A 44421-nucleotide genomic window follows, 5' to 3' on the forward strand; every position below is an offset into this window, starting at 1 on the left:
TCCGATGATTCTCCTGATAAGAATTCATTAGCTATGATAATTTTTAAATCTCGACTATATTTTGACATAAAAAGACCCCCAGTTATTGGTTGTCCAACTATTGGGGGTCACTTCAAACTGGCGGGTTTTTTATTATGTATTAGTAACAATTTTTTAATACTAGCAAATAAATTGCTATAGCAACAAGAATGTTATAAAAATTTTATTCTACAATTATTGCTTTACCTCGACCACGGATATCTGATACAGCATCAGGTTTATTATTGGTAATTTTTATAACCTGAATATCTCCACTAAAATCTTGTTGATAAAAGCTATATCCCATCTGCTCAAGTTCAGTTTTCAATTGTTTTGGTACATTATTTTGAAAACTTTCGATATAAATAACATTGCTTGGTAATAATTGATGATGATAACGCGGCGCCTGTACAGCTTGTTTTAAAGTCATATGGTTATCAAAAACATTGGTTACAACTTGAAAGATAGAGGTAAAAATCCTTGAGCCGCCCGGTGTACCAATAACCATTACCACATTATTATCTTTTATGAAGATACTGGGTGTCATCGAAGATAAAGGTCGTTTATTGGGTTCTATTGCATTTGCATCTTTACCTACAACACCAAACTGGTTAGCGACACCAGGTTTACTACTAAAATCATCCATCTCATTATTTAGTATAATACCGGTACCTTGCACAACGACAGCAGAACCAAACCAACCGTTCAGTGTATAAGTATTTGAAGCTGCATTGCCCCATTTATCCACAATTGAAAAATGGGTTGTTTGTAATTTTTCTCCATTATCTAAACCAGCTTTAACTTGTTCTGTATTGGAAATGCTTTTTGGATTAACTTGTTTAGCCCTTTGAGCCATATAATGAGTATTGATTAATTGAGCGACGGGTACGGTTACAAAATCAGGATCCCCCATATATTCTGCTCGGTCGGCAAAAACACGTTTTTCTATTTCTGCCATTAGGTGAATATACTTTGATGAATTAACTTTAACACCTTCAAAATCATTCGCTAATTCTTGTTTCATTGATAATAGTTGAATTAAACCTACACCGCCTGAGCTTGGTGGTGGCGCAGTAACAACTTGCATATCCTGCCAATTTGCAACTAAAGGATCTCGCCATTTTGCTTGATAATTGGCTAAATCACTCTCCGTAATTAAACCATCGTTTTTTGCCATTTGCTCTGCAATTAATTTAGCGGTTTCTCCTTTATAAAATCCATCACTACCTTGCATTGCAATACGTTCTAATACTTTGCCAAGTTCAGGTTGTTTAAACATCTGTCCTTCTTGCATAGAACTAAAATAGCGCTTAAAGTAACCATTGGCTGGTGCTGTTGGTTCTATTTCTTGATAACGAGTTATTAATTGCTTATTAACTCTGAATCCATCATTAGCAAAACGAATCGCTGGCGCCATAACTTCTTTCCAACTTAACCGACCAAAGCGTTGATGAACAGCCCACATGCCCGCAACAGTACCTGGAACACCTGACGCTTTATGAGAATATAAACTCAGATTGTCGATTACATTTTTTTTATCATCAAGAAACATATCTTTATCTGCTTTGCTAGGGGCAACTTCACGATAATCCATAAAATAAGGCTGTCCTTCAATCCAAAGTGTCATAAATCCCCCACCACCTATATTACCCGCTTCAGGATAAGTAACCGCTAATGTAAAAGCTGTTGCAACAGCAGCATCAACAGCATTACCTTCTTTGGATAACATCTCTTTGGCAGCGATGGCACCATAATAATCAGGAGAGGCAACCGCACCCGCTTCGAATTTAGGTTGAAGATTTTCAGCGGAAATAGCTTGCTGACTTATCATTAAAAACGCAATAAAACAGCTATACTTGATCCACCTACGTTTAAGATAGAACATTTTAAACCTCCTAAAGACAAATAATTAACATCTTCCTATAAATCAAAAAGATAAATTTTATATTGTGAATTTAATGAAAGAAGTAATAATCAATATAGCATAGAAAATCAAAGAGGCGAGTAAATAATGATCAGCACAAATAAAAGAAAGACTGTCTAAATTTGTGCTTTATTTAAATTTTAGGCTAAAACTTAGAAAAAATAAAAAGAGCATAAATAATGATATATAATTATCTACGCTCTTTTCAATTCATTGGCAATTAAGCTAATTGCTCTTGATTTGCAGCTTTAGCTTGTTCTTCTTTATATAGCTTATTGTCATAAATTTTTACAAATGGAAGATAAATTATCAATGCTAAGATTGCAGAGAGTATGGCTACAAACATAGCCCGATAATCACCACCAGTACCAATAAATGCACCTAAGCCCATTGGCGATGGCCAAGGTATCAACGCAATGATTGGATTCATAAAACCTGAACTTATAGCAAAGTAGCCTAGAGTACCGCATGCCATTGGTGCTAATAAGAATGGTAAAGCAAGATATGGGTTATATACGATTGGCATACCAAAAATGATTGGTTCATTAATATTAAAAATCGCAGGAACCGCTGAGGCACGACCTAAAATCTTTAATTGGCTTGATTTAGCACAAAAAGCAATAAAGAATGTCATAAGAAGTGTTGAGCCCGAACCACCTAAAATGACTAGTGAGTTATTAAATTCACCCGCAAACGGAATGGCTGCTCCACCAACATTTTCATTCATATTGCTTAGCATTATCGGAGTAATAAAGGCACCGATAATACTTGCGCCATGAATACCAACAACCCAAAGAGCATGGATTAAAAATAGAATCACCATAATGCCAAGCCAGCTTTTAGTTAAATTAGTTACAAAGATAAACGGAATGCCGATGATATTAAAAATGTCAGTACCAAAATAAATCAAAACACCATTTAAAATAATAACTGTAAATGCAATGATAAATGTTGGAATAAGTGCAGTAAATGAGCGTGATACTCCTAATGGAACGGTTTCAGGCATTTTAACTACCAAATTACGACGTACACACAGAAAATAAAGTTGTGTTGCTAAAATTGCCATGACAATTGCAATAAAGATTCCTGAAGTTCCTAATCGAGCAACAAAAGGGCTTAGGCGTAAGCCGTTATAGACGGTTGCACTTTGATCATTAAATAACACCATCGATCCATTTTGCATAACTAATTCTGGTAATGTCATGATGAAAGCAAAAACAGATAGCATTGCGCCATTAAGAGCATTAACTTTTAAACCAGTCTCTTCTTCCTCGATTTTAGTTAATTCATAACCGACAACAATGTTAAAATAAAGTGCTAATATTCCCATTGTTGCAGTATTAGCTATCATATAAAGATCTCTTACTCTGAAAACAGAATTATCAAAAGCTGTTTCCAATCCAGTAAAGGTCATCGGTAACGTATTAAACACTAAAAACATCGAGCCAACGATACAAAAAGGAACTGATGCCATTCCCGCCGCCATTACGGCTCGAACAATCTTAAACTGCGATATTTTTGCCATCGGAGTCATTAGATATTTTTGTAACAACACAAATCCGTTATTCATTTTGTTTTCCTCATTTAATTAATGATTTCTTGATAAGCTTGGATTCTTTTAAAATGTTTATCCTCATTACGCTCAATCTTTTTCAGTTTAAGCAGTATAAAAATAGTAAAAACTAAGCTTGCTGCCAAAATTCCTAATAATACGTTTAAAGTCTCTTGTGAATATTTTAAAAATGGAAAGAAAAAGTGAAATAATGGGGTATAAATTGAAACAATTAACGTAATGATACTTAACAACATTATCCGATAGAAAAGACTAGCATATCGTAAATGGTTTTGATGATTTCGATAAAGTCTAATCTGCTCAAAACTGGTTAAGGTAGCAAGCAAAATAAGCAATAGTGGTAATAAAATGCCAACCGATAAGCTCCCCATAAAAAAAACAGCCCAATAGAGGTTTAAAAATAGAAAAAATGCCGTGGTATAACGAACCGCTAAAAAACGATTAAAATAGAGATTAGTCAAACTCATTTTTTTATGTGTTTTAAGTTGGCTTTCTAATTGAGAATCCATAGCTGACCTCTTAATTAACTGGATAACTTGTATGTTTGTTGATATAGATGAGACATCTCAATAGCAATTTCACGAAGCGTCATTGTGGTCATCAAATGATCTTGAGCATGAACCATGATAATTTCCATTTCAATTTTAGTCCCATTAGCATAAGACTGAAGTAGCCCTGTTTGCGACTCATGGGCTTCTAAAATCTCATCATTCGCTTCATCTAAAAGCTGATTAGCTTTATCAAACTCACCCTTTCGCATCAATTCGAAAGCCGAATGGATTTTGGTTTTAGCATTACCACTGTGCAAAATAATATTGAAAGCAGTAATTTGAATATCCTCTGAGCTCATTTTGTCATTCATTGCTACGCTCCTTTTTCAATTAGTTGGATAAAAAGTGATTTAAATTGATTAAAATCTGAAATGTCTAACATCGCCTGTTGCATGGGTAAATCATCAATTAAGTTGACGATTGCTTTTGTCATCATGGCTAAGTTTGAATTTTGATAAATTGATGGTGAAATCATAAAAACAAATTTAACGTTTTGATAATTGTCATCCCAAAACAAACCATCGGGAATCACAGCAATGGCTATTTTCGCTATCTTGCCAACCGGTATAGCAGGATGTGGAACCACAATTGTTGGACTAAAGAGTATTTCGCCAATAGCCATACGTTTTTCCATTTGCTTTTTCATCTCTTGTTTGAAGTTTTTAACTTCATTAACGGATAATAGATCAACTAAATGATCTAATACGGTTTGTTTAGTTGGCTTTCGATGGCACAAATAAAAATAATCAGCAGCAATATCATCAAAAATCTGAGCAATATAATTCGAGTGATTTTGCTTCTTGTGTTCTGTTGTTATTGGTAAGGAATCTTTAGGTAATAAATTGGGCGTTTGTCTATGAGAAAGATATCGACGAATTGCTTGAACATCCTCTTCACCAAAAAATACCGATACATGAAATACGGGGACTTTAAATACTTTTGATGATAAATCGACAGATGAAATAATAAAGTCAATATCATTTATCATTTCGGGTTCAATTTCATAGTAACCACGGGTTGCAACTATTTTTACACGCTCATCAAATTCGCTCTGAACCCGATTTTTTAATAATTGTGCACTGCCTACTCCTGTTGCACAAATGATCAAAACTTTAGACTTCTGTTCGTTTTTTAACTTTTCAAGTGAAGCTAAAAAATGCAGCGCCAAATACCCCCATTCATCATCATTGACCTTATACTTATTTAAACTAGGTAATTGGCTTAAATAACGTTTAACTAACATAAAAACTTCTAAATATTGATCCTTAATTTCATCTATTAATGGATTTTCTAATTTTATATTTTGTTCTAAACGCACTAGCATAGGTTTTAGGTGTTGAATTAATCCATTTTTCAATTGTTCATCATGCCAAAAAGGGTAACCAGTCTCTTGTTGAATTTTTAGAAGTAAATTGGTTAATGACGAGCAGAGTTCATCATCAAGAACATCTTGAATTAAATTAGATTTACTCATCAAATGTAAAGTAAGATACATTTGCTCTTCTTTCGGAAAATGAAAACCAATTACAGACTCAATGCGTGCAATGATTTTATTGGCAACTTGGTATTCAAGCGTTGTACTGGTTGAAACGGGCAAATCAAGATTTTGAATAGAAAGTCCTGATTGTAAACGCTTAATGCTTAGTGATAGATGCAATACAATATTTTGAATCATTACATCAGATAATTTGATATTTGCTTCACGACACTCATCTAAAATAATGATAGTAAGAGTATCAAAGCTAATAGCTTTACATGATTGATTGAAATAAGATAAATGGTGTAAAAAATTAATCGAATCTTCATGGAAAAAGTAACTCATTATAAAATGACGTTTGGCTTTTTCTTCACCGTCGACAAAAATTAACGATCGATTTTTTTTAAGGGTTAATTCATAAGTCTGTAATTGAGATTTTATCTCAGCTATATCTTTATTTAATTGTGATGAACTAATAAATAGCTGTTCGGATAACTCTTCAACATCAATTTTTTGACTCTCTAGTAATAACAAATTAAGGATAAAATGTTTTCGCTCGCTGGCTTCACGACATTGAGATTGCTCAATATTTTTATCTAGTAAATGGTGCTCAATTAAAAATAAGTTAAACGAAGTTCTATCTAAAATTTCTAACTGGAAGCCATAGCCTTGCTTACTTACTATATTGCCACCATTGCGTTCAATTAAAGTTTTTAAGTCTTTAAGATAAGTACGTACAGTACGATCAGATAAGGATAATTCGGTAGCAAGTTCTTGACTACTTTTATATTCATTTTTAGAACGAACTAGTAAACTAATGAGTTCTCGTTGTTTATGTTTTATCATTATCTACTATACCTAAGCTATTAACTAAATCTATCCTAAATGGTTAAATTATTAAAAGATCACTTAAAAACTTGAACCATTTTTATGATGCGATCATTTAATTAAACAATCGCATCATATTTAGATCGGTAGAACTGGGATTTTCTTAATTTTTAATTAATATTATCCTCAACTAATTTAGCTAACTGCTCTATACCCGATTGAATAGGGATATAGGCTTGAAATGGAATACTGACTACTGGTTTACCTACTTCATCACCTAATGCTTTTAATTTATCAAACATCATCATGGTTTGAGGGCTAATTAAAAACAGTGCAAAATCACTATTTTTAATCATATTGCTGCCTTGTGTTGCCGATACCGCATCAAGCTCAATAGGTTTATTTTGGCTAGCAAAAAATTCAGTTACCTTTTTAGCCATAAGTGATGATGACATACCTGCAGCACAAATAATTAACGCTTTTTTCATAATCTCTCCTAATGAATTTTATCGTTATAAAGTTTCACCATTTGTCTCAATGATTTTTTTATACCAAGCAAATGAATCTTTTCGACTACGTTTTAAGGTTCCATTGCCTTTATTGTCTTTATCGACGTAGATAAAACCATAACGTTTTTCCATTTCGCCAGTGCCTGCTGAAACTAAATCAATACAGCCCCAAGGGGTATATCCCATCAAATCAACGCCATCTTCTTCAACGGCTAACTTCATTTGTTTTATATGCTCACGTAAATATTCAATTCGATAAGTATCATGAATACTTCCATCTGCTTCAACTTTGTCATAGGCACCAAAACCATTTTCAACAATGAAAAGTGGCAAACGGTAAGTATCGGTTAACCAATTTAATGTATAACGTAAGCCTTCAGGGTCAATTTGCCATCCCCAATCGGATTTTTTGACATACTGATTGCCGACTAAATCAGTTTTTTCATTATAATCAAAATGGTCATTACCCTTATTGTGTCTAACCACATTCGACATGTAATAACTAAATCCTATATAGTCAACTGTTCCTTTCGTTAACACTTCCAAATCTTGTGGGGTAATATCAAGTTTAATGTTTTTACGTTGCCAATATTTTTTTATGTAATTTGGGTATTCACCATGAACATGGACATCAGTAAAGAAATACTTACGCTCCATGACTTTTTGAGCCATTAAGATATCGCTTGGTTTGCATGTTTCTGGATAGATTGGTATTAAAGCAATCATACAACCAATCTCAAAATCAGGATTAATCGCATGACCAATTTGTACTGCTTTAGCACTTGCAACTAATTCATAATGTGCGGCTTGATACATGATTTCTTCACGATTATCGCCTGGTTTATAATAAATACCAGAGTTAGTGAAAGGGGCAAAATCTTCGTTAAAATTAGCTTGGTTATTGATTTCGTTAAAAGTCATCCAATATTTAACTTTATTCTTATAGCGATCAAAACAGACGGTAGCAAAGCGAACAAAGAAATCAATTAATTTTCGATTTCGAAAACCGCCATATTCGGTAACTAAATAATAAGGCAACTCAAAGTGCGAAAGGGTAACAACTGGCTCAATGTTATATTTCAAACACTCATCGAAAAGATCATCATAAAACTTCAGACCTTCTTCATTTGGTTCAAGCTCATCACCTTTCGGAAAAATACGAGTCCAAGCAATTGAGGTTCGAAAACATTTGAAACCCATTTCAGCAAAAAGTTTAATATCATCTTTGTAATGATGATAAAAATCGATAGCTTCATGATTAGGATAATATTCTCCTGGAATAATGCCTTCCGTGATTTTTCGATAACTTTTTGGCGATCCAACAGTCATCACATCAGCAACACTAGGACCCTTACCGCCAGCTTGCCAAGCACCTTCTAATTGATGAGCGGCAACAGCTCCTCCCCATAAAAAACCTTTTGGTAAACCTTTATTATTCATAATCAAGTACCTATATTTATTGACATTTCAACTTCAGTATAAAAGGAAAAATAATTAATTACTAACCAACTTTTTCCTTATTGATAAGGAAAAATAATAAATAAAAATATAATAAGGAAAATTTATCTTACATTAAGATAAAGAGATAAAATTGGAGAAGAAAAGATAAAAATGCCATCTAATTAGATAGTTGAATAGTAAAATTTGGCAGTTTAACTTTTTTCTTAATTACTGCCATTTTTTAAAATACGATTATAACAAATAGAATTTAACTATTATTTTGTTCAAATAGGCGCATTGCTAACAGACCGTGAGCCATGGTTGCGCCAGATCTTACCGATGCGGAAATCGAAATCAATTCAGCCAACTCATCAACGCTTGCCCCTGCTCGTTTTGCACCTTTAACATGGACATCAATACAATAAGCACATTGCGTCGTAAGCGCTATAGCTAATGCAATTAATTCACGTGTTTTTGTTGGAATAACTCCATCAGTTCGCTTAATTGTCTGCTGATCAAAATGTATAAATGCTTGGGTTTCATTGGGGGAATATTTCAATAATGAAGCAAGATATTTAAAATCACTACTTGATTGATAATTACTCATTTTACTCTCCTTTTTGTATTTGTCGTTTTTTAATTAAACCGAAAAACCAACAAGCAGAACAGCCTCGTAACAAAAGAACTGCACAAAGAATAAAAAACAGTTGTGTAACAAGTGAAAAAGGTATGTTGCAGGCAAATTATCAAGTTCAAAGTCTGAATTAATAGTTTTTGAGCGCCTAATTTTAAATAACCGATAGCATTCTCGTTCAACTATACGAAATAACCATCCTGTAAACGTTGCTACTGTTTTTAACATCCCTATTTTTCGATATAACTGCCATAATGCAATTTGAACAGTATCCTCAACATCTTCTGAGGTTGAACATGTTCTTCGAGCGAATCGTTTAATATCGGGCTGACAAATCAACAATAACTTTTCAATTGCTTGTTGATCTCCCTGACAAGCTAATTTGATTAGTTGTTCTCTGTTTTTACTCATGTTTTTTTAATCTTTATTTAATCCGTCATACTCGAATAGTAAAATTAAATGAATTTAATATCATTTTATTTATTAAATAACATACATATATAGAGGCTCAAAAAAGCAAAAAAGGTTCACAGTTTCAATTAATTTTTTTGAATGGTTATGTTTAAAGATAGGATTGATTAGATAAGCGAATATGAAAGTTTAAATTTTAGATAATTAACATTATATTTATTTTATCAAATGGATGATATAACTGTTTAATTTTTAAATTAAAGATCGATATTGATGTTCCATGTTATTAAAAATAAATTTTAAACAATCGACAATAATTAAATAAATACTTCAAACTCTTTTGCATATTTTGTAGGGATAAATTCTATCAGTTCATATTCGGCAATGTGGTGAATATAGAACGGATCTTCTTGCATGATTGACATGGCTTGTTCATGACTATCAGCACAACAAAGAATTACACCACCTTTGCGAGGTACTTTGCGACCAGAAGCAATAAAATGCCCTGCTTGATAATAGTGTTCTAGATAATCAATATGTTGTGGTAAATATTTTTCTACTTCATTAATGGGTTTAAGATAGGTAAGAGAAAAAATAAACATTTTAATTCCTTGATTTAAATATAAATTAAGCCAACCATACATGTTGGCTTAGATTTTATACTATCTTTTTATTGATTATTAATCAATAGTATTAATAAATGTTAAAACAAAGAATATTTATCATTTAGGTGATTATTTAGCAACCCATTTGCCATTTTCATCTTTATGATAAAGCTTCTCAACCGCCGACCAAGCAACTCGAAACGCAATTTGTTCAGGCGAACTATTGTCTCGTCGTTTTTTAGGATCTTGATACTCTTTTATTGCATTATTAAAAGCTTCTTTAAAAATATCTTGAGCATGGGCAGGTAGAACATGTCGAACCGATTCAGGTAGATCATCTCGTGTTTGATAAGGCATATCACATTTCCCCTCTTTAAATTACTCACTAAATATTGATAATTTTAAACGGTCATTGCGAACTTTACTTTCAAAACAGCTTACTTAGATTGAATTTATTCTGATTTCACAGGAAATACAAGGATAATTACTGAATTAATCCTTTTTGTTTACATTTAAATCGGCTGTTTACTTAACTTGAATGAGCGGTGAATATTTTACACCGCTAAATCATAAGAAATTTATATAGTTAATTTTTTCGTTAATGATTAACATCAACCACAAAACGCCCTTTAATTTGTCCAGCTATCATTTTATTAGCTATGTCAGGGCATTCATTTAAGGTAACTGTTTGGCCTATATGAGAAAATAGTTTTTCATCAAAATGTTGTGCTATTAATTGCCATGCAGCAACCCGTTTACCATAGCTCGCCATCACACTATCAACACCTGCTAATGTCACGCCACGTAAAATAAAAGGTGCAACCGTTGCCGGTAAATCCATACCTTGAGCAAGACCACAACAAGTGACAATACCACCATATTGAGTTTGTGCACAAATGTTTGCTAATGTATACGAACCAACCACATCAATTGCTGCTGACCATTGTTCTTTTTGTAATGGTCGATTAGGCTCTTTTAATGATTGGTTATCAATAATCTCGACCGCACCCAGTTTATGTAAATAATCTTCATCATTCATTTTACTGGTTGAGGCGGTGACCTGATAACCTAATTTACTCAATAATGCGATAGCAACTGAACCAACGCCACCTGTGGCGCCTGTAACTAAAATTTTGCCATCTTCTGGTTTAACGCCAAAATCAACAATACGCAAAACACATAAAGCAGCCGTATACCCTGCGGTACCAATAATCATTGATTGATAAGGAGTAAGATTGCTTGGTAAAGGAATTAGCCAATCTGATTGCAAATAGGCATATTGAGCAAGGCATCCCCAATGTTTTTCACCGCACCCCCAACCATTTAAAATAATCAAATCATCTGGTTGATAACGACCACTTTGACATTCAATTACCGTCCCTACACCATCAATACCTGGAACCATTGGCCATTGTCTAACAATAGGACTTTTATTGGTCAATGCTAATGCATCTTTATAATTAATACTTGAATATTGTATTTTTACTAAGGTGTCGCCTTGTTGTTGAAGTAGTTGTTGTTTAGTTATGGTTTTCAATGAATGGGAAAACCCAGTAACTTCATTTTTCTCTAAAATAATGGCATTGAATGACATATATATTCCTTATTGCGTAATGGATAATAAATCTATAGATAATTGATTAACTGAATTAATTGACACGCCAGTTAGATAATTTAATTACATTAATAGACAATTGGTCTAAAAATTATAGACTGGTCGTCTAGTTAAAAACAATAAATTATATTTGGATAAGGTTTAACAAACATAAAGTTAGAATAAATTAGGATATTACATTATATTTAATTGTCATATTAATAAAAACAGTTATAAATGTATCTAACGGTTCTGATTTTTTTAGCAATTTGCTACGTGTTACCGCACCTTCCCAACCTAACCAAAAAAATTCAGATAATAATTTACAATTAATTTTTGCGTTAATTTCACCTGATTTTCTTGCCAATTCAAGGCATTTTTCTATTTTAACTTGCCAACTTTGCAAAACCTATTCAAGCAGTTGCGCATAACCTTGAGGTAAGAGTGATTCTTCTTGAATTAATTCGCCAATTAAGCATCCACGATCATAATCATACTTCGCCATACCTTGCTTTGCATCTTCGTAAAAAGCTTTAATTCGAGCAATTGGTGATTTAATCGACGAATTATTTAAATGCTTATCTAATTTATGAGCAAAAAAACTATCATAACTCGCTATGATTGCTTTTCCAAAGTCTTCCTTACTTTTGAAGTAATAATAAAAGGAACCTTTGGGCACGCCTACCTGCTTTAAAATATTTTCAATATTTGATGAAATGTACCCATATGTGGTCATCAATTCTACTCCACTACGAATCAATGCAGATCTTGTCTCATGACCTTTTTTTGTATTACCTTTTTTGGGAAATGTCGAAGCAGAAATAGTTTGATTAGATGGCATAAGATTCTAATATTTTGCGTGAATATAATTGATCGAATTTTGAATTATGATAAATAGTCATATCAATAAATGCAATAATTTGCCTGATGACTATATCTATTGGTTAATAAAAAAAGCCTGATAAATTTTTTTATCAGGCTGTTGAGATAAGTATAAGCTAGCGATTATCTACATATTTTAAAACTATTTTGTCTTATTACGTTGAACTTTTTCTGATACTGCGCCGATAAATACGACATCACTAGATGAATTAAGCGCAGTTTCAACGGAATCTTGAATTACACCAATAGCAATCCCGATACCAATGACTTTTGCTGAAATTTCGTTAGGTATACCAAACATACTACAAGCAACAGGAATAAGCAGTAAAGACCCGCCTGCAATACCTGATGCACCACATGCACATACGCTCGTCACAATACAAAGTAATAACGCAGAAAAAATATCCACTTCTATATGCAAAGAATTAACGGTCGCTAAAGTTAAAATAGTGATAGTGATTGCCGCACCTGACATATTAATAGCCGCACCTAATGGTACTGCTACAGAATAGGTATCTTCATCCATTTTTAATCTTTTGCAAATTTCGATATTAACCGGAATATTTGCTGCGGAACTACGAGTAAAGAATGCTGGGATGGCACTATCTTTTAATGAAGTCAAAACGAGTGGAAATGGATTTTTACGCATAACAATATACGCTAATAATGGATTAATAATTAATGCCACAATTAACATACAAGATACTAATAAGACTAATAGATGGGCATATTTAAGTAACTCCCCAAAACCTGTTTCTGCAAGAGTTGAAGCAACTAAACCAAATACGCCTAATGGTGCAAAGCGAATAATAATTCTTACAATGAATGAAATTGCTAAAGACAGATCGTTCATCATTGTTTTGGTCGTTTCACTTGAGTGCCTTAACGCAATCCCAATACCAACGCCCCAAATGATAAGACCAATATAGTTAGCATTAACCAACGCATTTACTGGATTGTCGATCATTTTGTTAAACAACGTTTTTAATACTTCAACAATACTACCTGGAGGGGTTAATTTGCTTTGGTCAGCGGCATCTCCTAATGAAATAACAGAAGGAAAGATAAAACTAGCAACCGTTGCTAATAATGCGGCCAACATCATTCCAGAAAAATAAAGCGTAAGAAGTTCACCCATATTAGCGCGTTTACCATGTTGGTGATTGGATATTGAAGCAATAACTAAAATAAGAACCAAAATAGGAGCGACGGATTTTAAGGCATTAATAAAAAGTGCTCCAATAAATGACATATCTAATGCAAGATCTTTCGAAATAGCGGCTAATGCAATACCTAGAATTAATCCTAATATAATTTGCGGTATCAGCCCTACTTTAAAATAAATACGAACCAATCTATTAGTTGAATGAGGCATAGTATTTCCCTATATAATAATGTAACGGCAAAACATTAACATAATTGAACAGTAAAACTATAAAAAAATTATTATGATAACTATTTTTTATATCACATTATTCAATTATTAAGATTTGTTATTCCTTTTTATATACAAGGATATTAAAAATGATTGGCGAGAGATCATGATTTTATAAAAATTTAAAAAGTAAAAAATACCAGCAAATCATTGTTTTTACCAATAATTAGATAGTAACGTTTAAAAATTTTGGACGATTTCCATGTTAAGTAATATTTTAAATATATTCGATTAATGGACAACTTATCTTTATACATCATAATTTTAAAGATATTATTAATTATTAATTGTGTAATTAATTTAGAAAATATCTAGGCTAATCCTTAACAACAACTCCTTTACCTGTGATATAAAACTGATTACCCGCTATATAATGCAACGTCTTCATTTCATCACTTATCTCATCAAACTTCCAATGACCATTTTCGTAAATACGATTATCAGCCCATGCACCGATAACTTCACCAATTAATAGATCATAATTTTGCTGGTTATATTCTTCAGGGATCAGACGACAGATCAACCAAGCAGCACAGCCTTTTACAAGAGGAACATCAAAACCTTCTTGATAGAATAACTCGATGTGGTTATCGGCTAATTTGTTTGGATTATCGAAATAACTTTGTGTACCAAGGCCTATAACTTGTTCAGCTTGTTTGGCAATAGGAATTTGTATTGCAAATTTCTGGCTCTTTTCGATAAGTTGCCGTGTGAATGACTTTTTGTCTAGTACTGCTGTCAATTTTGCAGGAAACATATCTAATGCACAGACCCATGATGCTGACATAACATTTTCAGTATTATCATTTTTTGCTGAAACCATTACCGTTGGTCCATGATTCAGTAAGCGATATGATTTATCAAGAGGTACAGCACGAATCGTCATTTTATTCTCCTTTATTAATATGTTAGTCAACTCTTTTAGATTTTTTCTAAAAAGTACCGAAATTCATCAATTGTAATCTGATAAAATTATTATATAAATCGAAATGATTTATACTTTCAATCATAACTGATTCTTTGTATTTAATAACGACGTTATAAACATTTTCAAAATCGCTTAAAACATCAATATTTATACAATAACATATGTATCATCTAACCGAATCCTCAATGTTTTACTTTTAATACCAAAAAATAATCATATATAAATAACGCAACTTCTAATATACGATAAATTAAAATTGCAATAGTATTGTTCAGTAAATTATCTTGTAACTAAAACAGATAAAAAAGCAAATCAATCTATCAAACCTTAATGAATTAAAAAAATTTACAGTTATCAATGAATGTATTGGAATTTATTCTAACTAAATTAATCCTAATAAAACTATTTGATGACGTTTAATAATTAAACTAAAACTCAAACGATAGAGGATTGTTAGTAAAGTTGTTGGCATACAAAACTTTATCTTAACTGATTAATATTTTTAGCTTTACTAAATAATATAATTGATAAATAATCATAAAAATATAATAACACTTGGTATTTTCAGTTAATTTTTTGTAGAGGTGATCATTATGAGAAAGATAAAATTAAATAATGGGATCGAGATGCCAACTTTAGGATTTGGTGTTTATCAAATTGATGAAAAGCATTGTGAACAAGCAGTATTAGATGCAATTGATGTTGGTTATCGCCTGATTGATACAGCAACCGCTTATCAAAATGAACGCCAAGTGGGAAATGCGATTAAAATTAGTGGGATTGACCGAAAAGATCTATTTATTACCACCAAACTTTGGTTAAACCGAGCTAGTTATGAAGGTGCTAAAATCCAATTTGAACAATCATTAAATTTATTACAAGTGGATTATATTGATTTATATTTAATCCACCAACCTTTTGGTGATATTTATGGTGCTTGGCATGCAATGGAAGAGCTCTACGAGCAAGGAAAAATTAAAGCCATTGGTGTCAGTAATTTTCAGCCAGATCGTTTAGCTGACTTAATGGCTTTTAATAAAATAAAACCTGCTGTAAATCAAATAGAAGTTAATCCATTTAATCAACAATTACAAGCAGCACCTTGGATGCAAAGTAAAACGATTCAGCCTGAAGCATGGGCACCCTTTGCAGAAGGAAAAAATGATATTTTCAATCATCCTGTTTTAACCACCATTGGTAATAAGTATAATAAATCAGTTGGTCAAGTTATTTTACGCTGGTTAATACAACGCCAAATTGTCTGTTTAGCAAAATCAGTGAGAAAAGAACGTATGACCGAAAATTTTAATATATTTGATTTTAAACTTTCAAATCAAGATATGATCGATATTACCGCAATTGATACTGCGACCAGTGCATTTTTCTCACATCGAGATCCAGCAGTTGTAGAGTGGCTGACTAAACGTCGGCCTAATATTTAATTTTGAAATCGTAATATAGATTTAATACTAATAAACATCATGGTCGCCTCCAACAAAGGGGGCTTTTAACCCATTAAAAAGTATGAGTTAATTTTATCTATGTCCGATGATAGTAAAGATTTAGTGCAACAAGTTGATTGCATTCTAAACAAGCCCTATAACAATTTATCTTTAAGATTAAAATATAAAAACTGTAATATCACTTATTAATCCAGCTGTGTAACGTTGATATCGATAATAATACGTTCAGATATGGTTATTCTGAATCAAGTTGTTTGAATAAAGTTTTTAGAAAATATTTCCGATGATTCTCCTGATAAGAATTCATTAGCTATGATAATTTTTAAATCTCGACTATATTTTGACATAAAAAGACCCCCTGTAATTGGTTGTCCAACTATTGGGGGTCACTTAAATTCGCTATGTCATACCGGTTTTTTATGCCTTAGTGAAAGTTTATTTAACTATTACCAATTAGCCCGAATACCAACAGATGCGCTAAACGGTGCTTTGACTCTTGCATCCCCACCATTTGTCCATGTATGGCCGATTTCTGTATAAGCGCTGAATTGATTATTAATTTCAAAACTGCCACCTATTGCCATTTCCGAACTTAAATATTTAGCACCATTACTAAATTCCGTAGCAGCATTTTTACTAGCAAAGGTTATATGATCAGCACCACTTGGTGAATAGAACAGGTTAACACGAGCATAAGGACGTAATAATGTATCATCCATTTTGAAATTACCTTCAAAACGAGCACCAATTCTGAACAACACAGCATTATTATTACTATGTTTTACTTTGGTATTACCACTAATATGACTATCATGCATATCAAGCCATTGATGTATAATTTGGGCTTGTGGTTCAAACTTCCAGCCATTAGCCGATAAGATAAATGGTTTACCTGTTTCAATTGATGCACTTAAGCCATAGCTTTTTTGTTTGCTGTTTTTATTACCATCAGGTTTTACATTGACACGATGACGAGCCCCTTGTAAAACAATATCAAGATAAGTACCATTGTCTTGCATATAAGTACTATAAGCACCTAAGAAGTAGGAATTTATACCATTTTTACCCATTTGTCCATTTCGACCACTAGCAAATCCATTAACCGTCATATTACCATACAAATAGCCAAAATAAGCGCCCAGTCGCCAATTGTCTTCTTGCCAAAAATCACTTCCCAATTGAAAACCAGTATAGTTTCCTTTGCTTTGAGGATTAGTAATGCCATTTTGTTTTACATCAATACGTTTAGTTATAATTCTACCCCAACTTATTGGTGAATCTAACAACGGCATATTACCAATACGTTGATGTAAATTACTTTGCATAATATTTTCTGCTAAGCGAAGTTGTTCTGCGATTGCTCCAAACAAAGGAACTTCTTTACGATAAGTTTTTACACCTGCAGGTTTAACAGGTTTTCCTGTATCCGGATCAATACTTGGATCGATTGGATGTGTTGGATTGGTTGGGTTTGTTGGGTTTGTTGGATTCATTGGGTCTGTCGGATTGATTGGATCCGTTGGGTCTGTCGGATTGATTGGATCCGTTGGGTTTGTTGGATTGGTTGGATTCATTGGGTCTGTCGGATTGATTGGATCCGTTGGGTCTGTTGGATTGGTTGGATTGGTTGGATTGGTTGGATCCGTTGGGTCTGTTGGATTAGTTGGATCCGTTGGGTCTGTTGGATTGGTTGGATTGGTTGGATTGGTTGGATCATTAGGTAAATAGGAGCGTAAATACCAGTTATTATTTTGGTTGTTAAGATCACCTTTATGCAAATAATATTCATATGCGCCAACATCTAAATGATCTTCAGGGATTTTAAATGCATCATGAGTACTTACCCCATCGACATGGACTAATTCAATGCCATTAGTATTACTCGTATCAGCACCTAACCCATTAATATTATTAATTTGTATAAATGTGTTTCCTGAAACATTACCGTTTACTAATAATCGATCTGTTGGACTATCACTATTTTGAACGACGGTATCAAGCACTAATTTCCCGTTATCTCCAACATAATCGCCAGCAATAATCAAACTATCTCCTGCATAGGAATTACCAAGTGTAATAGTCCCTCCATTATGAACACTTCCACTAATTTGTGATTGATGTAAAGTGGATTGAAGATCAACAATTGCACCTGATTCAAGAGTTAATTGATCTGTATTTAAATCCCCTGTTAATGTCAATTTACCAATCGGACTGAGATTAATATTTTCCCATCCAACGATTGATACATTTCCAGTCGAACCGCTTGAAGTTGATGAGCCGATAAGATGAACATTAAGGTTAAGGGTATCATCGTCAGACGATCCACCTACGCGCGTAAATTTATTACCACCATCTATTGCAGTTAGTTGTGATATATCTGCTCCTTCATTAATAAACAATGTATCATTACCTTCTCCAAGTCTAATTTGTCCACTAATTTTAGAACCATCATTTAGAGAAATAATTGAATTTGTGGTTTCGTTTTTTATTGCAATGTCACTAGCCGATGAGACATCTGCACCCTGATTTAAATTTATATGGGTTTCTAACCCTTCTTTACCTGTGGTATAAATACCTGCTCCTGATTGTCCTTCTACTTTGCCATAAATGTTAATCTCTGTAATACCTGTACCACTATTGGTAGCCTCAATACCATTATCAAAACCATTGATGATACCACCTGTTTGGTTTATTAATAAATCTGAGGCAGTATCGCTATTAAAAGCTAATATTGCTGAACCGTTATTAGCAGTGATCTTACCTTCACTAACAATACGTGTAATACCATTTCCATGATTAGTGAAATTAATCCCATTTTTAGCACCTTGGATCTCACTATCAGATTCTTGTCTAAATGTTAAATTATTCGAATTAGAATAATTAGTTGCAATAATGGCATCTAAGTCTAGACTAACTATTTTGCCTGCAACTTTAAGACCTGTTGAACCTTGTCCATGATTAGCAAGATCAACACTATTAAGTTTACCAATTATTTCACTGTTTTGTGTCTGTCCAAATAATAGGTTATTGGTTGAGGATTGGCTTACAGCTGAAATAGCATTACTATTGTTACCAATAACTTTTCCGGCTATACTGATAACGGTTGATCTTTGACCATTATTAACAATATTAATACCATTCTTATTACCAATAATTTCACCACCAGATTGAATTATGTTTAGATCTTTAGAATTAGTATTATTTGTTGCAAATATTCCGTCTTCTTGATCACTTATGACTTTACCTAAAGTAGTAATAGATGTTAAACCTTGTCCATTATTTTCAATTGTCATGCCATTGTGTTTACCGTTAATTTCACCTTCTAATTGGCTAACTTTAAGATCAGTAGTATTGTTGTTATTAAACGCATAAATACCATCATTAAGTTTTCCGATAACCATTCCGGATGTATTTATTGATGTGGCACCTTTACCATTGTTAAACATATTAATACCATTTTGTAAACCTTGAATATTACCGGCTAACTGAGAAACAATTATATCTTGGGTATTTTGTTCATTAACAGCGGTCATACCATTGTTTTGTGTTCCTATAACATCATTAGAAGTTGTTATTGATGTAGTACCGTTTCCTTTATTGTTAACATTAATGCCATTTAAATTACCTTTTATACTGCCCGCAGTTTGCATTACGTTGACATCTTGACTGTGAGTATCATTATTAACCAGTATTCCATCATATTCGCTACCCTCTACTTGTCCTGCAGTGTTAATGAAAGTTGAACCAGTTCCTAAATTATTAAAATTAATACCATTTTTTTTCCCTAAAATAGAACCAGATGATTGTTTGGCTGTTAAATTTTTAGTGTTCGTTTGAGTTATGGCATATATTCCATTTTCTTGATCACCTATCACTTGTCCAGAGGTTGCGATTGTTGTTGTACCTGTTCCTTTATGTTCTACATTAATACCATCAAGCTTACCATGAATATTACCTAGTGGTTGCCGAATATTAAGGTCTTTAGTATTTGTTTCATTAACAGCGCTAATGCCGTAATTATTGTCACCGATTACATCGCCAGATGCGCTAACAATCGTCGAGCCACTACCTTTGTTATTAATATTTATTCCATTTGATTGGCCATGAATATTGCCTGCAGATTGATTAATTGTTAGTTCATGAGTATTCACTTCGTTAACAGCAAATATCCCATCATTTTGATGACCGGTTACTTCACCATTAGTCGTAATTAAAGTCGAGCCGTTTCCTTGGTTGGTCATATTAATGCCGTTTAGTTCACCTTTTATACTACCAGTAGATTGACTAACGTTTAAATCGTTAGTGTTTACACCTCCAATACCAAATATACCATCTTTTTGTTGACCTTCGACATTACCATAACTGTTAATAGATGTTAAACCATTACCATTATTGACAATATTGATACCATATTGTTTGCCTGTAATATCGCCTTTTAATTGGTTGAAAGTTAGTTTTCTAGTATTGGCTTGATTGACAATAGCCACACCATCTTGCTGATTAGCTGTAATCGTTCCTGAAGTGGTTACAATAGTTGCCCCATTACCGCCGTTGGTAGCATTGATTCCGTTTAATTCTCCACTAATTGAACCGGAAGATTGGGTAACCGATAAATCATGAGTATTACTATTATTATTTACAAATATTCCATCATTATTTTGCCCAGTAATCTTGGCTGTAGTTGTGATTGTAGTCGAACCATTACCCAAATTATTAGCTTTTATTCCGTTTAAATGACCACTAATTGAACCACTGTTTTGTTCAATAGCCATATTACCAGCATTTTGTTCATTGACAGCATTAATTCCTTCATTATCATCACCAATAACTTCACCTGCGGTTGTGATATGTGTAGTCTCTTTACCTCTATTGTCGGCATTAATACCATTTTTTTTACCATGGATGCTCCCTGCTGATTGGATTACTTTAATACCTTTTGTATCACCGTCATTCACCACAACAATACCATCACTTTCGTCACCTACAACGGAATCTGAAGTTGTTATTGTTGTTGTTCCGTGACCATTATTAGCAACATTAATTCCATTCAAATTACCGTGAATGTCGGCGCCTACGGTCTCTATAATGTTTAAGTCTTGAGTATTAGTTGAGTTTGAAGCATGTATCCCATCATTTTGTTTACCAGTGACATCACCATTAATTGATATATTTGTTGATCCAGTACCATTATGATTAATATTAACACCATTTGTTCCACCAATGATATTACCGGCAGGTTGGTTTATAACTAAGTTATCAACATCAGAGTTACTTGTATAGGTATAACCATCGTCATTAGATTCGAGATGGTGTGGAAGAGATATTTCAACTGAACCGTTAAGATTTGCAGTGCTCAACAGATGATTTAGATAATCACTACGTTGTAAACTTAATAAATTTTGATTTGCATATTGGCTAGTAATTTTTGTCTCGCAACTATTATTTTTAAGAGATGTTTCGATACATTGAGCATAACTAACAGGTACCATTGCTGCGGTTAAAGTTGCTACAGATAACAAATTAACCAAAAATAATCGCCCTTTTGATTGCGCTTTTTCTGATGTAACAATGAAAGCTTTACGTCTAGCATTCCAAACTAACTTGTATACTTTATTCATTATTTCCTCCCATTCAAATCCACAATTAATTTATGCTGGATTTAACCAGTTTTTATTTGAAAACTTGTACTGAATGAAACTCACTAATTTAGATCAATGTGTGATTAATTAATAAATCGATAAATTAGTGTATTAACGAACAACTATTAGTAGATATAAAACTTGGAAAAGGTTTAAGGGTTCTTTAATTTTTGACAAAATTTAAGTTTATAAAGGCGTAAAAAACTTGTGGATACGTTTATCAAATTACAAATCAATTACTTTACCTCCTAGCAATGAGCTGAAAATGTATATCAATTTGAAAAATTTTAAAATTATTTAAGTGATTATTAATTTTAAACTAAAAAAATACGCGAAATAAGTTAATTTGTTTTATTAAGTTAAAAAACAACTAGCATATCGACTCAAGACAATTTATAAATGTATGAGACATGGAAAATATTCATGACTTCTTTAAATATTTAAAACAGTATATTCTTTCTAAACTAAGTTTTGGGGGATATCTATATAAACAGTAATAGGAAAAGGCAAGATATAGAAATCATCCCTGAATATCCATACAGAAAAATGATAATACGAGATAATTTCTGTACACTTTTAACATATCGTACATAAATTGGCAATGAAAATAATCAAAAAACTCAATTAATAGTTTATAGTTACCAAAATATCAACCATATTAAAATAAGCTTGCGTTGTTGATAAAACTGTAAAGATTCTAGAAAAATGAATCATCATAATTCAATCAAAAATGGGAAATTTCCATCAATTTTATCAAACAATGAAGCTATCTCTATTAATTAATTTCGGCGACTTTATCACCGGTATTGACAAAATCACCTTCTTTACTGATTAATTTTACGATGCCTTTGCGATGAGCAATAATCTGAACTTCCATCTTCATCGCTTCCATAATACCTATTACATAACTTTTATCGACTTCTTGACCTTCTTCAATAATCCATTTAAAAAGATTTCCTGAAACTGGCGATTTTACAATAGTTTCTGATTGTTCCTCATTCTTTAATGAAGTTAATGCTGACTCACTATTCACAGCTAATGACAATCCTGCCAATAATTGTGCAGGCAAACCAATTTTGCAACGTTTACCATCAATTTCGATCACAGTATGGGTCAGAGTAGAATCTTTTATAGGTACCTGCCTCGGCAATGAATCCATCATTGGTATAAACTCTGTTTCAATCCAACGCGTATGTATTTTAAAATCACGATAAAAATCAGGATGTTCTATGATTGCACGATCGAATGGTAAAACACTCGCAACACCTTCAATAGAAAACTCCGCTAATGCACGATGAGCCCTAGCAAGCGCTTGCTCACGATTATTTCCAACAATAATGAGTTTTGCCATAAGAGAATCAAAAGTTGAGGGGATCGTTGAGCCAGTGACAACACCACTATCTAACCGAATGCCAGGTCCTGAGGGTACTTCAAATCGTGTAATAGTTCCTGATGTTGGTAAGAAACCATTAGCTACATCTTCAGCATTAATACGAAATTCGATAGCATGACCTCGAGGTTTAGGTGTTTCATTAATACTAAGTGGTAATCCTTGTGCTATACGTAATTGTTCCACAACTAGGTCGATTCCGACTGTTTCTTCGGTAACAGGATGTTCTACTTGTAGGCGAGTATTTACTTCAAGAAATGACAATTTACCATCCTGACTGAGTAAAAACTCAACGGTTCCAGCTCCAACATAATTTGCTTTGGCGCAAATGTTAATTGATGCTTGAATAATTTGTTGTTGCAATTGATCCGATATAAATGGTGCTGGCGACTCTTCAATTAGTTTTTGATTACGACGCTGCAATGAGCAATCACGCGTTCCTACAACGACAATATGGCCTAATTTATCTGCAATGACCTGAGCTTCTATATGACGTGGATTATGTAAAAATTGCTCTAAAAAACACTCACCACGTCCAAAAGCTGCTGTCGCTTCTCGTACAGCAGAATGGTAAAGTTCTTCAACTTCATCCATTTGCCATGCAACTTTTAAACCACGCCCTCCACCTCCAAAGGCGGCTTTAATAGCAATGGGTAAGCCATGCTTATGTGCAAATTCAACCACTTCTTTAGCATCGCGTACTGGTTCTTTAGTCCCTTCAACTAATGGAGCTCCGACTTGTATGGCTAGCTGTCGAGCTTTAACTTTATCACCAAGAATATCTATTGTTTCTGGATTCGGTCCAATCCAAATTAATCCTGCTTTTTGAACAGCTTTAGCAAATTCCGATCGTTCGGATAAAAAACCATATCCTGGGTGAACCATAGTAGCTCCCGACCTTTTTGCAATCGCAATAATCTTATCGATATTAAGATAAGTTTCACTCGGCAACTTTCCCGATAATCCATAAGCTTCATCAGCCATTTGAACATGCAGCGCATTAATGTCCGTATCAGCATAAATTGCAATGGATGCAAACTCCATATCACGGCATGCGCGAATAATGCGTACAGCAATTTCACCTCGATTAGCAATGAGTACTCTGTGTGTTATTTTTTTATTATTCTCAAACATGGTCGGTATGACTCCCTTCAAATTCTTTAAATATTCCAACAGGATTAAATTTTATTTTAGCATTTATAGGGATTTGTCCTGATAAATCTAAATGATATTTGCATACAGCACCAATAATCGGATACCCACCCGTTAGGGGATGATCATTTAAAAATAGCACAGGTTGTCCATTTGCTGGTATTTGAATTGCACCAATACATGTACCCTCGCTTGGTAACTCTTGTAACTTAACGCGAGTTAATGAAATATCACCAGATAATCTTAATCCAATACGATTAGAAGCAGGCGTTACCCGCCACAATTGCTCAGTTAATAACTTAATTGCATTAGGCGTAAACCAATCAGTTCTTGGTCCAAGCACAATGTCTAATACCACTACATCACCTGGGCATGGATAGTTTATGGCTGGTGATTCATTCAATGATACAGATGCTTTTATATTTGTTGATTTGATCGTTAATGTTTGCCCAATTGTGATTGGTGGAGGTCCCACTTGTGCCAATGTATCAAATGAACAACTTGTTAAAATAGGTGATACTTGAAAACCACCACGAACAGCCAAATAACTACGCACTCCACATTTAATATTACCAAGTTCAACAGTATCACCTTTTTCTAATAAAATGGGTTGATACATTGGTGCAGTATATTTTTCACCAAGTAATGTGGTGATATTAATGTCACACACCGCTCCTGTGACTGCAATTAACATAGAGCGGTTTATTTGACTTTTAAAACCACCTTGGGTGATCTCAAGTGCGACTTCATTAATTGGGTTGCCAAGCACTCGGTTAGCACTATGTAGTGCACTTTTATCCATTGCCCCCGATTCTGAGATCCCTAATGCAGCTTGACCAATTCGTCCATTGTCCTGAAAAAGAGTTTGTAATCCCGTTGCCAAAACTTTAATATCTTGCTGAAAGTTATTTTTCTCTTCTTTCTTTATCGTCGGTAAATAATATTTTTTAGAGGATTTAGCAGCATCCACAAAATGAACGCGGCTACCTGGTTTAAACAAAGCAGGTTTATCTCGATTTATATCCCAAACTGCAGATTCGGTAATACCAATAAGTTGCCAACCACCTGGACTTGCTTGAGGATAAACACTACTAAATTCACCAGCTAATGCCACTGAACCAGCTGGAATACGAACTCTAGGCGATTGGCGACGCGGAACATTAAGCTGAGCATGTTTTGATACCATATAAGCAAAACCTGGTGCAAAACCACAAAAAGCAACTTGATACTCATTATTAGTATGTCTGTTAATTACTTCATTAACTGTTATACCAAGATGATCAGCGACATATGCCAAATCTTCGCCATTATAGTTGACACTTATGATAATTAATTCCCCTGAAGGAATTGAACCAGATGTGAGATCAAGAGCACAGATGTTCTTAGCAAGAATATCGGCATCAGTAAGAATTGGGTTAAAACGGATTAAAACGGTTCGAGCCGCTGGAATGATTTCTTCAATTTTCCAGAATGCTAGATTATTTTGTAGTTGATCAGTTAAAGCCATGGTCTGTTCAAGGCTAGAAAGCTCAACCATAATTGCATCGATATTTACAGGTAAAAATCGCATTTAGTACCTCTAACCTTGTCGGTTATCTAATCCATGATCTTAACAAAAAACCAGTCTAAAATTATTTGTTTGATATCAGTTTATATTTTATCAAATTAACATAATGATTTATCTATCACTTATTTTCGTAAACGAAGTTATGGTAATTCCATTTTGTTGTAATTTTTCGCGAACTTTTTGTGCCATCGCTAATGCACCTTCACTATCACCATGCACACAAATGGAATCTGCCTCAATTGTAACAAACTTACCTTCAATAGAAGTCACACCGCCATCACTGACAAGTTGTAACATACGTTCTGCGACTAATTCAGGATCGTGTAATACGGCTCCGGTTTCTTTACGAGAAACTAATGTACCATCAAGATGATAAGATCTATCTGCAAAGGCTTCGGCAACCACATGCAAACCTTGCTGTTTTGCCCAATCAATAAGTGGAGAGCCAGCAAGTGCCACTAATATAAGATTAGCATCAATTTGACAAATAGCATTGATAACTGCCATAGCTTGACGTTTATCGTTCGCAATAGTGTTATATAAAGCGCCATGAGGTTTAACATAACTCACTTTTGCACCAATTGATGTTGCTAAACCTTTAAGTGCACCAATTTGATAAATCACATCAGCCGTTAGTTCGTTAGATGCAATGTCCATATTACGTCGCCCAAAGCCAACTAAATCAGGGTAACCTACATGAGCACCTATTGTAACATTATTAGTTTTAGCTGCTTTTAGGGTGTCTAAAATGGTTACTGGTGAACCTGCGTGAAAACCACACGCAATATTTGCACTGCTGACCACTTGTAACATTGCTTGGTCGTTACCCATTTTCCATTGACCGAAACTTTCACCAAGATCACTATTTAAATCAATAAATCTCTTAACTTTCATATTTAATTTTTACCTTAAATAGTTAAATATGGTTACAATTGACATTGCGCCCATATACCAAGTTATCGCACAGACTATAAAACCAGACCATAACAACCAACGTGGATAGTGATATCCAGACATTAAATCAGCACGTTTCCAACCAATAAAAATAAAAATTGTTAAACCCAGTGGTAAAACTAAGCCGTTAAAACCTCCAGCAAAAACTAATAATGATACAGGCGCAGCTCCCATAATTAAATAAACGGCTAATGAACAAATAATAAAAATTATCGTCGCTATTTGGCGTTGCCTTATTGTGATAGAAGGTTTAAAAGGAGTAATAAACGTCATTGAAGTATAAGCTGCACCAATAATACTGGTTAATGCAGCTGTCCATAAAATTAAACCAAATATACGCAACCCCAATTGTCCTAAAGCTGCTTGAAAGGCTTGGGAAGCAGGATTAGCTGCATAGCTTGAGATATCAATGGTAACACCACTGGCTACCACACCTAAAATTGCTAAAAATAAAATATATCGCATCACTCCTACAACGATAATCCCTCGTGTTGCTGCGCTTGATACATATTTAATGTTTTCAACGCCCACCATTTTTTTATCAAGCAGGCGATGTGCGCCAGCGTAAGAAATATATCCGCCAACAGTTCCTCCTACAATAGTGGTAATAGAGGCAAAATCAATGCTACTTGGCAAAACAGTTTCAGTAAATGCTTGTGCGATAGGGGGATGCGCAGCAAACAACACAAATAATGTTAAACCGATCATTAGCAAGCCGAAACCAATCATTAAGCGATCAATAAAATGGCTTGCTTTATGTGACGAAAAGATATAGATCGCCATAAATGCGCTGATTGCACCGCCCCATTTTGGATCAAGCCCGACTAAAGCATTCAAACCCAGTCCTGCACCGGCAATATTACCAATATTAAAAACTAATCCACCAAAAATAACTAATATAGCTAAAAAATAACCACTATAAGGGATTGTCGCATTAGCAATGTCGGAAGAATACATTTTTGTTAATGAAACCACACGCCAAATATTTTGTTGCACTACAAAATCAATGATAATAGAAGCTAAAATACCAAAACCAAATGCACTACCTAATGTTACCGTAAAGGTAGCTGTTTGCGTGATAAAACCAGGACCAATTGCTGAAGTTGCCATTAAGAAGATCGCACTAATCAAGGAAGCTCGACGATTTTTTACAAAAGTTTTAGTATTACTAGTACGATTTTCCATATACATATCTCCTTTAAACTTGTCTCTGCAATTTTTAATAATGATTGTATAATTTTTATAGGCAATTATCATGCCATAGTTTAGTAAACATTAATGTTGGTAATTAACTATATTTGTCGTTTTTCAAACAAAACATTAATCAAAATTATAGTGATTCACTCCCTCGAAAAAATAACAACCTATGTGGTTCTAAATCGATGCAAACTGCACCAAAATAATACATATAAATACCATTATAAATTGTAAAATTTTTTAATAAAAATGATTAAAAAGAACAATTATTGTAAAGAAGCTTGAGGTTAAACATGGATTTAAGTAAAAAAATTAGTTTTAAATCAAAAATGCATCATTAGATATAGGAAATAGAAAAAATTAAAAAGGTATATGATTCCCTCTTAGCTATGTTTTAACTAAGAGGGATAGAATTGATATTAAAGCTTATTCACATCAAAAATAACAATATATAAAAAGTAACTAAATTAATACTTTAAATAAAATCAATGAAGTAAGGATATAACTACCTGTAATTGCCACACCATAAGGTAATGTAATTCCACCCTCTACTTTTTTTAGCCATTTATAGATAATGGCAAAGATTGCCAGAGGTAATCCCAAAAATGTGGTCACAGCCAAAAAAAACATTACGTTACCAGCAGGAATAGTTATCAAAAGTACAGTAATTAATTTTATATCTCCAGCACCTACCAATCGGCAATAAAACATCAATAAACCACAGACTAAAAATATACCGGACGCACTATAATTTAATGCACCTAGACCAAAGGCATAATTCAAAATCGCCAAAGCAAATATAACTATGACAATATAATTTGAAATTATCCGGTATTTTATATCTGTGTAACAAGAAATTAACAAACACAACCAAATCGTTAAAATAATTGCATCGTTAATCAACTCTTGATTAATCATTATTTTGCTTGCCCTAGAATGTAATCGTTACCGTATACAGCATGCATAGCATCCATCAAAAAATCTAATCTAGACGCATTCCAATCTCGAGTGTGAGCACTAGAAAGATCAAATTTATGGTAACTACCCACACCAACACCATAAACTTCTCCTCTTTCATTCCAATAGAATAGATTCTGTCTACCACCATCAATTTTAGTCAATGTTCCATTAAGTTTTCTTTGCACTACTCTACCTGTTCTCCTTTGACCGTAAAGTATTCCTTTTAAATGGCTACTGCCTCTTATACCCCATGTTAATATACTTTTATGTCTTGTAATAGCAACACAACCACGAAATCGGCAATAGAGTGAATGAGTAACCGCTTTTTCGTCTGGAGCATTCTTTCCAATGATAGCTATAGGAGTATCAGTTATACTATGTGGATCCTTTCGATCATCGTCATCATCTTTTAAATCTTCTTCATCTTCTTCACTATCAATTCTACTTTCATCACCATCCACCATCTCTATCTCATCATCTTCATCTATTTCATTTGGATCGAAATTACCATCAGCTAAATATCTAGTTCTTCCCATACCATAAACTTCACCTTCAAAGGTTAAATAAGTCAAATAATCCCTACCACCTGTAATTTCCTTTATTTGCTGACCAGAAGTAATGCCTGAATCAGATTGTACTAGAGTATTATTAATTCTTATTGGTCTAATAGCATAATTACAAGATTTTTTATTTTCCGGGCAAAATGTATTACTTACAGTTTCTCCCCAAGCATAAATAGTTCCAGCTCGATTAATGGCATAAGCACTTCGATAACCAACACCCATGGTTCTTACTCGGCTGCCATTAAAAAAACTTGACGGAATCTGTCTGAGTCTTTGTCTTGATTCTCGCTTGTCAAGTCCTGTTTCACCACGATTACCTCTTCCCCAAACCCAAATCTCACCATTAGCAGTTAAAGCATAAGATGTATATTCATTACAATAGACATCAATAACTCTTCTGCCAGACAACACTCTAACAGGTGTGGTTACATATTTGACATCAGTTCCTATTCCGCCACTCGCTTGACTATGTCTATTACGCCCCCAACCCCATACGTCACCATTTTCATCAAGTGCAATAATATGATATCTTCCTGCTGCAACTTGAGTAATCGTAAGTCCTTCATCAACGAACTTTTGTACTCTCGCTGGCACACTCCTACTGTTAACGTTTGTAACACCATTACCTTGCAAGCCTTGACCTCTATAACCCCAGACCCAGACATCACCATTTTCAATAGTAACCCCTGTATTTCTCAGATTTATGCGAGTAAGTGGTTTAACTCCTGTTTGGGTTGATAATATTATAGCATCAGTTTCTGAATCAGCTATAGCCGACAGGCTATAGCAAGCCAAAAATAGTACTATGATTTTTATTAATTTCATTTCATTATTACTCCTATTCTAACCCTATTGATATTCAGCCTGAATTTTTTTTGATGAATTTTCCTGTTTCAATCTCAATAACTTTATTTATAACCTCAGTCAATGACTTCCTATCCTTTGCCTCCATTAAGAACATAGGGTTACCATTCATGCATTTAGTAAACCACTTACCATACTCAGCCTCATATTGAGCATTAGTTGTTAAATTACTAGCATTAGGATTTAATTTTATATAGTAAATAATTGCACTTTTAGCTAATTTTGTAGTATAACCTCTGTCAAAGTTCTGCTTGCTTCTTAAGCCCCCTGTAATTGCCTGACAAACACCCTTATCTAAAAAATTATCTCTAAGAACGTCAGCCCCCTGATCATCTTTACCATCACTAATAATAATCATAACTTTATTGTTGCCTTTACCTTGAGCCATTACAGGCACTGTCCTTAATAGCGCAGTCATCGTGTCCGTACCTCCGCCAGGCATCCAATTTGTCTTTTTTATACTTGTTAAAATATTATTATTATGATCAGTATCATCGCTAAAAGGAATTAAATGTGGTGTGGATTGGAAATTCGTAACATATTTTGCTTCCCCAATTTCCTTGTATATATCATCAGTTACATTTTTCACACCAACCATTTTTTTATTCATTAGATTATTGCTATACAGCGGTGATTGACACATGCCCATAAAAGGTGAAAATTCTGCAAGTACCGGTGAAATAGGACGCTCAAAAGTAATAATATTTTGTTTCATACCACTAAATAAAGTATTAATAGTATTATCCACATCTACAGTCCTAGTATTGGCAAATGAATAATGCACATCGCTATAATCCCCTGAGAACATATAATCAAATAGTTGAACCACTGCAGCAAATTGACTCTCTATAAGAACTCTATTTTTTTCTGGATGATCATTTCTATTTGTACCACAAGCATACTCATGTAATCCATTTTCAGCTCGATCTTGATAATTGGTTCTCTGAGTACATAAACCAGCATTAACTAATGCGTTATTACTACCATACTCTAACCCTAATGCTGGTCCAATTATTTGTGCATAATAATGATAATAAGAACTATCCATATAGTAAGTAATTAATCTTCTATGTTTAGGAAAATAGTTACTTCTGGACAAATAATCGCTAATAACGTGATCTTCTTTTAGTTTACTCCATTTTGTAAATCCAATATTCTTGTTTGCCCAAAAATTATAATTAAGATTATTATAAGGTTGGTTCATTCTGTACATAACAGAACAATTATAATTTTGCCCCCCTGCTGCATTCTTAGTTTGGTTTTCTACTGGCACACCAATATCATAAGGCACTAATGCAAATTGATAATCTGAATAATCCTTATATTTTTCAATAATGTCTACTATTGCCTCTTTCATATAGTCAAGACGCCTTTGAGCATTATTATCTGGAGAATAAGCATTACAGTTTACATCACTATATTGGCATGTAGATGAAGCAGAAAAATCGCTGATAAAAGCAAAATCAAATGAATCATTAATTAGATATTTTCTAGTATTACCATAGCTTTCTGTTTTATTACCTACAACAACAGGCTGAGGTTTCTTATCGTCATTTTTAATCTTAGTAAATTCATTAAATGGTTGGTTGTAGGCGATATAATATTCATGTCTATCTCCGTCATAATCTACATTAATTTCGGAACCAGGTCTTAATAAATTTGTATCTGTATTAGAGTCATTACCTATTTCTTTTGAAACGAAATAATTAATATAATTCAATGCAAGTTTTCGATTTTGCTTTTTTGCTTCATCATCGACATTTCTATTATCTATAGCTATGACTGCTAATGATGCTTCATTTGTGGCCTCAGAAATTATAGCCCGATTGCGCATAGTGTAAGCTTGATTAATTGAAAATGCCATACATGTAAATATAGCGGGAAGCATAATTGCCATTGATATTGCCACGGCTCCCGAGGTACACTTTAAAAAAGAATCTTTATGATTTTTTTTATTTAATTGGCTATTATTGTTCATATTATCCTCTCAAAAGCGCATTTAATAATAAGTAGGGCAAACACTTGAATCATTACAACGTGACAATACAACAACGTTATTACATAGATTCGGTACAATGCCACCGGAGCCTTGTCTATTAGAATTTACCCATTTTAAATAAAGACTTTCTTCATTAACAATGCACATAGAAACTCGATATAATGGAATCCAACGTCCACTTAACATAATTGATGAATCCACCAATTTTGGGACATATGGCGCAAGTTGTTGGTAATTACTTGAAGGGTTATCCATGGCTGGTAAAGAATTAAAATAGCTTCTAATTGAGCTATTACCGCATGTTCCCTTAGAACAAGATAGTAAATTTTTTCCAAAAGTCACTAGTTTAGCTTTTGTCAAATCTCCTTGATTCTTAGGATCTTGTAAAATAAATAGAGCCTCTATCTGTAAAGCAATTTCACGATTATTCAATAGTGAACTTGCTAATCTGCCCATTTCATTGACTTGTTGTGAATCAAATAACTCACTAGAAACATAACACGCATTCCTACTTGAACATAAACCTGCCCTATTAACATCATTAATATTTTTTATTTTATCTTTATATAAAGTTGATCTTTCACGAAAAACAGATGCTACAGTATAATTTGCACGTTCTAATTTATTTTGTAACATAATAGATGTGTATACATCATAAATAATGAATACTATGATTGAAAACAATAAGAAACAAATTGCAAACTCGATTGATAATGCTCCATTTTTATTATGGAAAAAGCTTTTAGAATATTTCATTATTACTCATTTCCTTTGTATTCCATTTCACTTTTAATAAACTCACGGTAAACAACTGTTTTTCTAGTCAAAGCTGTGTCAAGAAAACTAAAAAACTCGGAAAATACTACTGAATATTGATATCTCAAATCAAATAACAATATGTGAGTTTCATCAGTAAGAGTTGTTTGACAGGTGTCACGAATAATATTATTCACCTCTTTACAATACATTACAGTGATATTAATTTGGTTAGAATTAGCAATATAAGGCCATAATGGAACTTCAGATTGAACTAGACCTTCTATTTTCTCAGCATAATCGTCTTGTTCAGTGATAGCGGCTTGTCTTGTTATTTCTGTAGTCATTAAATCTAAAGCCGAGCCAATAATCATAACTCGGCTAAATTCAAATGCTATCAAAAAAAGAATAAGTAAAAACGGAAAAATAACGGCAAATTGTATTGAAACAACTCCATTCTTTTGACTAAAAAACAATCCCCAATATTTCAACATGATTTTTTCTCTATTCTGCCTTAAAAATTATTTTTCTTTTTCCTTAATAACGAAAAAAAAGCTTTCTGCTGTTTATCATCCATTACTTTATTACCAATAATAGCAGCCGCTATTTCTCTTATTTCAGCACTGTCATTAGCTTTCTTAAATTTATTAATACTTGGTATAAATTTACGAGTGAAATCAATTTTCCGTTCTAAAAAATCTTCAATATCAGAATCACGTAAAGCACTTTTTTTATCATAAGGAATATCATCATTTAGACAAATTAAAAAACGCTTATTGAGTAAATCAAAATTTGTAGCACTTGCACGCGTGATTTCTGTTAACATCTTCTTAGCAACTTTAATAGAGTAAGGATCTCTATTTATCACAATGAAAATAATATTAGAAAATGTAATAATTTCTTCAAAATGCTTAAACGATGAAGCTAACCCCATATTTTGATCAATAATCGTAATATTGAACTCTCCAGAATTGAGGTCTTTATAGTTCCATGCTTTTTCATTAGTTTCCACTTTAACCTGTAAAGAATGCCCAACATCGATTATCGAGCCATCGTCAGGTATTGGCATTTCAAACAAAAAATCCGCATTCGAACTTGTTGTTGCACCTTGTATATAAAGAAGCGGGTAATTAGTTAACTCACTAATTTTCCTAAGAGTATGAACAACCAATGATGAAGTTCCAATTCCTCCTTTACAACCTAAGAAGCTAATTACACTCCCCACTCTCTGACTTGAACCAGGAGGTGTCATGCTTCTCTTATGCAAAATATCAGGAATTTTTTCTAATTGGCTATTTTCCAATAAGAAATGTATTCCTTTTTTTGATAAAAATTCGGAGAACTGAATTGAATCGTAACTACCAACAAGTACTGTTGTTGCTTGAATAGGAATACAACGATTAATATTTTCAGATATTTGTTCAGCATCATCAGCATTTTGGATATCTACAATAATTGCATCAAACTTATTCCAACTCGGTGTTTCTGTCAATTCAGATAATGTTAATGAAATAATTTCCATACCCAATATGTTATATAGAAATAATACAGAACGAACCTTTTCAATCAATTCAGTTCTTTTACTTACAATTGCTACCTTATAGCCAGATATCCGTCCAACAACATATTCTTGTGAAGGAGAATTTGCTGATGCATCTGTATCTTGTTTATTGCCAAATAATTGCATAAGAATCCCAATAACCTTTTATTCAATAAAGCCCATGTCATTAATAAATTTTTCACTTTCGTTAGAAGCTGGCACCGTTTTATTTCTTTCTTTATTAAGATTATTTTTAATATTAAAGAAACTATTGATTACATCAGTCCGCTCTATAGTTGGTAATTCAATACTGTCAAAACTACTTTTTGGTGTTACTAAATTTACTGTTGCAAAAACAACCATCTCAGATTTAGAACGACTCGTTGTTGAACTTCGTGCTAATGCACCTAAAATTGGAATATCACTAATAAAAGGAAGACGAGATAATTGTTCTTGATCATTTTCATTAATTAATCCTGCAATAACAAAACTATCACCATCAGATAAATCAATCGTCGATCTTGTTTTTCGAGATGTCAATGTAGGAATATTATAGTCATTAAAAGCATAAGAACCAGAAATTGAACTTACTTCATTTTCCATGAACAACCTTATACGTTTATCATTATTTACTTTTGTACTAATATTCAACCTAATACCGTATTCTTTATAAGTAATATTGGCATCACCATCTTTATTTTTAGTTACAATAGGAATCTCACCGCCAACTAAAAATGATGCACTTTCACCAGAGAGTACAGATAAATTAGGTTGTGCTAATACTTTAGCCAAACGATCATTTTTTACTGCACGAATCATAGTAGCAATATTATGTATATTCAGGCCTTTTCTTATACCTAATAGTGAAAACTCACCAATCGAGTTGGTAACTGACTCACCACTTATCATGCTGTCGAGAGTCAAACTTTGCCATTCAATACCTAGTGAATCGGTAAAATCCTTGCTAACTTCAACAAAAGTCAATTGTACGTTAACCTGATACTCTTCTATAACTCTGATATTATCAATTATATTACTGTAAGTATAATAATCTTGAAATGTAAGAAGCTGATTACCAGAACCCCCACCTCCATTATCGAATTCCTGCCTCACTCGCTCTGCATTTTGCCCGATTGAAGACCCTATAAGAGCCAAAATTTGGCCTTTTGTTGTAGTATCAGGTGCAGTACCACTTAATACATATACAAATTTATTTGCGTCACCACTATCATAACGATCGATTGTTATACTACTATTTGGGAAATTTTGCGCTAGCCTATTTGTAATTTGATATAAAAGTGGATCGACATTAATAGTATCATTAATAACAATATTATTTTCACTATCATAAACAATTAAACTTGCTCTTCCGTTTGATCTTCCATATATAATCAGTGATTTACCATCAATAACTTCATAGTTTGCTATACTATCTTGGCTAATAAATACGGTACCGACATTTTCAGGTAACACAAGTGTTTTACTTTGTCCGATCTGTAAATTATGAATATTAGCAAAAGCCAACGAAGAGAAGCCAATCGATAATAAGCAGATTATAGGTTTGATCATATTAGTAATTGATTTAGTTCTTATTAGCATTCTTAGTTACCTTTTAACAGATTAATTCGTGTCCCTGAAAAAATATCTTTTTCAGATAGAGGCCAATTTTTTTCTTTATCACTTAAAAGACGTAATCCATCTTCAACATTTTTCTTGAAAGTACTTGGATACATAATAATTGTAGAGTTCGTCATTAATGTTCTTAATAATTTAATTTCCTGATTCGAAAGTTCTAATTGAACTTGGGCAATATTGTTTCTGTTATAATTATTGTCCATCTCTTCTTCTACTTCAAAAAATAAAATTTTCTTTCCGACAATAATTGGTTTTATACGATTTTTAACAAAATCACGACTAGGTGAAACTAATTTATCTTCTCTAATATTCGCTGTTTTTTCTGTTTCATCACCATAAAAAACATAAAGATCAACAAGATCGCCTCCTTTAAGATTTTTTATTAAATAAGAATCGATTGGATCTATTGTAAATGGAAACATATAATTGCCATCTTTTAATGCTAACAACAGATAATCTTCTGAATTCGGGGATGCAATAAGACCTTCTTCAATTATAGTATCTTTTGCAATATGATTTCTCACAACATGAGCATCAATCCCTGTTGCATCAGTTATAAATTTAGGTCTTTCTTTATTGATAGCAACTTCAATTGATTTAAAATAGTAATCATCTTTTGTCAAGATCGTTTTTTTATCAATATCATGTTTTGCTACTGCAACATTAATAACCTCAGTTTTAGGCTCTTCCTGTTTAGGAGGAGGTTCAATGGCGACTGCTGTATCCGGCGGTGCAACAGTTGGAGGAGCCGACTTAGTAAAAAGTAAGGCTAATCCCACAACCATCATAGCTAAATATAAAACAATTAATTTTTTATCTTTCATGCAAACTCCACTCCGTACTATATTATTTTTTTACTTTTTCCGTTGCACTTATTTCTTTTCTAATGAAAAATCAAAAGCATAACAGTGATTTTTCCCTTTAGAATTAGATCCAACATAAAAATCTTTCACTATTGATTTTTGTTTAGTTTTTATTTGAAGAATTAATGTTTTTTCAGCGGTTAAGGTTCCTGTAATAGTAGTAAAATCACGATCACTACTAGAAATACGTTTGATAATATTATTAATTCCTTCAGCAGGTAGTGTCACATCATAGAATGATAATTTAAATTCTGTTGGAGAAATTTGTTCAACTGAGTAATCTTTCTTACTCAATTTATTTTCTGTTTCAAAAGTAATCCGGCTAAACTTTCCATGCTCCCCTGCGCGAACCGCTAATATAGTTGACTTAGTAGATATTTTTTGATCGGTTTGTTTATTTTGTTTCAGAGTAACAGGTGTAACATCTGATGCTGAGTCAGTCGTAGTCGATGAATCGGCTGCATCTAGTTTAGTTATATTTGATAATTTGTTAGCATCAACATTTGATTTAGCTGGAGTTACAGATTTTATTGATTTAGGTTCATTTTTATCTTTAATAGTAACTTCTGTTTTCGTATTGGAAGCTAACTGTTCTGCAGCTTTCTCGATTGTATATTGTTTTTGGTTATCGCTTTGTGAAGGTTTAACTTCATTAAAGTTAATAGCATCTATTGGCTCGATTTGTCTTAATTCTTGAATTAAAATATCTGGTTCGTTAGATAGTTTATGCGCAATGCAAAACGACCTAGCCAATTGCATTCTATCCAATTTTACTAATGTAAAAAGTAAATTATGAAGAATGGTTTGATCTCGATATCCTTTAGTATATAAAATATTGAGCTGTTTATAAGCTTCACTATATTCTTTATTTAAGATCGATAGCATGGCTAAATTATTGGTAACTTTATTTTCATCATAAAAGTTTTCTCTAGCTTCATGAAATGCGAATCGTGCAGCATCATATTGTCTTTTTTTCAGCAATACAATACCTTTTACATTATGTGCTTCTCCATTTTTACTATCAATTTCAATTGCTCTATTTAAATACTCCAATGCTGTATCATTGTGACCTAATCTAGATTCAACATGGCCGTACAAAATAAGAATACCATCATTTTTGGTATTTTTTATAATCGGTTCTAAAACTCTTTTTACCGCATTAAAATCATTCGAAAGATAATAAGCTCTAGCAAGTTTATGTCTTGTATCTTCTGTATCCTCACGTTTTAAGCGCTGTCTATACAATTCAATTAAACCACCATAATTCTTCGTTGTTTCGTTAATATAAATTTTCTGTTGTTCGTCCATATCATATTTTAATGTGCTATTTTGACATCCAACAGCAAAAAATAACATTGAGCATACAACCATAAATTTTGGTTCGAATAACCTACTTGATTTACAGCATCTTGAAAAATAATTCATTATCTTTATATCCTATTAAACGTTGACACAATACTCATAAAAACAGGTCCTGCAATAATCACAAGAACTGGCGCTAGAAAAAATACCATCGTTGGTATAGTTAACTTAGCGGCAAGTGCAGCGATCTGTTCTTCTATAGTTAATCTCTGCATCTCTCGCATCTCAGCTGATAAATCTAGCAAAGTATCATAAATTGAATTACCATAACTGATACTTCTTCTTAATGTTACACAAAACATTCTCATTTCTTTACTAGGCACTTCACGCTGAATTAGATCAATTGAAAGCTCAATACCATTAACGTCCATCATTAAACAAGCTCTTTCTAAAATAGCTGCAATATCTCTATTGATCGGTTTAACTCTTGTACTTAAATATCTAAAGCAACTTTCTACTGTCATACCAGATCTAACCATAATCGCCATCATATCAATAACTAACGGTAAATCCCGTGAAACTTTTTTGATCTTTCTATTTGTCTGTCTTTTAACAAGAAGATCCGGAACAATGATGACGAAAACGACAATGAATAACAAAACAATCAATAATACATTTGAATCAATTTCAATAAATTGAACAATTTGATTCATCAAATAAAAAATAGAAAATACAATAATAATAGCATATATTTTCCAGCTATTTTTATCCTGAAAACTTCTTAAAAAACTTATTGTTACACTATTTTTTGCAACAATTTTCTCAAAAGCAACATTTTTTTCATTTACATGTTTTTTAGGAATATTTCTTTCTTGGCTTTCATTATTTAATATTAAACCAATTTTTTCTTTATTTCGAAACAGTGAATAGGTAATAAACAACTCTCTACAGCCAATAGCGATGAGAAGAATTGATATTGATATATTTAATAAGATATTCATAATTATATAATTTTATTAATCCAACTTTTGATAATTAGAAAACCGATAACAACACTGCCTATAACATAGTAAATAATATAATGACCTCCATCAGTGCTGGTCAAAATACGATAATTGTCTTCTGAGACGAGCCTGAGTATTCCGATAAAGCCAAAAGGCATAGCTCCTAATATCCACATGGTCATTCTTAATTCAGCCGTTTTACCATCTCTAGTTTTGGCCATAATTCGATTATCTGTTAACATTTTACTTAATCGACTAAAAATTTCTTTTAATTCCCCCCCACTATCAAGATTAACCATTACAGTCAGAATAAAAAAGTAATATTCTGGAAATGGGAGTTGCTGATAAGAATTAATCAAAACATTTTCAACGCTATCCCCTACTTCCAATCTGTCACTAACCTCTTGCAATGTTTTGCCAACAATTCCTTCGATAGAAGCCCCACAATTTTTAAAGGTTGTAGTTATTGCATAACCAGAAGCAACAAGACCAGTAATAATAGTTAATGCCTCTGGAAAATTTGCATAAAAATCTGCTTTAAGTTTTCTTTTTCTAAAAATACAAATGACAGCTATAGTAAAAATAAGACTTAAAGGGATTACAATATAATTGTCGTAACCGACATATTTCTTATTTAAAAAAATACCTGCAACAGTTCCCGCTAAAATATAACCAATAGTTTTAGACTTAGATTCTCCCGTCATTAGTAGGCGAAAGTTAAATTTCAACCAAGCATTAATACCAAACAATACCTGATCTGAAAAAGATTTTTCTCGATCTGCAAGTTGACTTTCGAGCAAACTCAATATCGATACACTTTTAGGCTCAACATTATTGAAAACCTGCAAACGCCCCCTACGACGACGTAATGCAAGAAGATTAATAAGAGCTGCAAAAATAAGTGCTATCGAAAGTACAATAATCATGATTCAATCCCCATTGCACTTAACATCAGTTTTTCTAAAATATCTGACATTTCATAATATTGAGCGCTTTCATAAAGTGCTGAACGTTTAACTAAACCATTACAGACAAATTCACCTTGAATTTTCCCATTAGGATCTCTTTCGTCATTAACACGAAATTCAAATACATCTTGGGTAACAATATTACCTGATTCTAATCCAATAATTTCCGTGATACTCATTACTTTTCGTTGACCATCCGGAAGACGTGAGACTTGAATAATAAAATTCACAGATGAACTGATATAGCGTTTAATCGCAGCAATAGGTAACTCGGACTGAGCCATAATAATCATACTTTCCAAGCGAGCCAATGCATCTTTTGCAGTATTAGCATGAAGTGTCGACATTGAACCACTGTGACCTGTGTTCATAGCTTGTAACATCTCAAACGCTTCTTCACCACGGCATTCACCCAAAATAATTCGATCCGGTCTCATACGCAAAGCATTTACTAAAAGATCTCGCATGGTTACTTTGCCACGCCCATCTTCACCACCACTTTTAGTTTCCATTCTAACTACATGTTCTTGTTGAAGTCTTAATTCTGCAGCATCTTCAAGTGTAATGGTTCGTTCATGTTCACCAATAAATCCAGACAGAGCATTAAGCATAGTTGTTTTACCTGAGCCTGTTCCGCCCGATATAATAATATTCATCCGACAACGAGCTGCAATCACTAAAAAATTTGCCATATGTTCGTTCAATGAACCGAATCTAATTAAGTCATGAAATGTTCGGTGACCATTACCGAATTTACGAATTGACATTGATGTACCATCAATGGCTATTGGGGGAATAACAACATTGAGACGACTTCCATCAGGCATTCTCGAGTCGACCAACGGGTGGGATTCATCGATATTTTTTCCTACTTTATTTACTAACCGTCTTGCAATATCAAGTAGCTGGCGTTCACTAATAAAAAATTTATCAGTTTTACTAAGAATTCCCCCTCGCTCAATATAAATGCTATTAGGACCGTTTACTAAAATATCATTGACAGTTTCATCTTTCATTAAGGAATCAATTGGACCATAACCTACAATTTCATCACAAATCATACCAGCTAATACATTCGATTCATCAGCTGTAATGTAAGCACTGCCTGAATTAATGATATCACGGATTATAGTCTGTATTTCACGTAAAACTCGGTTAGGTTCTTTTTTAAATTGATCTATTAAATCAAGATCTAGGACTTGGAATACTAAATCACGAACCTTTCCCCATTCATTAGAAAACTTAAATTGTTCATTAGCCATAGCGTTTTTGTTTGAGCCCCTAATTAACAAAAGCTACTAGCAAAAATATTACACTGGTAACTTCTATCTTATAAATTGAAACGAGAATAAACTACTTTAAACAATCACTCCCTTATCCTCTCATTGAAAAGAATAAGTTGATATTAAAATAACGGTTAACCGCTAATACTCTAATCATTGATTCCTGTGTAACTTGGATTTCAATGAATCTAATATCTCATTTAACATATCATGTAGAGAACTACTGCCTTTATGATAGTTAAAATTACCGCTGAAACATCAGCTAAAACGATTGTATATTCGTTAGCAGTTACATTGCATACATTTTTGATAAATTAACTTGCAAAAGTTCCTTTTCGTACAAAAGTTTTGCTAATTACGAAAACAAAATAATAATTCTCTCAACTAATATTTACGTTATCTTTATAATTAATTTACTTTATTATCAAAAACTTTTTGCATTATATGCGAATTAATATAAATTTGCTAGTACTAAATGTAAATTTCCTTTAATTTTTTTTTGTATTAATTAACTTAAAAAACATATAGTTAACATAATATCGAAAAAAATTTTAAAAATAGCAAATAAGTGAATAAATGAATATAAGCAATTTTATTGAAAATTTGTTAATTACCATCTGATGGTTAAAATAATAATGTTTATTATTTCTAATAAAAGGTTAAATGAACATCTAATAACCAATCATCTTATTGATTTATTAACAATATTAAATACATTATTAAAGCTTTAAGTAATATAGATATATTATTAATTAATGTAAGTAAAAAGAATGGATATTGATGTGAGTAATAAAATATCTAATAATCTAATTTTAAAAAGCTAAGACGCAGACGTAATATCTAAACAAACTAACCATTGAATTAAAACTTATGAAACTTGCTGTTATTTATAATTACTAAATGATTTATAACTAGTATTTCATCATTTGACGTGATACCCCCCCAAAACAATAAACCACTTCTTTATAAAGGAGTGGTTTATATCACCATAGCAATCAAATCTTATGATTGAATAACGGTATTTAATTTAGATTGTAAAGTACTAAATACATCATTTAGCATATCGTGAACAGGACCACTGGTACCGTTAAAGATAACCAAAATCACTGCTGAAACACCTGCTGCAACGATTGCATATTCAATCGCAGTTACACCGCGTTCATTTTTGATAAATTTGTTTGCAAAGTTTTTAAATTGTGCGCGAACTGCTGATAAATACATCATAATGATTCTTTCCTTAGTTATTAACATTTATTTTAATATTATTTTACTTTCTTTTTAGAAAGTTTTCACATTATATGAAGATTAATAAAAATTTGCCAGCATTAAATACAATTTAATTTTAATTTTTTATATCAAATCAGTAAAAAACATTCTTACAGTTCTAAAAGAAAGAGAAAATTTTATAATAAAAGGCTAACAGATAACGATACATAGCTTTTTAAAAAGCTATTTTAATCATTATCTAACTCATTAAATTTTTTTAAATTATATGAGAGGAAAAAGAGGTAACATTGATATGAGTAATAAAATAATTTAATCTTAAAAGGCTAAGACTCAGACGCGATATCTAAAAGAATCAGGCTTTGGACAAAAACTTATGATGCTTGCTGTTATTTGTATTTACGGCATGATTTATAATTAGTTATTTCATAATTTGACATGATAACAAACACCTAAAAATAATAAACCACGCCTTTATAAAGGGGTGGTTTATTTCACTATAGCAATCAAGTTTTGTTAAAAGATAATACTAATTAATTTAAATCTTAAAGTATTAAAAACGTTATTGAACATACGATAAACAGTACCACCAGAACCGTTAAAGATAACCAAAATCACTGCTGAAACACCTGCTGCAACGATTGCATATTCAATTGCTGTTACACCGCGTTCATTTTTAATAAATTTATTTGCAAAATTTCTAAATTGCGCACGAACTGCTGATAGATACATCATAATAACCTTCTCCTTTAGACATTTACATTATTTTAAAAATTATTTTCGCTTCCTTATCAGAAGGTTTTCATATTATATGTAATTGAACGTAAATTAACCAGCATTAAATGTAATTTTATTTTAATTTTTTATATTAATTTAATGAATGTTTAATTATTACGAGAAAAAAAGGATTGTTTACAATAAATAAGTTAATAGATATTTTTCTGTACACTAGAAAAATAGAATTCACTAAAACACCATTAAATCTTTTAAATTGCATAAGAGGTAAAAGAGATGACGCGGATACAGATGCAATATTTAAACAAACTAGGTTTTGGACTAAAACTTATTGTATATGCTATTATTTATATTTACGGCATGATTTGCAACGGATTATCTTATAATTTGACATGATAACAAACCACCCCCTTTTAAAGGAGTGGTTTACATCACCAATAACAATCAAATATTATGATTGAATAACGGTATTTAATTTAGATTGTAAAGTAGAAAATACATCAGTTAGCATATCGTGAACAGGACCACTGGTACCGTTAAAGATAACCAAAATC

Annotated in this window: 36 protein-coding genes; 1 reads left to right on the plus strand and 35 read right to left on the minus strand. The window is 32.7% G+C overall.

Annotation, left to right across the window (positions count from 1 at the left end; translation table 11 throughout):
* Nucleotides 1–202: 202 nt before the first annotated feature.
* The 16 genes from ggt to H3S88_RS12080 form a co-directional block, all read right to left on the minus strand.
* Nucleotides 203–1849, minus strand: a complete 1647-nt coding sequence (gene ggt / locus H3S88_RS12005) for a gamma-glutamyltransferase (RefSeq protein WP_370528613.1) — start codon at nt 1847–1849, stop codon at nt 203–205.
* A gap of 313 nt (nt 1850–2162) precedes the next feature.
* Nucleotides 2163–3512, minus strand: coding sequence for a PTS cellobiose transporter subunit IIC (gene celB, locus H3S88_RS12010; RefSeq protein ID WP_086326182.1), 1350 nt, complete (start codon nt 3510–3512; stop codon nt 2163–2165).
* Nucleotides 3513–3526: 14 nt separating this feature from the next.
* On the minus strand, nt 3527–4024 hold the full coding sequence (locus tag H3S88_RS12015) for a hypothetical protein (protein ID WP_144091653.1): 498 nt from the start codon (nt 4022–4024) through the stop codon (nt 3527–3529).
* A 14-nt stretch (nt 4025–4038) separates the two neighbouring features.
* Nucleotides 4039–4377 carry a PTS cellobiose transporter subunit IIA gene (locus H3S88_RS12020; protein ID WP_086326180.1) on the minus strand — a complete coding sequence of 113 codons (339 nt, stop codon included), beginning with the start codon at nt 4375–4377 and terminating at the stop codon, nt 4039–4041.
* 2 nt (nt 4378–4379) lie between these two features.
* The gene (locus H3S88_RS12025) at nt 4380–6389 is read right to left on the minus strand and encodes a BglG family transcription antiterminator (RefSeq protein WP_198229054.1); all 2010 of its coding nucleotides are present in this window, start codon (nt 6387–6389) and stop codon (nt 4380–4382) included.
* Between the two features lie 152 nt (nt 6390–6541).
* On the minus strand, nt 6542–6859 hold the full coding sequence (locus tag H3S88_RS12030; RefSeq protein ID WP_086326178.1) for a PTS cellobiose transporter subunit IIB: 318 nt from the start codon (nt 6857–6859) through the stop codon (nt 6542–6544).
* 24 nt (nt 6860–6883) lie between these two features.
* A complete protein-coding gene (locus H3S88_RS12035; protein ID WP_198229053.1) occupies nt 6884–8320 on the minus strand; it encodes a 6-phospho-beta-glucosidase in 1437 nt (478 codons plus the stop codon).
* A gap of 268 nt (nt 8321–8588) precedes the next feature.
* The gene (locus H3S88_RS12040) at nt 8589–8927 is read right to left on the minus strand and encodes a carboxymuconolactone decarboxylase family protein (RefSeq protein ID WP_198229052.1); all 339 of its coding nucleotides are present in this window, start codon (nt 8925–8927) and stop codon (nt 8589–8591) included.
* A gap of 33 nt (nt 8928–8960) precedes the next feature.
* A complete protein-coding gene (locus H3S88_RS12045; protein ID WP_198229051.1) occupies nt 8961–9365 on the minus strand; it encodes an RNA polymerase sigma factor in 405 nt (134 codons plus the stop codon).
* A 317-nt stretch (nt 9366–9682) separates the two neighbouring features.
* Nucleotides 9683–9967: a YciI family protein gene (locus tag H3S88_RS12050; RefSeq protein ID WP_198229050.1), complete on the minus strand. Its 285-nt coding sequence runs from the start codon at nt 9965–9967 to the stop codon at nt 9683–9685.
* 132 nt (nt 9968–10099) lie between these two features.
* Nucleotides 10100–10327, minus strand: coding sequence for a ChaB family protein (locus H3S88_RS12055; RefSeq protein WP_198229049.1), 228 nt, complete (start codon nt 10325–10327; stop codon nt 10100–10102).
* A 241-nt stretch (nt 10328–10568) separates the two neighbouring features.
* Nucleotides 10569–11564, minus strand: coding sequence for an MDR family oxidoreductase (locus H3S88_RS12060; protein ID WP_198229048.1), 996 nt, complete (start codon nt 11562–11564; stop codon nt 10569–10571).
* Between the two features lie 187 nt (nt 11565–11751).
* Nucleotides 11752–11970, minus strand: a complete 219-nt coding sequence (locus tag H3S88_RS13605; protein ID WP_198229047.1) for a TetR family transcriptional regulator C-terminal domain-containing protein — start codon at nt 11968–11970, stop codon at nt 11752–11754.
* Between the two features lie 3 nt (nt 11971–11973).
* Entirely contained in the window at nt 11974–12405 is a 432-nt protein-coding gene (locus tag H3S88_RS13285) for a TetR/AcrR family transcriptional regulator (RefSeq protein ID WP_198229046.1), read from the minus strand.
* Between the two features lie 183 nt (nt 12406–12588).
* The gene (gene sstT, locus H3S88_RS12075) at nt 12589–13821 is read right to left on the minus strand and encodes a serine/threonine transporter SstT (RefSeq protein ID WP_198229045.1); all 1233 of its coding nucleotides are present in this window, start codon (nt 13819–13821) and stop codon (nt 12589–12591) included.
* A gap of 376 nt (nt 13822–14197) precedes the next feature.
* Nucleotides 14198–14767 (minus strand): flavin reductase family protein, encoded by a 570-nt coding sequence (locus H3S88_RS12080; RefSeq protein WP_198229044.1) that lies wholly within the window; start codon nt 14765–14767, stop codon nt 14198–14200.
* Between the two features lie 635 nt (nt 14768–15402).
* Here H3S88_RS12080 and H3S88_RS12085 point away from each other — a divergent pair.
* Nucleotides 15403–16251 (plus strand): aldo/keto reductase, encoded by an 849-nt coding sequence (locus tag H3S88_RS12085; protein WP_198229043.1) that lies wholly within the window; start codon nt 15403–15405, stop codon nt 16249–16251.
* 467 nt (nt 16252–16718) lie between these two features.
* Here H3S88_RS12085 and H3S88_RS12090 read toward each other — a convergent pair whose 3' ends face one another.
* The 19 genes from H3S88_RS12090 to H3S88_RS12180 form a co-directional block, all read right to left on the minus strand.
* Nucleotides 16719–21890, minus strand: coding sequence for an autotransporter outer membrane beta-barrel domain-containing protein (locus tag H3S88_RS12090; protein WP_198229042.1), 5172 nt, complete (start codon nt 21888–21890; stop codon nt 16719–16721).
* Between the two features lie 796 nt (nt 21891–22686).
* A complete protein-coding gene (locus H3S88_RS12095) occupies nt 22687–24435 on the minus strand; it encodes a biotin carboxylase N-terminal domain-containing protein (protein WP_198229041.1) in 1749 nt (582 codons plus the stop codon).
* Nucleotides 24428–26023, minus strand: coding sequence for a 5-oxoprolinase/urea amidolyase family protein (locus H3S88_RS12100; protein WP_198229040.1), 1596 nt, complete (start codon nt 26021–26023; stop codon nt 24428–24430). Before H3S88_RS12100 ends, H3S88_RS12095 begins: the two co-directional genes overlap by 8 nt.
* A 108-nt stretch (nt 26024–26131) precedes the next feature.
* Nucleotides 26132–26914, minus strand: coding sequence for a LamB/YcsF family protein (locus H3S88_RS12105; RefSeq protein ID WP_198229039.1), 783 nt, complete (start codon nt 26912–26914; stop codon nt 26132–26134).
* A gap of 9 nt (nt 26915–26923) precedes the next feature.
* Nucleotides 26924–28159, minus strand: a complete 1236-nt coding sequence (locus H3S88_RS12110; protein ID WP_198229038.1) for an NRAMP family divalent metal transporter — start codon at nt 28157–28159, stop codon at nt 26924–26926.
* Nucleotides 28160–28633: 474 nt separating this feature from the next.
* A complete protein-coding gene (locus H3S88_RS12115; protein WP_198229037.1) occupies nt 28634–29089 on the minus strand; it encodes a prepilin peptidase in 456 nt (151 codons plus the stop codon).
* Complete coding sequence (locus H3S88_RS12120) at nt 29089–30519, minus strand: hypothetical protein (protein ID WP_198229036.1); 1431 nt, start codon at nt 30517–30519, stop codon at nt 29089–29091. The genes H3S88_RS12115 and H3S88_RS12120 overlap by 1 nt, the downstream gene beginning before the upstream one ends.
* 34 nt (nt 30520–30553) lie before the next feature.
* Nucleotides 30554–32536: a hypothetical protein gene (locus H3S88_RS12125; RefSeq protein WP_198229035.1), complete on the minus strand. Its 1983-nt coding sequence runs from the start codon at nt 32534–32536 to the stop codon at nt 30554–30556.
* A 21-nt stretch (nt 32537–32557) separates the two neighbouring features.
* On the minus strand, nt 32558–33313 hold the full coding sequence (gene tadF, locus H3S88_RS12130; protein ID WP_198229034.1) for a tight adherence pilus pseudopilin TadF: 756 nt from the start codon (nt 33311–33313) through the stop codon (nt 32558–32560).
* 2 nt (nt 33314–33315) lie between these two features.
* The gene (locus H3S88_RS12135; RefSeq protein ID WP_198229033.1) at nt 33316–33807 is read right to left on the minus strand and encodes a TadE/TadG family type IV pilus assembly protein; all 492 of its coding nucleotides are present in this window, start codon (nt 33805–33807) and stop codon (nt 33316–33318) included.
* A gap of 20 nt (nt 33808–33827) precedes the next feature.
* Nucleotides 33828–35000 (minus strand): hypothetical protein, encoded by a 1173-nt coding sequence (locus H3S88_RS12140; protein ID WP_198229032.1) that lies wholly within the window; start codon nt 34998–35000, stop codon nt 33828–33830.
* 18 nt (nt 35001–35018) lie between these two features.
* Nucleotides 35019–36452, minus strand: a complete 1434-nt coding sequence (locus tag H3S88_RS12145; RefSeq protein ID WP_198229031.1) for a type II and III secretion system protein family protein — start codon at nt 36450–36452, stop codon at nt 35019–35021.
* Between the two features lie 2 nt (nt 36453–36454).
* Nucleotides 36455–37312, minus strand: a complete 858-nt coding sequence (locus H3S88_RS12150; protein ID WP_198229030.1) for a hypothetical protein — start codon at nt 37310–37312, stop codon at nt 36455–36457.
* Between the two features lie 48 nt (nt 37313–37360).
* Nucleotides 37361–38776 (minus strand): M48 family metallopeptidase, encoded by a 1416-nt coding sequence (locus H3S88_RS12155; RefSeq protein ID WP_198229029.1) that lies wholly within the window; start codon nt 38774–38776, stop codon nt 37361–37363.
* Nucleotides 38777–38781: 5 nt separating this feature from the next.
* Nucleotides 38782–39654, minus strand: coding sequence for a type II secretion system F family protein (locus H3S88_RS12160; RefSeq protein ID WP_198229028.1), 873 nt, complete (start codon nt 39652–39654; stop codon nt 38782–38784).
* Between the two features lie 2 nt (nt 39655–39656).
* Nucleotides 39657–40583, minus strand: coding sequence for a type II secretion system F family protein (locus tag H3S88_RS12165; RefSeq protein ID WP_198229027.1), 927 nt, complete (start codon nt 40581–40583; stop codon nt 39657–39659).
* A complete protein-coding gene (locus H3S88_RS12170; RefSeq protein ID WP_198229026.1) occupies nt 40580–41887 on the minus strand; it encodes a CpaF family protein in 1308 nt (435 codons plus the stop codon). Before H3S88_RS12170 ends, H3S88_RS12165 begins: the two co-directional genes overlap by 4 nt.
* A gap of 1023 nt (nt 41888–42910) precedes the next feature.
* Entirely contained in the window at nt 42911–43132 is a 222-nt protein-coding gene (locus H3S88_RS12175; protein WP_198229025.1) for a Flp family type IVb pilin, read from the minus strand.
* A gap of 516 nt (nt 43133–43648) precedes the next feature.
* Nucleotides 43649–43867 (minus strand): Flp family type IVb pilin, encoded by a 219-nt coding sequence (locus H3S88_RS12180; protein WP_198229024.1) that lies wholly within the window; start codon nt 43865–43867, stop codon nt 43649–43651.
* Nucleotides 43868–44421 lie beyond the last annotated feature (554 nt).

It is taken from the genome of Gilliamella sp. B14448G11, from assembly GCF_016101765.1.
GTDB classification, from domain to species: Bacteria; Pseudomonadota; Gammaproteobacteria; order Enterobacterales; family Orbaceae; genus Gilliamella; species Gilliamella apicola_N.

What these genes read in the sequence shown, in the direction of transcription:
- ggt (WP_370528613.1), bottom strand. Translation starts at nt 1,849, where the DNA reads ATGATAAGTCAGCAAGCTATTTCCGCTGAAAATCTTCAACCTAAATTC.
- celB (WP_086326182.1), bottom strand. Translation starts at nt 3,512, where the DNA reads ATGAATAACGGATTTGTGTTGTTACAAAAATATCTAATGACTCCGATG.
- H3S88_RS12015 (WP_144091653.1), bottom strand. Translation starts at nt 4,024, where the DNA reads ATGGATTCTCAATTAGAAAGCCAACTTAAAACACATAAAAAAATGAGT.
- H3S88_RS12020 (WP_086326180.1), bottom strand. Translation starts at nt 4,377, where the DNA reads ATGAATGACAAAATGAGCTCAGAGGATATTCAAATTACTGCTTTCAAT.
- H3S88_RS12025 (WP_198229054.1), bottom strand. Translation starts at nt 6,389, where the DNA reads ATGATAAAACATAAACAACGAGAACTCATTAGTTTACTAGTTCGTTCT.
- H3S88_RS12030 (WP_086326178.1), bottom strand. Translation starts at nt 6,859, where the DNA reads ATGAAAAAAGCGTTAATTATTTGTGCTGCAGGTATGTCATCATCACTT.
- H3S88_RS12035 (WP_198229053.1), bottom strand. Translation starts at nt 8,320, where the DNA reads ATGAATAATAAAGGTTTACCAAAAGGTTTTTTATGGGGAGGAGCTGTT.
- H3S88_RS12040 (WP_198229052.1), bottom strand. Translation starts at nt 8,927, where the DNA reads ATGAGTAATTATCAATCAAGTAGTGATTTTAAATATCTTGCTTCATTA.
- H3S88_RS12045 (WP_198229051.1), bottom strand. Translation starts at nt 9,365, where the DNA reads ATGAGTAAAAACAGAGAACAACTAATCAAATTAGCTTGTCAGGGAGAT.
- H3S88_RS12050 (WP_198229050.1), bottom strand. Translation starts at nt 9,967, where the DNA reads ATGTTTATTTTTTCTCTTACCTATCTTAAACCCATTAATGAAGTAGAA.
- H3S88_RS12055 (WP_198229049.1), bottom strand. Translation starts at nt 10,327, where the DNA reads ATGCCTTATCAAACACGAGATGATCTACCTGAATCGGTTCGACATGTT.
- H3S88_RS12060 (WP_198229048.1), bottom strand. Translation starts at nt 11,564, where the DNA reads ATGTCATTCAATGCCATTATTTTAGAGAAAAATGAAGTTACTGGGTTT.
- H3S88_RS13285 (WP_198229046.1), bottom strand. Translation starts at nt 12,405, where the DNA reads ATGCCATCTAATCAAACTATTTCTGCTTCGACATTTCCCAAAAAAGGT.
- sstT (WP_198229045.1), bottom strand. Translation starts at nt 13,821, where the DNA reads ATGCCTCATTCAACTAATAGATTGGTTCGTATTTATTTTAAAGTAGGG.
- H3S88_RS12080 (WP_198229044.1), bottom strand. Translation starts at nt 14,767, where the DNA reads ATGACGATTCGTGCTGTACCTCTTGATAAATCATATCGCTTACTGAAT.
- H3S88_RS12085 (WP_198229043.1), top strand. Translation starts at nt 15,403, where the DNA reads ATGAGAAAGATAAAATTAAATAATGGGATCGAGATGCCAACTTTAGGA.
- H3S88_RS12090 (WP_198229042.1), bottom strand. Translation starts at nt 21,890, where the DNA reads ATGAATAAAGTATACAAGTTAGTTTGGAATGCTAGACGTAAAGCTTTC.
- H3S88_RS12095 (WP_198229041.1), bottom strand. Translation starts at nt 24,435, where the DNA reads ATGTTTGAGAATAATAAAAAAATAACACACAGAGTACTCATTGCTAAT.
- H3S88_RS12100 (WP_198229040.1), bottom strand. Translation starts at nt 26,023, where the DNA reads ATGCGATTTTTACCTGTAAATATCGATGCAATTATGGTTGAGCTTTCT.
- H3S88_RS12105 (WP_198229039.1), bottom strand. Translation starts at nt 26,914, where the DNA reads ATGAAAGTTAAGAGATTTATTGATTTAAATAGTGATCTTGGTGAAAGT.
- H3S88_RS12110 (WP_198229038.1), bottom strand. Translation starts at nt 28,159, where the DNA reads ATGGAAAATCGTACTAGTAATACTAAAACTTTTGTAAAAAATCGTCGA.
- H3S88_RS12115 (WP_198229037.1), bottom strand. Translation starts at nt 29,089, where the DNA reads ATGATTAATCAAGAGTTGATTAACGATGCAATTATTTTAACGATTTGG.
- H3S88_RS12120 (WP_198229036.1), bottom strand. Translation starts at nt 30,519, where the DNA reads ATGAAATTAATAAAAATCATAGTACTATTTTTGGCTTGCTATAGCCTG.
- H3S88_RS12125 (WP_198229035.1), bottom strand. Translation starts at nt 32,536, where the DNA reads ATGAACAATAATAGCCAATTAAATAAAAAAAATCATAAAGATTCTTTT.
- tadF (WP_198229034.1), bottom strand. Translation starts at nt 33,313, where the DNA reads ATGAAATATTCTAAAAGCTTTTTCCATAATAAAAATGGAGCATTATCA.
- H3S88_RS12135 (WP_198229033.1), bottom strand. Translation starts at nt 33,807, where the DNA reads ATGTTGAAATATTGGGGATTGTTTTTTAGTCAAAAGAATGGAGTTGTT.
- H3S88_RS12140 (WP_198229032.1), bottom strand. Translation starts at nt 35,000, where the DNA reads ATGCAATTATTTGGCAATAAACAAGATACAGATGCATCAGCAAATTCT.
- H3S88_RS12145 (WP_198229031.1), bottom strand. Translation starts at nt 36,452, where the DNA reads ATGCTAATAAGAACTAAATCAATTACTAATATGATCAAACCTATAATC.
- H3S88_RS12150 (WP_198229030.1), bottom strand. Translation starts at nt 37,312, where the DNA reads ATGAAAGATAAAAAATTAATTGTTTTATATTTAGCTATGATGGTTGTG.
- H3S88_RS12155 (WP_198229029.1), bottom strand. Translation starts at nt 38,776, where the DNA reads ATGAATTATTTTTCAAGATGCTGTAAATCAAGTAGGTTATTCGAACCA.
- H3S88_RS12160 (WP_198229028.1), bottom strand. Translation starts at nt 39,654, where the DNA reads ATGAATATCTTATTAAATATATCAATATCAATTCTTCTCATCGCTATT.
- H3S88_RS12165 (WP_198229027.1), bottom strand. Translation starts at nt 40,583, where the DNA reads ATGATTATTGTACTTTCGATAGCACTTATTTTTGCAGCTCTTATTAAT.
- H3S88_RS12170 (WP_198229026.1), bottom strand. Translation starts at nt 41,887, where the DNA reads ATGGCTAATGAACAATTTAAGTTTTCTAATGAATGGGGAAAGGTTCGT.
- H3S88_RS12175 (WP_198229025.1), bottom strand. Translation starts at nt 43,132, where the DNA reads ATGATGTATTTATCAGCAGTTCGCGCACAATTTAAAAACTTTGCAAAC.
- H3S88_RS12180 (WP_198229024.1), bottom strand. Translation starts at nt 43,867, where the DNA reads ATGATGTATCTATCAGCAGTTCGTGCGCAATTTAGAAATTTTGCAAAT.